General features: G+C 69.5%; 45 protein-coding genes and 1 pseudogene (1 of these 46 running past the window's edge). 15 read left to right on the forward strand and 31 right to left on the reverse strand.

Annotated elements, in window-relative coordinates; genetic code table 11:
- From CHC08_RS09310 to CHC08_RS09330, 6 genes and pseudogenes are all read right to left on the reverse strand, one after another.
- Positions 1-813 (reverse strand): FG-GAP repeat domain-containing protein (locus CHC08_RS09310; RefSeq protein ID WP_143653151.1); only part of this gene is annotated, 813 nt, incomplete at its 3' end.
- Between the two features lie 296 nt (positions 814-1,109).
- Positions 1,110-1,964: an STM4011 family radical SAM protein gene (locus tag CHC08_RS09315; RefSeq protein ID WP_089206992.1), complete on the reverse strand. Its 855-nt coding sequence runs from the start codon at positions 1,962-1,964 to the stop codon at positions 1,110-1,112.
- Positions 1,965-2,203: 239 nt separating this feature from the next.
- Positions 2,204-3,562, reverse strand: a complete 1,359-nt coding sequence (locus CHC08_RS09320) for an STM4012 family radical SAM protein (RefSeq protein WP_179281972.1) — start codon at positions 3,560-3,562, stop codon at positions 2,204-2,206.
- Positions 3,563-3,643: 81 nt separating this feature from the next.
- Positions 3,644-4,690, reverse strand: a pseudogene (locus tag CHC08_RS09325) (STM4014 family protein); the annotation flags it as partial.
- Positions 4,687-4,812 (reverse strand): hypothetical protein, encoded by a 126-nt coding sequence (locus CHC08_RS52360; RefSeq protein WP_275937163.1) that lies wholly within the window; start codon positions 4,810-4,812, stop codon positions 4,687-4,689. The pseudogene CHC08_RS09325 and the gene CHC08_RS52360, both read right to left, overlap by 4 nt.
- Before the next feature lie 5 nt (positions 4,813-4,817).
- Positions 4,818-5,774, reverse strand: a complete 957-nt coding sequence (locus tag CHC08_RS09330) for an STM4015 family protein (protein ID WP_089206806.1) — start codon at positions 5,772-5,774, stop codon at positions 4,818-4,820.
- A gap of 114 nt (positions 5,775-5,888) precedes the next feature.
- Between CHC08_RS09330 and CHC08_RS09335 the strand changes: the two genes are divergently transcribed.
- From CHC08_RS09335 to CHC08_RS51390, 3 genes are all read left to right on the forward strand, one after another.
- Positions 5,889-7,316, forward strand: coding sequence for an MFS transporter (locus tag CHC08_RS09335; RefSeq protein ID WP_245878226.1), 1,428 nt, complete (start codon positions 5,889-5,891; stop codon positions 7,314-7,316).
- Positions 7,317-7,694: 378 nt separating this feature from the next.
- A complete protein-coding gene (locus tag CHC08_RS09340; protein ID WP_089206808.1) occupies positions 7,695-8,966 on the forward strand; it encodes an ROK family transcriptional regulator in 1,272 nt (423 codons plus the stop codon).
- Between the two features lie 399 nt (positions 8,967-9,365).
- Complete coding sequence (locus CHC08_RS51390; RefSeq protein ID WP_089206809.1) at positions 9,366-10,778, forward strand: chitinase; 1,413 nt, start codon at positions 9,366-9,368, stop codon at positions 10,776-10,778.
- 243 nt (positions 10,779-11,021) lie between these two features.
- Here the strand turns inward: CHC08_RS51390 and CHC08_RS09350 are convergent, their stop codons facing one another.
- Positions 11,022-13,376 (reverse strand): PP2C family protein-serine/threonine phosphatase, encoded by a 2,355-nt coding sequence (locus CHC08_RS09350; protein ID WP_089206994.1) that lies wholly within the window; start codon positions 13,374-13,376, stop codon positions 11,022-11,024.
- A 68-nt stretch (positions 13,377-13,444) separates the two neighbouring features.
- Positions 13,445-17,737 carry a HAMP domain-containing protein gene (locus CHC08_RS09355; protein ID WP_089206995.1) on the reverse strand — a complete coding sequence of 1,431 codons (4,293 nt, stop codon included), beginning with the start codon at positions 17,735-17,737 and terminating at the stop codon, positions 13,445-13,447.
- Positions 17,738-18,031: 294 nt separating this feature from the next.
- On the opposite strand from CHC08_RS09355, the gene CHC08_RS09360 reads away from it, so the two are divergent.
- Positions 18,032-18,655, forward strand: a complete 624-nt coding sequence (locus CHC08_RS09360; protein WP_089206810.1) for a TMEM175 family protein — start codon at positions 18,032-18,034, stop codon at positions 18,653-18,655.
- Between the two features lies 1 nt (position 18,656).
- On the opposite strand, the gene CHC08_RS09365 is transcribed toward CHC08_RS09360, so the two are convergent.
- Positions 18,657-19,886 (reverse strand): cytochrome P450, encoded by a 1,230-nt coding sequence (locus CHC08_RS09365; protein WP_089206811.1) that lies wholly within the window; start codon positions 19,884-19,886, stop codon positions 18,657-18,659.
- A 117-nt stretch (positions 19,887-20,003) separates the two neighbouring features.
- Here CHC08_RS09365 and CHC08_RS09370 point away from each other — a divergent pair, with 117 nt between their 5' ends.
- A complete protein-coding gene (locus CHC08_RS09370) occupies positions 20,004-21,416 on the forward strand; it encodes an FG-GAP repeat protein (RefSeq protein WP_089206812.1) in 1,413 nt (470 codons plus the stop codon).
- A 178-nt stretch (positions 21,417-21,594) separates the two neighbouring features.
- Here the strand turns inward: CHC08_RS09370 and CHC08_RS09375 are convergent, their stop codons facing one another.
- From CHC08_RS09375 to CHC08_RS09385, 3 genes are all read right to left on the reverse strand, one after another.
- Complete coding sequence (locus CHC08_RS09375) at positions 21,595-22,176, reverse strand: hypothetical protein (protein WP_143653152.1); 582 nt, start codon at positions 22,174-22,176, stop codon at positions 21,595-21,597.
- Between the two features lie 356 nt (positions 22,177-22,532).
- The gene (locus tag CHC08_RS09380) at positions 22,533-24,065 is read right to left on the reverse strand and encodes an alkaline phosphatase D family protein (protein ID WP_218825206.1); all 1,533 of its coding nucleotides are present in this window, start codon (positions 24,063-24,065) and stop codon (positions 22,533-22,535) included.
- A 343-nt stretch (positions 24,066-24,408) separates the two neighbouring features.
- Positions 24,409-25,239 carry a hypothetical protein gene (locus CHC08_RS09385; RefSeq protein WP_089206815.1) on the reverse strand — a complete coding sequence of 277 codons (831 nt, stop codon included), beginning with the start codon at positions 25,237-25,239 and terminating at the stop codon, positions 24,409-24,411.
- A 212-nt stretch (positions 25,240-25,451) separates the two neighbouring features.
- Here CHC08_RS09385 and arfB point away from each other — a divergent pair, with 212 nt between their 5' ends.
- Together arfB and CHC08_RS09395 are read left to right on the forward strand one after the other, a co-directional pair.
- Positions 25,452-25,874: an alternative ribosome rescue aminoacyl-tRNA hydrolase ArfB gene (arfB, locus tag CHC08_RS09390; protein ID WP_089206816.1), complete on the forward strand. Its 423-nt coding sequence runs from the start codon at positions 25,452-25,454 to the stop codon at positions 25,872-25,874.
- A gap of 125 nt (positions 25,875-25,999) precedes the next feature.
- A complete protein-coding gene (locus tag CHC08_RS09395; RefSeq protein ID WP_089206817.1) occupies positions 26,000-26,461 on the forward strand; it encodes an NUDIX hydrolase in 462 nt (153 codons plus the stop codon).
- Here CHC08_RS09395 and CHC08_RS09400 read toward each other — a convergent pair.
- From CHC08_RS09400 to CHC08_RS09410, 3 genes are all read right to left on the reverse strand, one after another.
- On the reverse strand, positions 26,458-27,090 hold the full coding sequence (locus CHC08_RS09400; protein ID WP_089206996.1) for a hypothetical protein: 633 nt from the start codon (positions 27,088-27,090) through the stop codon (positions 26,458-26,460). The two genes, CHC08_RS09395 and CHC08_RS09400, sit on opposite strands and share 4 nt — an antisense overlap.
- 36 nt (positions 27,091-27,126) lie before the next feature.
- Complete coding sequence (locus tag CHC08_RS09405; protein ID WP_089206997.1) at positions 27,127-27,918, reverse strand: HAD-IIA family hydrolase; 792 nt, start codon at positions 27,916-27,918, stop codon at positions 27,127-27,129.
- Positions 27,919-28,147: 229 nt separating this feature from the next.
- On the reverse strand, positions 28,148-29,047 hold the full coding sequence (locus CHC08_RS09410; protein ID WP_089206818.1) for a TIGR03619 family F420-dependent LLM class oxidoreductase: 900 nt from the start codon (positions 29,045-29,047) through the stop codon (positions 28,148-28,150).
- A 54-nt stretch (positions 29,048-29,101) separates the two neighbouring features.
- On the opposite strand from CHC08_RS09410, the gene CHC08_RS09415 reads away from it, so the two are divergent.
- A complete protein-coding gene (locus tag CHC08_RS09415) occupies positions 29,102-30,022 on the forward strand; it encodes a phosphotransferase family protein (protein WP_089206819.1) in 921 nt (306 codons plus the stop codon).
- Positions 30,023-30,068: 46 nt separating this feature from the next.
- Entirely contained in the window at positions 30,069-30,344 is a 276-nt protein-coding gene (locus CHC08_RS09420) for a TFIIB-type zinc ribbon-containing protein (protein WP_089206998.1), read from the forward strand.
- Between the two features lie 157 nt (positions 30,345-30,501).
- Here the strand turns inward: CHC08_RS09420 and CHC08_RS09425 are convergent, their stop codons facing one another.
- Complete coding sequence (locus tag CHC08_RS09425) at positions 30,502-31,950, reverse strand: bifunctional phosphatase PAP2/diacylglycerol kinase family protein (protein ID WP_089206820.1); 1,449 nt, start codon at positions 31,948-31,950, stop codon at positions 30,502-30,504.
- Between the two features lie 137 nt (positions 31,951-32,087).
- Between CHC08_RS09425 and CHC08_RS09430 the strand changes: the two genes are divergently transcribed.
- Positions 32,088-32,495 carry a nuclear transport factor 2 family protein gene (locus tag CHC08_RS09430; protein WP_089206821.1) on the forward strand — a complete coding sequence of 136 codons (408 nt, stop codon included), beginning with the start codon at positions 32,088-32,090 and terminating at the stop codon, positions 32,493-32,495.
- A gap of 22 nt (positions 32,496-32,517) precedes the next feature.
- On the opposite strand, the gene CHC08_RS09435 is transcribed toward CHC08_RS09430, so the two are convergent.
- A complete protein-coding gene (locus CHC08_RS09435; protein ID WP_089206822.1) occupies positions 32,518-32,916 on the reverse strand; it encodes a VOC family protein in 399 nt (132 codons plus the stop codon).
- 92 nt (positions 32,917-33,008) lie between these two features.
- Here CHC08_RS09435 and CHC08_RS09440 point away from each other — a divergent pair, with 92 nt between their 5' ends.
- From CHC08_RS09440 to CHC08_RS09450, 3 genes are all read left to right on the forward strand, one after another.
- Positions 33,009-33,998 carry a helix-turn-helix transcriptional regulator gene (locus CHC08_RS09440; protein WP_089206823.1) on the forward strand — a complete coding sequence of 330 codons (990 nt, stop codon included), beginning with the start codon at positions 33,009-33,011 and terminating at the stop codon, positions 33,996-33,998.
- Positions 33,999-34,216: 218 nt separating this feature from the next.
- On the forward strand, positions 34,217-34,765 hold the full coding sequence (locus CHC08_RS09445) for a GNAT family N-acetyltransferase (protein WP_089206824.1): 549 nt from the start codon (positions 34,217-34,219) through the stop codon (positions 34,763-34,765).
- A gap of 181 nt (positions 34,766-34,946) precedes the next feature.
- Positions 34,947-35,534 carry a helix-turn-helix domain-containing protein gene (locus CHC08_RS09450; protein WP_089206825.1) on the forward strand — a complete coding sequence of 196 codons (588 nt, stop codon included), beginning with the start codon at positions 34,947-34,949 and terminating at the stop codon, positions 35,532-35,534.
- A gap of 24 nt (positions 35,535-35,558) precedes the next feature.
- On the opposite strand, the gene CHC08_RS09455 is transcribed toward CHC08_RS09450, so the two are convergent.
- Both CHC08_RS09455 and CHC08_RS09460 read right to left on the reverse strand, forming a co-directional pair.
- Positions 35,559-36,338, reverse strand: coding sequence for a polyphosphate kinase 2 family protein (locus CHC08_RS09455; protein WP_089206826.1), 780 nt, complete (start codon positions 36,336-36,338; stop codon positions 35,559-35,561).
- Between the two features lie 146 nt (positions 36,339-36,484).
- Positions 36,485-38,488 (reverse strand): CehA/McbA family metallohydrolase, encoded by a 2,004-nt coding sequence (locus tag CHC08_RS09460; protein WP_245878228.1) that lies wholly within the window; start codon positions 38,486-38,488, stop codon positions 36,485-36,487.
- A 459-nt stretch (positions 38,489-38,947) separates the two neighbouring features.
- Here CHC08_RS09460 and CHC08_RS09465 point away from each other — a divergent pair, with 459 nt between their 5' ends.
- Positions 38,948-40,126, forward strand: a complete 1,179-nt coding sequence (locus tag CHC08_RS09465) for a cytochrome P450 (protein WP_143653153.1) — start codon at positions 38,948-38,950, stop codon at positions 40,124-40,126.
- 225 nt (positions 40,127-40,351) lie between these two features.
- Here the strand turns inward: CHC08_RS09465 and CHC08_RS09470 are convergent, their stop codons facing one another.
- The 12 genes from CHC08_RS09470 to CHC08_RS09525 all read right to left on the reverse strand — a co-directional run bounded on the left by CHC08_RS09470 (position 40,352) and on the right by CHC08_RS09525 (position 56,010).
- Positions 40,352-40,969, reverse strand: coding sequence for a GTP-binding protein (locus CHC08_RS09470; RefSeq protein WP_089206829.1), 618 nt, complete (start codon positions 40,967-40,969; stop codon positions 40,352-40,354).
- Entirely contained in the window at positions 40,950-41,336 is a 387-nt protein-coding gene (locus tag CHC08_RS09475) for a DUF742 domain-containing protein (protein WP_089206830.1), read from the reverse strand. Before CHC08_RS09475 ends, CHC08_RS09470 begins: the two co-directional genes overlap by 20 nt.
- Positions 41,333-41,764, reverse strand: coding sequence for a roadblock/LC7 domain-containing protein (locus tag CHC08_RS09480; protein WP_089206831.1), 432 nt, complete (start codon positions 41,762-41,764; stop codon positions 41,333-41,335). The genes CHC08_RS09475 and CHC08_RS09480 overlap by 4 nt, the downstream gene beginning before the upstream one ends.
- Before the next feature lie 96 nt (positions 41,765-41,860).
- The gene (locus CHC08_RS09485; RefSeq protein ID WP_245878244.1) at positions 41,861-44,320 is read right to left on the reverse strand and encodes a sensor histidine kinase; all 2,460 of its coding nucleotides are present in this window, start codon (positions 44,318-44,320) and stop codon (positions 41,861-41,863) included.
- A gap of 267 nt (positions 44,321-44,587) precedes the next feature.
- Positions 44,588-46,303, reverse strand: a complete 1,716-nt coding sequence (locus CHC08_RS09490; RefSeq protein ID WP_218825207.1) for a prenyltransferase/squalene oxidase repeat-containing protein — start codon at positions 46,301-46,303, stop codon at positions 44,588-44,590.
- Positions 46,300-47,184 (reverse strand): terpene synthase family protein, encoded by an 885-nt coding sequence (locus tag CHC08_RS09495; protein WP_089206833.1) that lies wholly within the window; start codon positions 47,182-47,184, stop codon positions 46,300-46,302. Before CHC08_RS09495 ends, CHC08_RS09490 begins: the two co-directional genes overlap by 4 nt.
- Positions 47,181-48,488 (reverse strand): cytochrome P450, encoded by a 1,308-nt coding sequence (locus CHC08_RS09500; protein ID WP_218825208.1) that lies wholly within the window; start codon positions 48,486-48,488, stop codon positions 47,181-47,183. Before CHC08_RS09500 ends, CHC08_RS09495 begins: the two co-directional genes overlap by 4 nt.
- A gap of 698 nt (positions 48,489-49,186) precedes the next feature.
- Positions 49,187-49,969, reverse strand: coding sequence for a UMP kinase (gene pyrH, locus CHC08_RS09505; RefSeq protein ID WP_218825209.1), 783 nt, complete (start codon positions 49,967-49,969; stop codon positions 49,187-49,189).
- Between the two features lie 293 nt (positions 49,970-50,262).
- Positions 50,263-51,243, reverse strand: a complete 981-nt coding sequence (gene meaB, locus CHC08_RS09510) for a methylmalonyl Co-A mutase-associated GTPase MeaB (protein WP_089206836.1) — start codon at positions 51,241-51,243, stop codon at positions 50,263-50,265.
- Positions 51,227-53,416 carry a methylmalonyl-CoA mutase gene (gene scpA, locus CHC08_RS09515; protein ID WP_089206837.1) on the reverse strand — a complete coding sequence of 730 codons (2,190 nt, stop codon included), beginning with the start codon at positions 53,414-53,416 and terminating at the stop codon, positions 51,227-51,229. The genes meaB and scpA overlap by 17 nt, the downstream gene beginning before the upstream one ends.
- Positions 53,413-55,161, reverse strand: a complete 1,749-nt coding sequence (locus CHC08_RS09520; RefSeq protein ID WP_089206838.1) for a methylmalonyl-CoA mutase family protein — start codon at positions 55,159-55,161, stop codon at positions 53,413-53,415. Before CHC08_RS09520 ends, scpA begins: the two co-directional genes overlap by 4 nt.
- A 78-nt stretch (positions 55,162-55,239) precedes the next feature.
- A complete protein-coding gene (locus CHC08_RS09525) occupies positions 55,240-56,010 on the reverse strand; it encodes a peptidoglycan recognition protein family protein (protein ID WP_089206839.1) in 771 nt (256 codons plus the stop codon).
- Between the two features lie 842 nt (positions 56,011-56,852).
- Here CHC08_RS09525 and CHC08_RS09530 point away from each other — a divergent pair.
- Positions 56,853-57,671, forward strand: partial view of a DUF5925 domain-containing protein gene (locus tag CHC08_RS09530; protein ID WP_089206840.1) — the 5' portion only. It continues 285 nt past the right edge of the window; 819 of the gene's 1,104 nt are visible here — the first part of the coding sequence; its start codon is at positions 56,853-56,855; the stop codon falls past the right edge of the window.

Below are 57,671 nucleotides of genomic sequence, written 5' to 3' on the forward strand. Positions count from 1 at the left end.
CAGATCGGCCACACCGTCACTGTTCATGTCCGCGAATCTGGTCCGGGCCGGCTCCTTGAAACCGGACGCGACAAGCTTGTTGGTGCCGTTGAAGATACCGCCGACATTCCAGTAGGCGACCACGTCACCATTGGAGCGCATCGAGATCAGGTCGGCCACCCTGTCATTGTTCATGTCCGCGAACTGAAGCTGCTCGCTATCCGATACGAGGGTGTCAGGAAGGACATTGTCGTATCGGTAGGCGCTGTAGATGGATCCGGGATGACCGCCGACGCTTCCGCTGAACGTCCTGCCCGTCTCGTGCTGAGGAGGTGTCGAGCCGTCACTGCCCCCGCCGAAGCTGAAGACCGAGAAGTGAACGTGGTCCGCTTCCCACTGGTCGAACAGGACCGCGTGGTGTTCCCCGTTGGGACCGTTGACCACGTTGAGCAGGTCGCCGGTGCGCAGGTCGGTTGAGCTGGACGGATCGGCCGCGATCAGTCTCACCTTCGGCGCACTGGGCAGAGTCGAGGTGTTATAGCTCGTGCCCACATGCCATGCCATGGACACCGCACCCGAGCAGTCCGGCCTGTACTGCTTGCCTGCCGCATCGGGATAACTTGTTCTTCCGCTGCTGTCGTATTTGATGTATGGCCGCCGATTGACCCAGTCCCAGGCGCGAGCGATTACTTCCGACTGGGTGATCTGACCGTCCACGGCGGAGTCCGCGTAGGCACCGGATGCATTGGTAATCGTCAGAATGGAGAGGCTGGCCAGAAGTGCGAAGCCGGCCACAGTTCCTGCGACAAAACGCCGGATCATCGTGTTGATCATTGGGGTCCCTTTTCTCGAACTCATCGAACCGATGAGGTAAGAGTCGGCCACCTCAATCCAAAACCTCTGTAGATCCTCTGTAGAAATGTTTACAGCAGCGGACGGGACCGCTGATTTCGCTTCGCCGGCACAGATGTCCCCGGCGCCCGGCAGGGCAGGCGCGGACGGCGACGCTCTCGGCGCCTACGAGCCGGCCTGTGGATCAGCGGAGACAGCGGGGGCCGAGGGCCGGTACGCCGCCAGTGGACCGATGTCCGCTCGTTCATTCGCGCACTCGTTCGTTCGCGCTTGTTCGTTCAGGAACGTCGTGCTGTGCCGGATGGCAGGGCTCCGGGGATGCGTTCCAGGATTCCGCCGGCGAAGACGTCGTAGAGACCGGTCTGCTCCAGGTGGACGTAGCCGATGTGGCAGTCGCACAGGGCCGCCGGGCACGTCCTGGCCCGCGGGCGGAATGTCCCGTCGTAGAGGTTGCCGAGCACGGCCGGGACGAAGTGGCAGCGCCGTACGGTGCCGTCACCGTCCACCGAGATCACCGTGTCTCCCGTGCGGCAGGGCTGTCCGCCGCTGCGGTGCGGCGTCCGGCTGTAGGAGAACAGCGGGTCGATCGCCGTCCAGAGGGCCGCCTCCGGGTCGGTGTACGGGTGACCCTCGGCGGCGTTCACCCACAGATACACCTCCGGGGGCAGGTCGGCCCGTAGTTCCCGTGCGCGCTCCAGGTGCTCGGGCAGGCCGACGACACCCACGCTGAAACGGACACCTCGGGCGACCAGGTCACGGCACCTGACGAGAAAACGCTCGTAGGCGACCTGGCCGGGGTGGTAGGTCACCCAGAGCGCGAGCGTGTCCAGATCGGCCTCGGCCAGCCAGTCGGGGCGGCAACTGAAGTTGGTCTGGATGGCAACCCGCCGGACGTGCGGGAGATGGCTGAGCTCCACCATCGCCCGCCGGTACCAGGATCGGACCAGGCCCTCGCCCCACGGCGTGAACAGCACCGAGACCGGGTGATCCCGCCCGCCCACCCATCCGGTGAACCGCTCCAGTGCCATCCGGTCCTGCCGCAGCCGGTCGGGGCTGTCGCGGCGCTTGGCGAACGGGCAGTAGGGACAGTCGTAGTCACAGCTCGACAGCGGCCCCCGATAAAGGATCGTCAGATGGTCCTGATCACGGACCTGGCTGCGATCGTGGTCCTGATCACGGACCTTGTCCTGGTTATGATCACGAACCTTGCCACAGTCCTGGCCCTGAACCTGGCCACGATCGTGGCTCTGCTCCTGGTCCTGGTCCTGGTCACAGCCTTGGTCGCGATCACAACCACAGCCCTGGTCACCGTTCCGTCCACGATCGCGGACATGACCGATGGAGACGGGAACCGGTGCGTTTCCGACCTTTCTCACCGCTCCTCGTATCCGGCCATCAGCTCGCGGACCCGGCCGGAGAACAGCGCCGGGCCGATCGCGTCGGAATGGGCCAGACCCTCCGGGGTCAGCCGCAGCCACCCGGCCCCGGCCGCCTCCTCAGCAGCCAGGGCGTCCCCCTCCAGCCAGCCCCGCTCCGCCAGGCGCTCGAGCTCCTCGCGGAAGCCGGCCATGACCTCGACGCCGAAACGTTCGCGGTAGGAGGTCAGGTCGAGCCCTTCGGCCTGGAGCAGCGACTGGATCAGGTGACGGCGCCGCCGTTCGTCCTCTCCCAGCCGGAATCCCACGTTGGCGACGTCGAACTCCTCGGGAGCGAGCCGTACGTAGTCGTCGATGATCGCGCGCACCTGACCGGCGCCGACCGCGTACTCGTAGGAGTAGTGGAGCCGGGAGGTGTAGGAGCGGGCGCCGCAGCCGAGGCCGACCATGCCGTCGCTCTGGCAGCGGTATTCGGCCACGCCCACCGACCCCGGCAGCCGGAACATCCGCATCGACACCTGCTCGTATCCGGCGGCCAGCAGGTGGTCACGGCCTTGGCGGTAGAGGGCGAGCCGGTGGTCGTCCCAGTCGTGGGCGCGACGGCCGAGGCCGGTGAGCGGGCGGACGTACAGCGGGTAGAGGTAGATCTCCTCGGGTTTCCAGGCGAGTGCCGCGTCCAGCGAGTAGCGCCAGGAGGTCTCGGTCTGCCCGTCGATCCCGTAGATCAGGTCGATGTTGAGCGCCTCGAAACCGACCTCCCGGATCGCGCCGAGCGCCGCCTCGACCTCCTCCCGTCTCTGCGGCCTGACCGCCGCGCGGGCCTCGGCGTCGATGAAACTCTGCACGCCGATCGAGATCCGGGTCGTGCCCCGTTCGGCCAGAACGGCGAGCCGGTCGGTCGTCGCGGTCGCCGGCGAGGTCTCCACCGAGAGCGGGACGGCCCGCAGGTCGGCACCCATGATCCGCTCGGTGAGGTCGAACATCCGGGTGAGCTCAGCGGCGCTCAGATAGGTCGGCGTGCCACCGCCGATGGCCGCGGTCACGAACCCTGGATCGTCCAAGGCGTCCCGTACGGCTCTCGCCTGATGTTCGAGGGCGTCCAGGTAGGCGGCGACAAGCTCCTCGGGGGCGCCGGTCCGGGTGAACAGGTTGCAGAACCCGCAGCGCATCTCGCAGAACGGGATGTGCAGATAGAGGAACAGGTTCGTGTGCGGCTCCCGCGCCCACACCTCCCGCAGCGACGGACGCGGGTCCAGCGGACGGTATGACGTCTTGTGCGGATAGGCGTAGACATAACCCTGATAGGGACTCACCGAGACGGACGGGGACGCGCCTTCCTCCTCGCCACGACCCACCGGCCCGCCCGCCACGATGGCCCCTTCGCCCCTCGCGTTCCCGATCTCCGCCGGCGCGTGGCGGGCGAGGATCGCGCGGACCTGGGCGCCGTAGGTGTCGACGCCCTCGGCACCGCTACCGGGCAGGCCCTCCAGCCGGGGAAGCAGGTCGCCGAACGCGTTCACCTCGGCCACCGCGAGGCTCCGCCAGTCGACCCCGATCATCAGATCGACCCCCACGGCCAGGCTCCCGGGAAAACAGGCCGCCGCCCGCGCGCAGACGTCCAGGGCCCGCGCCCAGCCTTCGGGGCCGAGCTCGGCCCTGACCTCGCCGAGGTCGCCCCTGCTACCGCCGAGGTGCAGGTTGGTCATGGGACTCCGGCCGACGCGGACGACCGCGTGGGTGGGTGTGCCGTCCACGACGACCACCCTCAGATCGATCACGTGTCCGTCCAGGCTCGCCTTGGGGAACCAGCGCTCGACGTGGAGCCCGTCCACGGCCAGCAGGTCGACGATCGCCGCCAGATCGGACTCGTTCTCGTAGGACCTCACCCTCAGGGAGTTGTACAGCCGGCCGGAGACCAGGTCCGCCGAGGTCACCGCCTTGACCCGGCCACCCCGGGAGTGCAGGGCGATGACCCCGGACGCCGACGAGCCGTGAGCCGGTTTGACGAACACCCGGCCCCAGCGGGCCTCGTCCATGCGACGGCGCAGCTCGGCGTAGCCGCCGATCGGCCCGGGGAGCGCGGGCGGCACCGGCACCCCGGCCGTGGACAGTCTGGCGTGGCACAGCCGCTTGTCGAACATCACCGCGATCTCGCCGACGTCGGCGAGCAGCACGGCTCCGGGCGTCCGGTCGACGGCCTCGCGGACCCGTGCCGTCCCGGCGGTGAACGCGGCGTGCCAGCGGGCCCCACCGCCCACCCGGGACGGCTCGCCGGGACCGCGCAGCAGCCCGTCCGCCTCCGCGTCCTCGCCGGGTGAGTCGATCCGCACGAGCGTGCCCGGCTCCAGCCGAATCTCCTCGCCGCGCAGCACGGACGTCCAGGGGACGACCGCGGGCTCGCGGACGCCGTACCGGGCGCAGGCATCGGCGAACATGGTCACCCGCCGATCCCCCGGCGTGCCGACGACGGCCAGCACACTCATTCGGACACCACGACGTGACGTTCGTCCAGATCTGGTCCGTACGGCGTCGCGGGTGGTCCGATGATCAGCCGCACACCCGGCAGGGTCGCGAACCTGCTGAGGCCGTTCTCGTGGTGGCTCATCCGGTCTACTCCGCGACCGCGACGTAGCGCCGGTCTTCGTCCGGCTCTTCCTGTTCGGAGAGGTCCGGCTCGAGACCCGAGTCCGCGAAGGCGGCCTCGACCCGCTCGACCATGGCGTCGGTCAGGAAGTGATGGTGCAGGTCCAGTCGCTCCAGGTGGGTCAGCGGCTGCCCCGACAGGAGTGCCTCGGCCCCCTCGTCGCTCAGCACGCCCATGGAAAGGGAGAGCGACTTCAGCCGCGCCACCACCGGCGCGGACGCCACCGCGGACGCGATCTCGTCCTGGATCTCGCTGTCCTGAAGGCCCAGGTGCCTGAGCGCGGGCAGTCGCTCACCGGACAGGATGGGCTCCAGGGCTTCCACGGTGGTGTCGCCGCCGTAGTCTTCCGTGCCGAGCCAGAGCTCCAGGTATTCGAGCGCGGGGAAATCTCCGTCGCCGACCCCCTGGGCCACCGCGGCGGGCAGCCCTCCCGTCTCGAACCGGAGGATTCTCAGGCTCTCGTGCCGGATCGGGCGAAACTCCAGCCCCGATCCGCCGCGGACCTCGAAACGCTCCAGCGAGGGGAAGGCCTCCAGCAGCGGTGTGACGTCGCTCTGCCGGATCCAGGAGATCTCGCACTCCTCCGACGGCATCGCGCCGAAGAAGAGCGAGCGCAGCGCGGGAAACCGCGCGGCGTTCTCCACGAGCAGCCGGACGGGAACCGCGGAGTCCTCCTCGTAGGCCTCGCCCCATCCGCCGATGATGATCGCCTTGACCTCGCCGACCTCGACGGTGTCGAGGAAGCGGGCGAAGTGCTCCTCGAAGGTCTCCTTCGCGTTGTAGACGTTCACCGAGATCCGCCACGCCGCCTGGTCGGCTGCGGGCATCGGAGCGCCCGGGGGACGCAGGCGTACGATCGGCAGACCGGCGTAGTCGCCGCGGTAGAGACCGTCGACCTTGTCGTTGAACTCGGTGTAGTCCATCCGGGCTCCCCTCAGACTGAACATGACGGGATACGTCCTACCAGAGATCTCCGACACTTCCAGGATCATGCACCCGGGTTATGTCCCCGCGGGCGGTCGGCGATGATGAAGCTCATGGACAACGGTCACATAAGGTTTAGTTCCGCAAAGGGGCGCTGGGTTCTCCTCACCACCGTTCTCGGTTCGGGGATCGCGCTGCTGGACGGCACGGTCGTCAATGTGGCCCTGCCCGCCCTCGGCGCCGACCTCGGCGCCGACATGGCGGGCCTGCAGTGGACGGTCAACGCGTACACCCTCACCCTGGCGGGTCTGATCCTGCTGGGCGGCTCGCTCGGCGACCGGTTCGGCAGGCGCAAGGTCTTCCTGATCGGCGTGGCCTGGTTCGCGCTCGCGTCGGCCCTGTGCGGGCTGGCGCCCAACGTGGAGACGCTGATCGGGGCCCGCGCGCTTCAGGGTGTCGGCGGAGCGCTGCTCACGCCCGGATCCCTGGCGATCATCCAGGCGTCCTTCGACCGCGAGGACCGGCCGAAGGCGATCGGGGCCTGGTCGGGGTTCGGAGGGGTGGCGGCTGCCGTCGGCCCGCTGCTGGGCGGCTGGCTGGTCGAGGCGGCGGGCTGGCGGTGGGTGTTCCTGATCAACCTGCCGCTGGCCGCGCTCGTGCTGGTGGTCGCCCTGCGGCACGTGCCCGAGAGCAGGGACGCGGAGGCCACCGGGCGGTTCGACGTGCTCGGCGCGGCGCTGGCCGCCCTGGCACTGGCCGGAATCACCTACGGCCTGATCGGCCTGCAGCCCGTCCCCGTCGTGGCGGGAGTCCTGCTGGGCGTGGCGTTCGTCTGGCTGGAGATCAGGCGCTCGCCCAACGCGCTCGTGCCGGTCGGCATCTTCGCCTCGAAGGTGTTCACCGCGGTCAACGTCGTCACGTTCATCATGTACGCCGCGATGGGCGTGGTGTTCTTCCTGCTCGTCGTCCAGCTCCAGGTCTCGGCGGGATTCTCCCCGCTGCTCGCCGGGTCCGCCATGATCCCGGTGACGATCCTCATGCTGCTGCTGTCCGCCCGCTCGGGCGAGCTGGCCAAGCGGATCGGGCCCCGGCTCCCCATGACGGCCGGCCTCCTGATCTGTGCCGCGGCCCTGCTGCTGATGTCCAGGATCGGGCCCGGCTCGTCCTACGTGGTGGACGTGCTGATCCCGACGGCCCTGTTCGGCCTGGGTCTGGCGGGGACGGTCGCGCCGCTGACCGCGACCGTGCTGGCCACCGCCGACGAACGTCACGCGGGCGTGGCCAGCGGTGTCAACAACGCCGTCGCCCGGACCGGCGGGCTGCTCGCCGTCGCCGCGATCCCGCCGCTGGCCGGCCTGACCGGGGAGGCCTTCGCCTCCCCCTCGGTGTTCACCAGCGGGTTCCACATGACGATGCTGATCAGCGCGGCGATGCTGGCCGCCGGCGCACTGATCACCTTCCTCACCATCCGCGTGAACGTCCTGCTCGACGTGGAGCCGAAGCTGACCTGCCCGGTGACGGCCCCGCAACCGGGGAAGTGACGGGGCTCCCCCCATGACCGCCGAGCCCTCGCGTCACCGGGTGGGGGCCGTCGTGGACGCGTTCCCGCGGCGGCCAAAATGGAACGGTCTATTCCGTCATAATCAGATAGGGTTTCGCATCAAGACTTAGTTCATGCTCTGTCGATCCCGCCGGGAGGCGGGATCGGATGTTCTGCCGGATCGGGCCCGAGTGTCTCATCGGGGTCCGCCGGAGGCGGGAGCGCATGTTCTGTCCGTCCTGCCGGAGGCGGGAGCACGTGCTTCGCCGGGTCCCGCCCGGTGCGGGAGCGCGTGCTCCGTCCGTCCCGCCGGGAGGCGGGAGCGCGTGCTCTGCCGGTGCTGCCCGGTGCGGGGAACGAGCGATCGAGGAGCGGGCACATGGACGGCAAACGCACGACCGTACGGGACATGCGCCGCCGCAACCGCTCGGTCCTGCTCTCGAAACTGTACTTCGACGGCCCGCTCAGCAGGTTCGAGCTCGGCCAGGCGACCGGCCTGAGCGCGGCGAGCGTGAGCAACCTGACCGGTGAACTGGTCGAGGAGGGCCTGGTCGTCGAGGCGGGTTCGGTCGACTCCGACGGCGGGCGGCCCCGGATCCTGCTCCGGGTCTCCCCGGGATACGGGCACGTGGTGGGGGTCGACGTCGGCGAGACCCGCGTGCGGGTGGAGCTGTTCGACCTGTCCATGGCGGCCCTGCCGGCAAAGGCCGACCTGCCGTTCGACTCCCCCCTCCCGACCCCGGCACAGGTGGTGGAGCACATCCTGTCCGGGCTGGCGACGGTGACCGCCGAGGCCGGTGTGAATCCGGCCGCCCTGCTCGGCGTCGGCATCGGGGTGTCGGGGACCGTCGAGCAGGGTGCCCAGGTGCTGGTGCACGCCCAGACGCTGGGCTGGGACGCCGTGCCTCTGGAGGCGATGGTGCGCGCGGGGACCGACGCGGCGATCTACGTCGACAACGGGGCCACCGTGCTCGGGCAGGCCGAGATGTGGTTCGGCGCGGGGCGGGGCGCCCGGCACGCCGTGATCGTGCTGGTGGGCTCCGGCGTGGGCGCGGCGGTGGTCACCCACGGTCAGAGCTATCGGGGTGCGACGAGCGGCGCCGGCGAGTGGGGCCACACCACGATCATCCACGGAGGGCGGCGGTGCCGGTGCGGGGCGCAGGGCCATCTGGAGGCCTACGTGGGAGCCGGGGCCGTGCTCGACCGCTACCGGGCCGCGCGAGGCGGCCACCCGGTGCCCGGCCTCGACGAGGAGTCCGCGCTCGCGGCGCTGATCGCCGCGGCCGACCACTCGGCGCCCGCGGCGAAGATCCTCGACGAGACGGCCGACTATCTCGGCACGGGCATCGCGGATCTCATCAACCTGTTCAATCCCGAGAAGATCGTCCTGGCCGGCTGGGCCGGCCTGGCCCTCGGCGCGCGCCTGCTTCCCCGGATCAGGCAGGCCGCCGCCGCGCAGGCGCTGCGCCGGCCGTACGCGCAGACGTCCATCGAACTGTGCGAGCTGGGATCCGACGCCGTCGCCTACGGCGCGGCCACGCTGCCCATCGCGAGGCTGCTGCACGAGGGCGGCATGCGGGCGGCCGTGCCCCTCACCGCCCCGGTCACCCGGCGCGGGACCGTCCCACCGCTCGCCGCCGAACCCGCCTGAGCCCGCTCGGTCCGGGCTGCGGCCTCGTCCACCTTCGTGGCCCGCGAACCTCAGGTGAATCGGCCCCTTAAATTACCCTTAAATCGACGGACCGCTCCTGAGTACGCGTCGCCCACCGCGAGGATCCGGCTCGCGCTCGCCACTCTCGTGAGCTGCTAAGCCCGGGATCGCTCCCCCGCCGGCGCACCTTATGGGGAGCTCATATGGCCTGACAGCGTGCCTTCACTTTTTTTACTTCTTGTATTGACCGAAGAATCAAGTCTGATCTAGTGTCCCGGCAGGACGGGGCCTCGGCAGGCCGGCGCCGCACGGCCGCCGATGGCAGAACCCTGCGAACAGCGTCCTCATCTCGTTGGCTGGATCACCTCCAGCCGCACCCCTCACCAGAAGGAGACGCCTATGGACACGACACAGTTGCGCCCATCCAGCCCGCGCATCCCGCTGCTGGCAGCCCTCGGCTGCCTGCTCGTCGCCGTCCCCGCCCTGATCGGCGTGACGAGCACATCGGCCTCCGCCGCCACCGGGCAGATCACCGGTCTCGACGGCAAGTGCGTGGACGTGGCCGCGGCCAGCAGCGCCAACGGCGCCGCCGTGCAGCTCTACGACTGCAACGGCTCCTCCGCCCAGCAGTGGACCGTCGGCACCGACGGCACCATTCGTGCCCTCGGCAAGTGCATGGACGTGACCGCCGCCTCCACCGCCAACGGAGCGAAGATCCAGCTCTACGACTGCAACGGCTCCGCGGCCCAGCAGTGGCAGTACAGCGCGGCACACGACCTGGTGAACCCCGCCGCCAACAAATGCCTCGACGCCACCGGCCCGTCAAGTGCCAACGGCACCCGGCTCCAGATCTGGACCTGCGGCGGCGGCAGCAACCAGAAGTGGACCGTCTCCGGTGACGGTCCCACGACGCCTCCGGTCACGCCTCCGCCCAGCGGAAGCAAGATGGCCGGCGCGCCGTACCTCTACATGGGCTGGGGCAACCCGCCCAGCCCGGTCACGGTCATGAACGCCACCGGCGTGAAGTCCTTCACCATGGCGTTCATCCTGTCCGGTGGTGGCTGCGTTCCTCGCTGGGACGGTTCCAGGCCGCTGACCGGCGGCGTCGACGCGCAGGCGATCTCGCAGATCAAGGCCGCGGGCGGCAGCGTCCAGGTCTCCTTCGGCGGCTGGTCGGGCAACAAGCTCGGCCCGAACTGCGCCACCCCTGCGGCCTTCGCCGGCGCCGTGCAGCAGGTCATCAACGCCGTCGGACCCGCGGTCGTCGACTTCGACATCGAGAACAGCGACGAGTTCGAGAACAACACCGTTCAGGACCGGATCCTCAACGGCCTGAAGATCGTCAAGCAGAGCAACCCCAACATCAAGATCGCCGTCACCTTCGGTACCGGGATCAACGGCCCGAGCGGCGCCGGCATCCGCCTGATCAACCAGGCCAAGGCGCTGTCCGTGCCGATCGACAACTACACGATCATGCCGTTCAACTTCGACGGCACGAACATCTACAACAACACCGTCAGCGCCTCCGAGGGCCTGAAGAACGCGCTGAAGGCCGCCAACGGCTGGACCGACGCCCAGGCCTACTCCCGGATGGGCATCTCCGGCATGAACGGCCTGTCCGACCAGGGCGAGCTGACCAGCCCGGCGACCTGGACCCAGATCACCAACTGGGCCAAGTCCAAGGGCCTCACCCGCCTGGCCTACTGGGCGGTCAACCGTGACCGCTCCTGTCCCGGTGGCGACGCGTCCTCCGAGTGCAGCGGCATCTCCCAGGGCACCTGGGAGTTCACCAAGATCACCGCGGGCTTCTAGGAGCCCGTCACCGATCTCCCGGCCAGGAGCTACCCCCTGATCATGGCGCCTGGCCGTCCGGCCACCCTCAGACCGGAGCTCCGGCGGTTCCCCTGAAAACCGGAACCAGCGAAGCGGGAGGAACCAGAAGCCGCTCGGGGCATCGCCCCGAGCGGCTTCTGTCCGTCAGGCGGCGCGGCCGACGCGGGACGACCGCGATCAGGAAGATCGCGAAGTGTCACCGGAGATGAGTTAAGGGATCGGTCACTGAAGCTGTACGCCGATGAGGCAGGTGTCGTCGTCGGTGTCGGAGTTGCAGTGGGTCAGCAGATGATCGAGCCGGTGGTCGAGATTGGCGGCGGGGTGTTCGGCGATGAGCAGAAGCTCGGCCTGTGAGTGCTGCAGCGTGTGGTCCCTGCGCTCGATCAGGCCATCGGTGTACATGAGCAGGGTGTCGCCCTGTTCGAGCTGGATCTGCTCTTCGGAGTAGTCGGCCTCGGAGAACGCGCCGAGCATGATGCCGTCGATCGTGGGGAGTTCGGTCGCGCGGTTCTGCCGGATGAGGATGGGCGGCAGGTGACCGGCTCGCGCCCAGCGCAGGATTCGGGTGGTGGGGTCGTAGAGGCCGCAGACCGCGGTGGCGGTGACGCTCTCCGTCAGGTGGTGGGCGACCAGGTTGAGCCAGGTGAGCAGCTGGGCCGGCCCCGCGCCGGTGGCCGCCAGGCCGCGCAGGGCGTTGCGCAGGATGACCATGCCGGTGGCGGCTTGGATGCCGTGCCCGGCGATGTCGCCGACCGACAGCAGGATCTGCTTGGAGGGCAGGATGAAGGTGTCGTACCAGTCGCCGCCGACCAGGTGCTCCTTCTCCGCCGGCCGGTAGCGTACGGCGATGTGCAGGCCGAACGCCTCCAGGGGGCCCCGGGTCGGCGGCATGATGGCGTGCTGGAGTTGCAGGGTCAGGCGGTTGCGCTCGTTGACCTGTTGTTCGGACAGGGCCAGCTGGTCGCGGGTGGCGGCCAGGGCGACCTCCGTCCAGTGCTGGGCGGAGATGTCCTGGTAGGCACCGCGGATGGCCGCCATGCGCCCGTCGGCGTCGAAGACGGGTTCGGCCACGACGCGGATGTGCCGGATGATGCCGTCGTCGCGCTGCAGGCGGAAGGCGGTGGCGCCGGGGTGCCTGTGGTGCAGCACCGTGCGCAGGAAGCGGCCGATGGTGGTGGCGTCGTCGGGATGCGCTCGCTCGCGCAGGTGCTCCAGCGGGATCGGCCGGTCGGCGGGGGTCAGGCCGTACAGCTCATAGAGCTGGCTGTTCCAGGTGATCTCACCGGTCTGGGTGTTCTCCTCGAACCCGCCGATACGACCCAGCCGCTGGGCGTGCTGCAGCAGGCTCGCCAGGCGCACCACCTCGTCCTGCACCCGCCAGATCAGCAGGATGCAGTTGCCGTGCCGGGTGAGGCTGATATCCGCGAGGGTGGTCAGCGGCACCTGGTCGGCCAGGGCGGTCAGCGTCATGCCTTCGGCGCGGAAGGGCTCGCCGGTCGCGTGGACGTGCTCGATCTTCTCCATCAGGCCGCTGTCGCCGGCCGCCAGGGGGTAGGCCTCCAGCAGCAGCGTGCCGGTGACGCTGCCGCGCGGGCGGCCGGCGGGGTCGGCGAAGCGACCGTTGGAATGATGGATGCGGAAGTCGGTGAGCCGGCCCCCGTCATCGAGCTGGGGGCTCAGCACCAGCGCCGGGTCGGGCAACGCGTCGACGAGGTCGATGAGCTCGGCCATGTCCGACGCCGCGGTGCGCCGGTCGGCCGGCGCCTCCAGCGTGTGCGCGCACAGCTCGGCCAGCGCGTCCACCTGCTTGTGGATCTGGGGCGGTTGCGGTTGCAGCGGGTGCGGCCAGGCGATCTCCAGCACGCCCAGAATGCGGCCCCCCGTGCCCGCCGGGACCGTCACGCGGCCTCCGCCAGGCAGCTGCCGCTGCCCGATGGAGGGCAGGCCCTGTTCGGACAGGGAGGTGAACCAGACGGTGCGCCGCTCGACCAGGGCGCGGCGGGCCGGGGTGGCCACGCCCGGCGGCACGTAACGCCACCGCCTGGCCTCCTCGGCGCTGAACCCCGCGTATCCGGCCAGCGTCAGGGAGGCGTCGGGGCCCGCCGCCCACACCGCGACCGCCGTCGCACCGAGAGGTGCCAGCGCATGCTCCAGGAGTGACTCGGCGACCATCTGGCTGTCGGCGGCGTACAGCACGCCGCTTTCGGCGATGCGCAGCCGTACCGCCACCGAGGGAGCCTCGGCGGCGCGGGCATCGGCGCCGGCCTGTGCCAGGAAGTCGCGGGCGGCGTCGCTGAGGCGGTCCTGGGCCGTCTGGTTGATGATGTCGGCGGCCAGTTCCAGCTGCGAGAGCCCCGCCTGCTCGGCGAGCGCCGCCAGTTGCTGGGCGGCTTGGGTCGGGCCGCAGTGCAGCCGCTCGACCAGGATTCCCCGCGCCAGCTCGATCAGCGCCCGGCCCTCGGCCGCGAGCTGGGCGTCCTGGATCTCCTTGCGCAGCCGGTCGATCGTGGCGGCCAGCCTGCCCACGTTGCTGGACGCCTCCACCTGCCCGATGGGGTCCTCGGGGCGCTGGGACATCTGCACGATGGCTCCTTACGAGGCGAAAGGGGATGCGACGAGCGCCGTACCGGGCTACGGAGTCTGGGCTAAAGGGCCAGCCAGTGCTGGATGAGCCCCATCAGGTGGTTGGCGTCGACCGGTTTGGTCACGTAGTCGCTCGCGCCGGAGGCCAGGCTTTTCTCCTGGTCGCCGGGCATCGCCTTGGCCGTGACGGTGATGATGGGCAGGTCGGCGTAGGCGGGCATCGCGCGGATCGCCGCGGTGGCCGCGTAGCCGTCCATCTCCGGCATCATCACGTCCATCAGGACGATGTCGATCTCCGGGTGGACGACCAGGGTGTCGATGCCCTTGCGGCCGTTCTCGGCGTGCAGCACATGCATGCCGTAGATCTCCAGGATGCTGGTCAGCGCGAACAGGTTGCGCGTGTCGTCGTCGACGACCAGCACGGTGCGCCCGGCCAGCGTGACGTCGGCCTGCTGGGCCATCGCCTCGCCCACCTTCTCCGGCCGCACCAGCGGCAGGACGTCGCCCGGCTGGTCGGCGGTCAGGTGAAGCGCGATGCGCTCGCGCAGCTCGTCCAGGCTGGACAGCAGCTCCAGCGGCTGGGAGCCGGCGCGCGACTGCAGGATGCTCTCCTCCTGCGAGCCCATGCGCCAGTTGTTGTAGGCCAGGACCGGCACGCCGTTCAGGGCGGTGTCGCCGTTCATCGCGTCCAGCAGGCCGAAGGACGCCCTGTCGGCCATGTCGAGGTCCAGCACGATGCAGTGGCAGGGCTGCGAGGCCAGCGAGGTCGCCGCCTCCTGCGCGCCGGCCGCGGTGACGATCTCCACCGATCGCCCGATACCGCTCACGTCGCGGTTGGCCAGATCGGTCACGACGCTCTCGGCGACCAGCGACAGCAGCCCGTGAGCGCGTTCTTCGATCACCAGCAGCCGTCGCCGCTGCGGCGCCGGCGCCGTGACGGCGGCCGGCCGGTCGCTGTCACGGCCGACGGAGTCCTCGTTCCGTACGTCGGAGGGCGCCGCCTCGGCCGGCTGCTCGGCGAAGTCGGGCCGGGCCACCGGCAGGTACAGCGTGAACGTGCTGCCCTGGCCCAGCGCGCTCTCCGCGGTGATGGCGCCGCCGAGCAGGTAGGCGATCTCGCGGCTGATGGACAGGCCCAGGCCGGTGCCGCCGTACTTCCGGCTGGTGGTGCCGTCGGCCTGCTGGAAGGCACCGAAGATCGCCTCCAGGTGCTGCTCGGCGATGCCGATGCCGGTGTCAATGACCCTCAGGGCGATGGCCGAGCCGTACGGGCGCACCGACGGGGGCAGCTCCGACGGCGAGGTCGGCTCGATCCGCAGCTCGACGCTGCCGGTCTCGGTGAACTTCACGGCGTTGGACAGCAGGTTGCGCAGCACCTGGCGCAGCCGGGAGTCGTCGGTGAGCAGGTCGGACGGCACCCCCGGCGCGCTCGTGATGCGGAACTCCAGGCTTTTCTGCGTGGTCATCGGCTGGAAGGTGGCCTCGACGTAGTCGAGGAGATGGCGCAGCGAGACCAGCTCGGGGTTGAGGTCCATCTTGCCGGCCTCCACCTTGGACAGGTCGAGGATGTCGTTGATGAGCTGCAGCAGGTCGGAGCCGGCCGAGTGGATGATGCTGGCGTACTCGACCTGCTTGGCGGTCAGGTTGCGGGTGTGGTTCTGGGCCAGCAGCTGGGCGAGGATGAGCAGCGAGTTGAGCGGGGTGCGCAGCTCGTGACTCATGTTGGCCAGGAACTCGCTCTTGTACTTGGAGGCCAGCGAGAGCTGCTGGGCGCGGTCCTCCAGCTCCTGACGCGCCTGCTCGATCTCCAGGTTCTTCGTCTCGATGTCGCGGTTCTGTGAGGCGAGCAGGGCCGCCTTCTCCTCCAGCTCGGCGTTGGAGTGCTGGAGCTCCTCCTGCTGGTTCTGCAGCTCTTCCGAGCGCGCCTGCAGCTCGGCGGTCAGCCGCTGCGACTCCACCAGCAGCTCGTCGGTACGGGCGTTGGCGACGATGGTGTTGACGTTGACGCCGATGGTCTCCATCAGCTGGTCGAGAAAAGCGCGATGAACCGGCGTGAAGGCATACAGGGAGGCCAGCTCGATGACGCCCAGCACCTGGTCCTCGACCACGATGGGCAGCACGATCAGCGACGAGGGCGCGGTGTGGCCGAGCCCGGAAGAAATCGTGACGTAGTTGGCGGGCACCTCGTCCATGGCGATCGTCCGGCGGGTCCGGGCGGCCTGCCCGACCAGGGACTCGCCCATCCTGAACCGGGTGGAGCCGTCACCGGCGGGATAGCCGTAGGCGCTGATGAGCTTCAGCTCGGCGCCCCCCGGCGACTCCTCGGCCAGGAAGAACGCGCCGAACTGGGCCGCCACCAGCGGGGCGAGCTCGTTCATGACCAGCTCGGCGACCACGTCGAGGTCGCGGTGGCCCTGCATGAGACCGGAGATGCGCGCCAGGTTGGTCTTGAGCCAGTCCTGCTCCTGGTTGGCGCTGGTGGTCTCGCGCAGCGACTTCACCATCGAGTTGATGTTGTCCTTCAGCTCGGCCACCTCGCCGGAGGCGTCCACGGTGATGGAACGGGTCAGGTCACCGGAGGTGACCGCGCTGGTCACCTCGGCGATGGCGCGCACCTGCCGGGTCAGGTTCCCGGCCAGCTCGTTGACGTTCTCCGTCAGGCGCTTCCAGGTGCCCGAGACGCCTTCCACCTCGGCCTGACCGCCCAGGCGGCCCTCCGAGCCCACCTCCCGGGCCACGCGGGTGACCTCGGCGGCGAAGCTGGACAGCTGGTCGACCATCGTGTTGATGGTCGTCTTCAGCTCCAGGATCTCTCCCCGCGCGTCCACGTCGATCTTCCTGGTCAGATCGCCCCTCGCCACGGCCGTCGTGACCTGGGCGATGCTGCGCACCTGGTTGGTCAGGTTGTTCGCCATCGAGTTGACGTTGTCGGTGAGGTCCTTCCAGGTGCCGGCGACGTTCGGCACGCGGGCCTGCCCGCCCAGCTCGCCCTCGGTGCCCACCTCGCGGGCCACCCGGGTCACCTCGTCGGCGAAGGCGCTCAGGGTGTCGACCATCGTGTTGATGGTCTGCGCGAGCGCGGCGACCTCGCCCTTCGCCTCCACGTTGATCTTCTGCGACAGGTCGCCCTTGGCCACCGCGGTGGCCACCTGGGCGATGGAGCGCACCTGCCCGGTCAGGTTGGAGGCCATGACGTTGACGTTGTCGGTCAGGTCCTTCCACGTGCCGGAGACGCCCCGCACCGTCGCCTGCCCGCCGAGCTGACCCTCGGTGCCGACCTCGCGGGCCACCCGGGTCACCTCGTCGGCGAAGGCCGACAGCTGGTCGACCATCGTGTTGATGGTCTCCTTCAGCTCCAGGATCTCGCCCCGCGCATCCACGCGGATCTTCTGCGACAGGTCGCCCTTGGCCACCGCGGTGGTGACCTCGGCGATGGAGCGCACCTGGGCGGTGAGGTTGTCGGCCATGACGTTCACCGACTCCGTCAGCGCCTTCCAGGTGCCGGAGACGCCCTTCACGTCGGCCTGCCCGCCCAGGCGGCCGTCGGTGCCGACCTCGCGGGCCACGCGGGTCACCTCGTCGGCGAAGCTGGAGAGCTGGTCGACCATCGTGTTGAGGGTGTTCTTCAGCTCCAGGATCTCACCCCGCGCCGAGACCGTGATCTTCTGCGACAGGTCGCCCTTGGCCACCGCGGTGGCCACCTGCGAGATGTTGCGCACCTGGTCGGTCAGGTTGCCGGCCATGTAGTTCACCGAGTCGGTGAGGTCACGCCAGGTGCCCGCCACGCCCTTCACATCGGCCTGCCCGCCCAGCTGGCCCTCGGTGCCCACCTCGCGGGCCACCCGGGTGACCTCGGCGGCGAAGCTGGAGAGCTGGTCCACCATCGTGTTGACGGTGTTCTTCAGCTCCAGGATCTCGCCCCGCGCGTCCACGGTGATCTTCTGCGACAGGTCTCCCCTGGCCACCGCGGTGGTGACCTCGGCGATGGAGCGCACCTGGCCCGTCAGGTTCCCGGCCATGGCGTTGACGGACTCGGTGAGGTCCTTCCACGTGCCCGAGACGCCCGGCACCTCGGCCTGCCCGCCCAGGCGACCCTCGGTGCCCACCTCGCGGGCCACCCGCGTCACCTCGGAGGTGAACAGCGACAGCTGGTCCACCATGCCGTTGAAGACCGAGGCTATCTCCCCGAGCAGCCCGTCGGTGTCACCGGGCAGCTGCGTGCCGAAATCGCCGTCCCGGACCGCCGTCAGCCCGGCCAGCAGCTGACGCAGCTCCAGCTCCCCGCTGTCACCGGCGCCGAGCCCGGCCCTGCCGCGCCCCGCCGAGGGTGAAGCGCTGACCGTCGTCTCACTCATGTCCACCCTCGCTCCGCTTCGACGCCCTCGTGTTCGAACAGCCACCGCCTGCCGCTCGCGCGCCACCCATATTTAACCTATGGCAAATATAGTGTGGGTTGGTGAGGCCGCCTCGGGGCTGTCGCGTGCCTCCCCGGTTCTCGTTTGAACGCCTCCTGCCGGTCGACGCCGAGGTGGTTCGAGACTCACCGCATCCGATCCTCACGTGACCCGTCGAGCCGCGGAGACGTTGGCGACGCCGTCGGGCATCGGAAGGTCAGCAAACCGACAACCGTCACCAATTACCCTCTTACGGTGAGCGTAAGCAAATCCCCCGAGCGGCTCGTGTTCTTCAGCGACGCCGTCGTCGCGATCGCCCTGACCCTGCTGGTGCTGCCGCTGGCCGAGGCGGTCCCGGAAGCGGTGGGGCAGCACGTGACCTCGCTGGAGGTGATCACTGAAAATCAGTGGCAGATCTACAGCTTTCTGCTCAGCTTCATCGTCATCGCGCGACTGTGGATATCTCACCACCACGTTTTCGCACAGGTCACGTCCTACAACACTTCCCTGGTGGTGGCGAATCTGGGCTGGCTGCTGACCATCGTGGTGCTGCCGTTCCCCACCGAGATGGTCGGCGCGTTCGGTGGCGACGGGTTCACCACCCTGTTCTACATCGGCACGATTCTGGCCGGCAGCATCTGCCAGCTGGTGATCATTCTGATCATCCGTGGCAACCCCGAGCTCAGAGTGAGTTCGCGCGAGCTGCCCGATCGGCAACGTTTCGGAAGCATGGTCAACACGGTGATCATGTTGCTGGCCCTCACGTTGACGGCGCTGGTGCCCAGGGTCGGTTACTTCTCGATCCTTCTCCTCTTGCTGACTCCCGCGGTCTTCCGGCTGCGCTACCGGCGACCGGCCACGGGCGGCCCGCGGGTCTGACCTAGAAGGTGTACGGCTGGCTGCGCACGCTGTTGTCGAAGTTGGACACCAGCAACTCCGGCTCGCCGACCGAACGGATCCCGGGCAGTCGGGTGAACAGCTCGCGGAACATCGCCCTGATCTCCTGGCGGGCGAGGTTGGCCCCCAGGCAGAAGTGCGGCCCCGGACCGCCGAAGCCCACGTGCGGCTTGGCGTCGCGGGTGATGTCGAACCGGTCGGCGCTTGGAAAAACCGACTCGTCCCGGTTGGCGGAGCCGTAGAAGAGCACGACCTTGTCACCGGCCTTCAGATGCAGGCCGCGCAGGTCGTAGTCCTCGGTGACGGTGCGGCGAAACTGCATGATGGGCGAGACGTAGCGGACCATCTCCTCGATCGCCCCGCCGATGTGCGCGTCGAAGTCCTCGGTCAGCAGTCGCCGCTGCTCGGGGTTGTCGGTGAGCAGCTTGATGCCGTGCGCCATGGTGTTGCGGGCCGTCTCGTTGCCCGCCACGAGCAGGAGCGTGAAGAACGAGCCCAGCTCGCGGTCGGTCAGTCTCTCCCCGTCGACGTTGGCGGTGACCAGCGCCGAGACGAGGTCGCCCCGCGGCGTCGCCGCCCGCTCCCTGCCCAGCTTGATCACCAGGCGCTGCAGGGCGAGCAGGGCGAGCGTGTTCTGGACGGCCATGCCGACCGAGCGCGGCAGGCTGGGCCGTACGCCGGAGTAGGCGGTGGAGACGTCGACCCGCGCGTGGACCTTGACCCGCATCGCGTCGGGGACGCCCATCATGTCGCAGATGACGTGGATGGGCAGGCGGGAGGCCACCTGGCCGACGAAGTCGCCCGGCCCGGCGGCCACAGCGTCGTCGACGATCCGCGCGCACGCGGCGTCGATGTCACCCTGCAGGTTGCCCAGCATCTTCGGGCTGAACGCGCGGGAGACGATGCGGCGCAGCCGGGCGTGCCGGGGGTCGTCCATGTTGACCATGGACTCACCGAACACGTGCCTCACCCAGCCGGGCGGCTCGGGGCTGGTCACACCGGGCTCGCTGGAGAACACCCTGGCATTGCGGCCGGCCTCCACCACGTCGGCGTGCCGGACCAGGGCGTAGAACCCCCCGCCCGAGCGGAGCAGCGGCACCCGCTTCTCCTCGAAGAACACCGGCAGGTCCAGATCCCGGAGGCGCGCGAACGCCTCATACCGCTCCTTGAGCGGACGCCGCCAGAATCCCAGGTCGGCCAGGTCGATTTCCATGTCACCGATCCTGGCACGTTCCCTGTCTCATTCCTGGCACATTCTTTACTGCGCTGGTCATGTGGATTTCATGTCCCTGTGGGCAGGGTGTCCGAATCTACGTAAACCATTACAAGTATGAGAGCCGCGCTCCTCGCCTCCGCAGTCCTCGCCTGCCTCCTCGTTCCCGTCTCTCCCGCCGTCGCGAACGCCTGCTCCGGCCTCCCCTCCGACTTCGACGGTGACGGGCGGGCCGATCTCGCCGTCGCCGCCCCGTACACCGAGGTCGGCGGGCACGCCCGCGCCGGATCCGTCACCGTCCTGTACGGCATGCGGACCAAAAAGCAGCTCACCCAGGACAGCCCCGACGTGCCCGGTGAGGCCGCGACCGGGGACTCGTTCGGTTCGGCGCTGGCGACCGGGGACTTCGACGGCGACCACTGTGCCGACCTGGCCGTGGGCGTCTCCGAGAAGGACCGCTCCCGGACGGGCGACGACGGTGACGGCGTCGTGCAGCTGTTCCACGGTTCGCCGGACGGCCTGCGCCCCGGCAAGGTGATCGACGCCGGGGACCTGGGCCGCAAGCGCGGCGCCGGACGGTTCGGGGCCGCGCTCGCCGCCGGGGACCTGGACGGCGACGGGGAGGACGAGCTCGTGATCGGCGCCCCCGGGCTGGGCGGAGGCGCGGTCGGCGTCTACGGCTTCAAGGGGCGCAAGCCGTACATGATCACCCAGAGAACCGGCTGGGTCCGGCAGCCCGAGCAGGAGACCGACCAGTTCGGCGGCGTGCTCGCCACCGGGGACTTCAACGGGGACGGCCGGGCCGAGGTCGCGGTGGGCGCGCCCGCCGACACGATCCTGAAGAACGGCGGCCAGGGCTCGGTCACCGTGCTCGACGTCCGCGGCAAGAAGGCGAGCCTGCTCACCCAGGACAGCCCCTCGATCGCCGGCCTCGGCGAGGCCTGGGACTCCTTCGGCGCCGCGCTGGCCACCGGCGACTTCAACGCCGACGGCCGCGACGACCTGGCGATCGGGGTGCCGGGCGAGGGACTGACCGACAACCAGCGGGCGATGGACTACGGCGACGGCACCGTGGACGTCGTCTACGGCTCCTCCGGAGGGCTACGGACGGCGAGCACGGAGGCCTGGTCGCAGCGCTCGCTCAAAGGCGAGCCACGCTACTACGACCGGTTCGGCGCGTCCCTGGCCGCGGGAGACCTCAACGGCGACGGGGACGACGAGCTGACGATCGGCGTGCCGGGCGAGAACGCCGTCCAGGTGCTCGCCGGTGGTCGCTCCGGTGGCCTGACCAAGGACAACAACCTGCTGATCACCGGTAAGGGCGGCGACTTCGGGGCGGCTCTGGCCACGACCCCCGACCGCGGGCTGATCGTCGCCGCTCCGGGCGACGGCAAGCTGACCCTGCTCCGCGGATCCGCGAAGAAGGGTGCGTACCCGGGCGTGCGCCCGGGTACGGCGAAGACCTTGGCCACCGGCACCGGGCACGCACTCTTCGGTTACGCGATCACGGGATCCTCCGCCTCACGCTGACCAGGGGCGGGACCGTACACACAGTCTCACGCTGCGACGCCCTTGCGAGATCTCCGTACGGAGAGCTGACCGGCCTCGCGAGAACGCCGCACCTGACCGGCGCCAGGGCGGCTTTCTCGCGTCGGCCCGTCACCAAACACCTGCAACGGGGAGACCCCGTCCTTCGGGGCGGGAGATGTCAGAGGATTCTCGTCGTCGCCTTGATGTTGAGGCGGACCTTCTTCGCAAGCTTGCCGAGGCTCGCGCCAGGATCCTTGGTGGCGAGCACGCCGAACTTGACCGTGGCGGTGCTGCGGCGTGATCCTGCCCAGGCGCGGACGCGGACGGTGGTCGAGTCGCCCTTGTCGAGGGAGGTGATCCAGCAGGACAGGTCCCGCCGCTTGACGGAGCATTTGACGCTGCGCGGCTTCGAGATCACCTTGATCTTGCGGAACCCGCTGGGGAAGTCACCGAGGAGGGCCACGTAGTGCTGGCCGCCGGCCTTCCTGTTGCGGATCTTGACGGTGAAGACGATGGACCCGCCCCGGCGGACGTGCTTGGGGAAGGAGATCTCGTAGCCGAAGTTGGCGACGGCCGCGGCGGACGACACCGTCCCGCCGGATGCCGATACGGCCTCTGCGGCGACGGACGCGGAGGCGGCGGTCGGGATGGTCACGGCGGCGGCGGGACCCGCGGCCATGGCTTGGCTCTGAATGAGGAGGGGGCTGCCCAACGCGACGGCGAGAGCCGCAGCGGTGAGCCTCGCGGGGAGACGACTCATATGCCGCATCATGCAACAAATATCCGAGAAATCCCCCTGCGGTTTTTAGACCGGTGAAAATTGTCCCCTTTAGGCCAGTGATGACTGGCCCACTTTGAAGTCGTTGACGGTCGTCCCGTCTATAGGTGACGACCGTCCCGCCTTTGGGTGACGACGTTCGGTCTATAGGTGACGACCGTCCCGCCTTTGGGTGACGACGTTCGGTCTATAGGTGACGACCGTCCCGCCTTTGGGTGACGACGTTCGGTCTATAGGTGACGACCGTTTCGTCTTTGGAAGACGCCCGTTCCGCTTTCAGGCCGGTGACGGCCGTCTCGCCTTACGACGGTGACAACCGTCTCGTTTTCGGAGCAGTTTCAGAGCAGTGCCGACTGCCCCGCCGGGATGGTGAATCGGGCACCGGTCTTCGCGGGGGCGCCACGGCGGCTGATGTAGTCCAGCGTGCGGAAGTCGGCCTGCAGTTCCTCGGAGTCGATCCGGCAGATGATGTAACCGCGCCGCTGGTCGATGTAGGAGATATGCGGGTTCTCCTCGATCGTCTCGGCCATCCGGCCCTTGTCCCGGTAGCCGTCACCGTCGCTGGCGATCGAGGAGGTGACAAGCTCCACCGCCACCTTGGGAGAGTCGGGATCGTTGAAGTCGAGCCTGAGGTCGGCCGCGTGATGCATGTGCGCGTCACCGGTCAGCACGACCGGGTTGGTCGCCCCGGAGTCCCGGAAGCCGGTCAGCAGGCGGGTGCGCTCGGCGGCGTAGCCGTCCCAGGAGTCCATGTTGACCTCGATGCCCGGGCCGACCTTGGAGTCGCGCTGGGCCATCAGGACCTGCTGGCCGACCAGGTTCCAGTGGGCGTCCGAGGAGGCCAGCCCGTCGAGCAGCCAGTGCCGCTGGTCCTCTCCCAGCAGGGTGCGCTCGGTCGCGAGCCGGTCGTCGCAGCCCGACCTGAGCCCGTCCTCGCACGCCTGGTCGTCGCGGAACTGCCGGGTGTCGAGCAGGTGGAACCGGGCCAGAGGTCCCCAGTCCACCCGCCGGTGGATCCGCATCGACGCCCCGCCGGGCAGGCTCGCGCGGCGCAGCGGCATGTTCTCGTAGTAGGCCTGGAAGGCGTGGGCCTTGCGCTGGTCGAACCCCGGGAGGTCGTAGTTGGAGTCGTCACCGGCCCAGTTGTTCTCGATCTCGTGGTCGTCGAAGGCGACCAGCCAGGGCGCGACCAGGTGCGCCGTCTGCAGATCGGCGTCGCTCTTGTACTGCGCGTGCCGCAGCCGGTAGTCGGCCAGCGTGTCGCACTTGCCGGGGGTGTGGTGGCGGACGTTCCCGCCGGGGGCGGTGTATCCCTTGGGCGCGTACTCGTACATGTAGTCGCCCAGGTGCACGACCAGGTCCGGGTCCTGCTCGGCCAGCCTCTTGTACGCCGTGTAGTAACCGTGTTCGTACTGCGCGCAGGCGGCGATGGCGAGGGTCATCGAGGACATCACGGCCGGGGCGGTACGGGTGCGGCCGACCCGGGACAGGTGGCCGCCGGCGCGGAAGCGATAGAAGTACTCGGTGCCGGGTTCCAGCCCCTTCGGCTCCGCGTGGACGCTGTGCGCCTGCTTCCAGCGCGCGGTCTCCCTGCCCTTGCGAACCACCTTCGCGAACCGCTCGTCGAGGGCCAGCTCCCACTCGACGTCCACGTCCCGGGTCGACATCCCGCCCTGGCCGTCCGGTCCGAGCGGGTCGACGGCGAGCCTGGTCCACAGCACGACCCCGTCCCTTGACGGATCGCCGGAGGCGATGCCGAGGGTGAACGGATCACGAGCGAGGGTTCTGGCCGGACTGACACCGGCCCCGGTGAGCAACAGGCCGCCCGCACTCGCGGCGGCGATGGACATGAACACTCTGCGCGACGGCATCTGCTCCACGTCATCAGTGCAACGGTTCCAGCTGTCCCCGCCGTGGCCTGCGAATCAAGGCAGGATGAACAACCGTCGCACAGGCAAGCTCATTACCCACCGTCATGAACAGCGCCCGACCGGCAGGCGACATTCCGGCGAAGGCCTGCCCCTTCTCCGGTGACCGCCGGTGAGACCCACGCCGGCACCGGCATTGACACCGGCCCTGACTTCCGGCCCCCGGGACGCGCTCCGATGCGACCTCGCGGGAGCGGTGCTCCACGGAGCCGGGACGCGCTCCAGCACCGGCAGCACGATGACGGCCTCGCGGGAGGGTGACCCCACGGAGTTCAGGGGCTCGGGTTCACAGGTAGGGCTTCAGGTGGCTGTTGAGCGCGCCGCAGCCCAGATATTTCTCCACGGTGTGGAAGTCGAGCCAGTCCAGGTTGACCAGCGCCTCCTGGTCGACCCCGGTGAAACAGCCCCGCAGGCCCGGCGGGATCGCCACGATGTCGTCCTTGTCGGCGATGTTGACCCAGCGCTTCACCTTCCGCGGACGTTCGCCCCAGCCGTTGACCGGTGCGGGCATCAGATGCTCGAAGATCACGTTGCGCATGCCGAGCGGGCTGCCGAGAGTGATCAGCAGGTCCACCTCCAGATCGGGATTGGCCCACAACGTCTCGTAGGTCACCACGCTGCCCAGCGAGTGCGCGATCACGACCTTCGGCCGGTTGCGCCTGATCACCTCGGCCACCGCCGCGCGCGACTTCGCCCGCGCCTCGCTGCCGGCGGCCATGTAGGCGGCGACCTCCGGGCAGAAGAGCTTGGCGAAGTCGGCGGCGTTGGCCTGCATGTGATCCAGCAGCCAGCCCGTCATCCGGTGCAGGGCCCCGGTCAGCCCCTCCCCCATCGAGTCGACCTGCTTGGCCCAGGCGACGAAGATCTTCTGGGCGCCGACGTCCATGGTCTGCACGGCGAGGAGGGCTTCGTCCTTGCTCTCGCCCAGCAGGTGGGCGTAGTAGGCGACCTCGGTGATGTAGCGCTCCTTGGCGTACGGCTTGCCGCCGGTCAGGCCCTGGTGCAGGTAGCGGTCCCACTTGTCGCGCATCGCGGTGGCCGCGCCGGCGACCGAGTTACCGCTGTCGCGGTAGTAGTGGTACTTCCCGATCCCGTGCACACCAACGATCTTGTCCATGCACCCCCGCCTCCCGTTCATGGATGTGTAGGACAACCGGAGTCACTGTGGCGGAAGGAATCGGGCACCACAAGACCGCGGCGCGTCCGGCGGGAACAGCGGCGACCCGAAACTCGTCAGGGCGGATCAAACGGGGCATAAATCATTTGATCGATGGGTGTGCCCCCTCGCTATTCTGAATGCACATCCCCTGCGAAAAGGAAGTCATCGCCATGCCCGGTCCGCTCCAGATCAGCGGTTCGGTCTCCGTCCCCGAGGCCGAACTCAACTGGCGGTTCTCCCGTTCCTCGGGTCCCGGAGGGCAGGGGGTCAACACCACCGACAGCCGGGTCGAGCTCAGCTTCGACGTGGCGGCCACCGAGGCACTCGGCCCGCTCTTCAAGACCCGCGCCCTCGAACGCCTCGGTTCCCGCCTGGTGAACGGCGTGATCACCATCGCCGCCTCGGAGTTCCGCTCCCAGTTGCGCAACCGCGAGGCCGCCGAGATGCGCCTGGCCCAGATCCTGCGCGAGGCGATCGCCCCGCCCCCCAAGAAGCGCCGCCCGACCAAGCCCAGCAAGGGCGCCATCCAGCGGCGCATTACCGCCAAGAAGCAACGCTCCGACCTCAAGCGCCTGCGCAGGGACGATCACTGACCCCGTTTCCCGCCTGGGCCGCCGCGGGGAACCACCGCGTCCCGGCCGGGGGCGCGTGCGGGCTACGGGACCGGCGGTCGACACGGATCCTCGGCGCGGCCGGAACGGGGTGCCACAATGGGAAGATGTCCTCTGTCTCCACCGTCCGTGCCGTTCCCAGTGTTCGTGCCGTACTCCTCGACGACGACAAACTCGTGCTGTTCCGGCGCACGGTCCCCGGCAAGGAGCTCTACTGGTCGATCCCGGGCGGCCACGTCGAGCCCGAGGACGCCTCCCTGGAGGACACCCTTCACCGGGAGGTCCTGGAGGAGCTCGGCGCCATCGTCTCCGACGTCACCCCGTTGACCACCCTGGAATGCGCCCGCGACGAGGGGGTCAAGACCCAGCACGTCTACGGCTGCCGTCTGGTATCCATGGATCTCGCCCTGCGCTGCGGCCCCGAGTTCGTCGACCCCGCCCGCGGCCTCTACGAGGTGGTACGGCTCCCCCTCGACCCCGCCGAGATCATCGCCATCAACCTGGTCCCCCTGGAGCTCGGCGACTACCTCGCCGACCACATCACCCGCCTGCCCGACCTGATCTCCTAGGTCCGGCGGTCCTCCATCTCCCAGAGATGGTCGACGACGTGCCAGACGATACGTCGGGCGGCGTAGCGGGCGGGCCAGCCCCCGTCGACCACGGGGGCACCGCTCGAAGGTTCGGCCAGCACCCCGGCGATCTCCGCCCGGATGGCCGCCAGCCCGGCGGCGTCGTGGAACGGCCTGTGCCGGACCCCGATCTTGCGGGCGTAGGCACGCTCGGCGTTGATCACGTGGGCGACCATCTTGTCCCGGTCCCTGCCGCCGCCGCGCGGGCCCTTGCGCAGCTCCTCCGGCGAATCGGCCGTGGCCTCGTCGAAGAGCTGCCACGCCGCCCTGACCAGCGCGACGGTGCGCTCCGCCTCGTCCGCCCCCACCGGCCGCGCGTCCAGCTCGGGGATCGCCTCGATCGCCCCGAAGTCGGTCGTCGATCCCCCCTTGGCCCGCTCCTCGACCACCGGGTCCCCCGGCTCGAACACCAGCCCGGCCCGCTCGGCGACCACCCGGTAGCGCGGTGCGTAGTCCACCAGCGCCTCCAGGGCGAGCTCCTCCGATTTGCCGATCCGGCACCATCCCGGCCACTCCACCGAGCAGGCGAAGACCTTCTTCGGGCCGATCTCCAGATAAGTGCGTGTCATGTCCGGCAGCATTCCAGCAGTAGGTGACAGCTGTCGTCAGGTACCGCTGTCGATCATCGGGATCAGGTCGGCGACCGAGTCGACCACCTGGGACGGGCGGAACGGGTAGCGGTCGATCTGATCCTTGCTCACGACGCCGCTGAGCACCAGGATCGTGTGCAGCCCGGCCTCCATGCCGGAGACGATGTCGGTGTCCATGCGATCGCCGATCATGGCGGTGCTCTCGCTGTGGCCGTCGATGGCCCGCAGCGCGCTGCGCATCATCATCGGGTTGGGCTTGCCCACGAAGTAGGGCTCCACGCCGGTCGCCTTGGTGATCATCGCCGCGACCGCGCCGCAGGCGGGCAACGAGCCCTCGTTGGACGGGCCGACCGGGTCGGGGTTGGTGGCGATGAACCTGGCGCCGCCCTCGATCAGCCGGATGGCCCGGGTGATCTGGGTGAAGCTGTAGGTGCGGGTCTCGCCGAGCACCACGTAGTCGGGGTCGATGTCGGTGAGGATGTAGCCGCTCTCGTGCAGGGCGGTGGTCAGACCGGCCTCGCCGATGACGTAGGCCGAGCCGCCGGGACGCTGGTCGTCCAGGAACTTCGCGGTGGCCAGGGCCGAGGTCCAGATCGACTCCTGCGGGATGTCGAGACCGGCCGCGCGCAGCCGTACCGCCAGGTCACGCGGGGTGTAGATGGAGTTGTTGGTCAGGACCAGAAACCGCTTGCCGGACTCGCGCAGGCGGCGGATGAACTTGTCGGCGCCGGGCACCGGCTGTCCTTCGTGGACGAGAACCCCGTCCATGTCCGACAACCAGCACTCGATCGGCTTGCGTTCCGTCACCGTTCCCCCGTGTTCCAGTCCGAATAGGTACGGGACCAAGGATGACAGGTGCGAGGTGAACGGCACATCATCAGCTCGCACCTGTCATCTGATTTCATCGGAAATCGGAAATCGACAACCGGTCGTTCGCCCTGGGCCACGACAGGATTCCACCGTACGGACGCCTGACCGAACGGGTGTCCGGCCAGACGGACGTCCGACCGGCCGAGCGTCCGGGCCGGGCGGTCGATCAGGGTGCGAGCGCCTCCAGCGCCGCCTCGGCCCGGTACATCGACTCCCCGGGGTCGGCGTCGGGCGAGCCGATCTCCGGGTCGAAGTTGAGGTCGTGGAAGACGTCCGTGACCCCCTTGGCCTCAAGCTGGGCGACATCCTGCCGGATCTCCTCGAACGAGCCGGTCAGCGGAGCGCGGCCGGGCATGTCCGACGGCCGGACCCGGGTGACGGCCCGGGTGACGAAGCGCAGCGCCTCGGGGTCGCGCCCGGCCTCCCGGGCCGCTTCCTTTACAATGTAGATTTTTTCATCGATGCGGTCGAGGTTCTCGCTGCTCGCGCTGATCCAGCCGTCCGCCAGCCGTCCCGCTCGCCGCAGCGCCACCTCCGCGGATCCGCCCAGCAAGATCGGCGGCGCGACGGCCGGCTTGGGATCCTGGTGCACGGGCGGCAACCGGTAGAACTCGCCCTCGTGCTCCACGGTCTCCTCCGACCAGAGCCGCCTCAGCACGTGGATGAACTCCTCCCCGCGCCGTCCCCGCCGCTCGAACGGCACCCCCGACGCGACGAACTCCTCCCGCATCCAGCCCAGCCCGAGGCCGACGTCCAGCCGGCCCTCGGACAGCAGCTGGAGGCTCGTCAACTGCTTGGCCAGCAGCGCCGGCGAGGCGAACGGCATGTTGAGCACCGCCACCCCGAGCCGGACACGGCTGGTCACCCCCGCGAGATAGGCCAGCGTGACCACCGGGTCGTGCACACTGCGGTAGACCGGGCCCATCGAGTGCCCCCGGGGGTACAGCAGGCGCTGGAAGGTCCACACCTCGTGGTATCCGAGCTCCTCGGCCCTGCGGGCGATTCGCATCATGTTGCCGGGCGTCGCCCATGATCCAGACACCGGTACCGCAAATCCGATCCTCATACCTTGCACTTTACGGCTCTACGGCACGGCCGTGATCAGTGGTTCACTTACCCGATGAGTCACAGCGACCCCCTGCTTGACGAGCTCCGCCGGATCGCCGTCCAGTACGGCGGAGCGCCCGCCGAGGTGCTGCCGACCCGCCCAGACGTGATCATCGTCCGGGCCGGGCCCGTCGTGGTGAAGGCGCACGCCCCCGGGGCCGAGCGAGAGCCACTGGTGGAGCGGATGCGGGCCACCGCCCACCCCTCGCTGCGCGGGATCGTGCTCGAACCGGTGACCGAGGAGGTCATGGTCGTCGGCGACCGGCTGGTCACCGTGTGGCCGGCCGGGACCCCGGTGGACCACCTGAACCCGGATGCCGCCCCCTGGGAGGCCGCCGCGCGGCTGCTGGCGCGGATGCACGCCGTACCGGCGGGGGCGCTGCTCCCGCTGCGGGCGGCGGGCGGCCCCGCGAAGGTGGCCTCGATGGTCGCCCGCCTGGACGGCGACTCCGCCGCCGAGCTGGTCGTGCGCCGGGCGTTCACCTGCCTACCCGACCTCGACGCGGAGCTTGTCTGGGAGCCCTTCTCGGAATCGTTCTCGCTGACCCACGGCGACTGGCACATGGGCCAGATGGTCCGCGCGCCCGACGAGTGGATCCTCATCGACGTCGACGACCTGGGCGTCGGCGACCCGGCCTGGGATCTGGCCAGGCCCGCCGCCTGGTTCGCGGCCGGACTGCTGGAGCCGGAGGTGTGGAACCGCTTCCTGGACGCCTACCGCGCCGAGGGCGGGTGCGCCGTACCGCGGGACGGCGATCCCTGGGAGCGGCTGAACCTGCCGGCGCAGGCGACGACCGTGCAGCTCACGGCGGGACTGGTGGTCACCGCCAAGAGGGAGGGGCGCCCGATGGGCGAGGCGGAGCAGACGATGATCGACGCCTGTCTGAGGATTATCCGGCTCCGAAGCGCCTGCCAGAGCGTATCCACGCAGTAGGTTGTGGATACAGAAGCACCAGCCCCAGGACAAGGAGATCAGCCAGATGCAGTGCCCCAAGTGTCGGGGCGCCATGCGTACGTATGAGCGCAACGGCGTCCACATCGACCAGTGCGAAAGCTGTCGCGGAATCTTCCTGGACTACGGCGAGCTCGAGACCCTGACCCGCATGGAAGGCCAGTGGTCCCAGCAGCACCAGGCCGCTCCCCCGCCGCCTCCGCCGATGCACGGCGCTCCCGCCTGGGGTGCTCCGCAGCACGGCCACTACGGCCATCGCCCGCGTCGTCAGCAGGGCTTGTTCGGGATGCTCTTCTCCTCCTGATCTCCTCCTGATCCGACCGGGAGACACGCGAGGCCGCGATCTCACGACGAGGTCGCGGCCTTCGCCGTCCCGGAGCCTTTCGGCAGCCGTTCGGCGGGGCGCTCCGCGCCGGGCGAGCCGAGCGCCCTCCCGTTCGCCGTGGTTCACCGTGACCGCGCTACCCCTCCGGGCGGACCACCAGCAAGGACCGGGGGCGCTTGACGAACTCCACGTCGCCGGACACGGTGAACGTCTCGCCGTCGCATGCCACCCGCACCGATCCCGAGGGCGAGGAGACCTTCAGGGTGTCGGCCTGCCACTGCTGGTAGTGCCTGGACAGGCCGATCCCGCCCAGCAGCACGCTGGTGAACGCGCGCAGCCGGGGCAGCCGGGAGGTGGCGGTCAGCACCCGGATGTCCAGCAGCCCGTCCTCCAGTCTCCGGCGCAGGCGCGGGGCGGCTCCGCGCGAGTCGTAGAGGCAGTTGCCGACGAACAGCGTCCAGATCCGGCGGGGGACCCCGTCGATGACCACCTCCTCGGGCTCGGCGGTGCGCAGCACGCGGCTCAGCGCCCACAGCAGCGCGGGCCACTTGCCGGCACGCTGCTCGATGGACTCGCGCCGGTCGACGACCTCCGGGTAGACGCCGAGACCGGCGCTGTTGAGAAAGACCCTGCCCGCCACCTCCCCCACGTCCACCGCGACCATCCCGCCGGAGCGGTAGGCGGTCATCGCGTCCTGGGTGTCGCGCAGGCCGAGGGCCCCGGCGAAGTGGCCGGGCGCGGGCGCCGGGATGATCAGCAACGGTCTGCGGTGCTCCAGCGCGGCCCGCGCCCCGCGGCTGACCGTGCCGTCGTCCCCGGCGACGGCGAGCACCCGGGCGCGGGCGGCGGCCTCGCCCATGAGCCCGGTCACGTCCTGCCCGTCCGCCCCGGGCACCTCGACCACCTCGGCCTTGGACAGCGAGGCCCGCACCGTCTCGGCCGTGACCGGAGCGCCGCCCGCCGCGGAGCCGATCACCGCCACCACGCCCTGGCCGTCGAGGTCGTGGCCGGGCATCGGCGGCGCGGTGACGACGCGCGGCGCTCCCGTCACGGCCTCCGGCCACAGACGCCGGGTGACCAGCCCGGTCGCCACCCCGATCCCCGCTCCCACGAGCACGTCGCCCGGATAGTGCACCCCGGTGTAGACCCGGGAGAAGCAGACCGCGGCCGCCAGGAGCGCGACGGGGGCGGCGACCACGAGGGGCGCCTCCATGGCCACGGCGGTGGCGAAGGCGGCGGCCGAGGCCGAGTGTCCCGAGGGGAACGACGCCGACACGGGCACCTTGACCCTTCGCGCCATCGGAAATCCGTCCAGCGACGGCCGGTTCCGGCCGAAGGCCTGCTTGCCGACCAGATTGACCAGCGGGCTGGCCAGGCTGACCGCGAGCAATCCCCTGGTCGCGGCACGGCGCAGCGGCCGGTGGCCGCTGACGGCCAGCGCCCCGGCGACCCCCGCCCACAGGAGCGAGTTGTCGGCCACGCGCGACAGCGCGGGCACAAAACGTTCGAGGCCGTGAAGTCTCGCGCCCGCCACCATGGCGAACAACCGCCGGTCCAGCCTGCCCAGCCGCGAGCTCAACCGCATGGCCGTCCCCTTTTCGCGTGACTGTGATCGAACAGGAACTTGATTCTGCCGCGTACCCCGATCCTCGGCGCACACCCCTCTGTTCTCCCCTCATCATCCAAGCAGAGGAGTCGTTCACGGAAACAGCGAGGACATGGATGAGCTGGGGCTACCCGGTCCTCGTGGGGTCCGTGCCGGGCCTCACCGCCTGCCGGGCTCGCGCCCGGTACATCGCCACCTGGAACGAGACCGACCCGGTCGCCCGCCGTACGGAGATCGAGCGGATCTGGGCCGAGGACGGCTCCTACACCGACCCGATCGCGGTCGCCGAAGGACTGGAGGCGATCGACGCCACGATCGCCGCCGTGCAGGGCCGGTTCCCCGGTTTTGTCTTCGCGCTGGCCGGACCGGTGGACGCCCACCACGACATCGCCCGCTTCACCTGGGAGCTGGGCCCGGCCGGCGGCGAGAGCCTCGTGGTCGGGTTCGACGTCGCGGTGCTCACCGAGGACGGCCGCATCAGCAGGGTGCACGGCTTCCTCGACAAGGTCCCCGCTCAGGTGTGATGCCTCGGTGTGTCCGAGCTTCTCAACGTGCGAACTTCTCGATGGCCGCCGGGGTGACGGGGGTGAAGAAGTTGACGAGGTTACCGTCGGGGTCTCGGAACAGCAGCGACCTGTTGCCCCAGGGCATCGTGGTGGGCTCGGTGACGAAGTCGGTGACGAAGCCGGTCAGGTTCCGGTGAACGCGGTCCACGTCGTCGACGAGGAACTCGGTGATCACGCTGTGGTTGTCCGCCAGGCGGGCAGAGCCCGGGGCGAACAGCGGGACGGTGCGGGTGCCGGCGATCGCGAGGGTCGCGCCCGCGGTCTTGAGTTCGGCGAAGTCTTCGGTGGCCCACGTCGCCCGCGCCCCCGTGGCTCGCTCGTAGAACTCGACAAGGCGCGCTACGTCGCTGGTGATGATGCGGATGGAGACGAAGTCCATGAGATCTCCTTGGCTGTGCTGAAGGCGTGCGCTTCGCAGGCTAGGAGAAATAGTGGACAGAATCGGTCCAGTATTCGCATTAGGTTGTGCACATGTCTCGACCCACCGGCCGCGTGCTGACGCTCCTGGAGCTGCTGCAGTCGGGCGGCACCCGGACCGTGGCCGAACTCGCCGACCGGCTCGGCGTCGAAGGGCGCACCGTGCGGCGGTATGTGGACCAGCTGATCGACCTGGACGTGCCCGTGGAATCGGTGCGCGGCCGCTACGGCGGGTACCGGCTCGCCCCCGGGTACCGCTTGCCTCCGCTCATGCTCAGCGACGACGAGGCGCTGGCCGTGCTGCTCGGCCTGGTCGCCGGCCGCCGAGCGGGATTGACGACGGCGGAGCGCACGGCAAACGAGACGGCGTCGGCGAAGATCCGGCGGGTGCTGCCCAAACACATCGCCCGTCGGCTCGACGCACTCCTGGAGGCTCTCGCCTTCACGGATCAGCCCGGCGAGTTCGACACCCCGGACGCCGGGATCCTGCTCGCCGTCGCCGATGCGGTGCGCCACCGCCGACCGGTCTCGATCCGCTACACCGACCGCGACGGACGGCGCAGCGAACGGACGCTGCACGCGTACGGGATCGTCGCCCATTCGGGCCGGTGGTACGTCACGGGCAAGGACGCCCGGATCGGCGAGGACCGGACCTTCCGGCTCGATCGCATCGCAGACGCTAGGACCCTGCCCGGCTTTTTCGAAGCGCCCACGGGTCCCGGTCCGGCACAGCGCGTGTTGTCAGGGTTCGCCACGGCCGAATACCGGCATGAGGTGACCTTGCGTATCCACGGGACGGTCGAGCAGATCCGCGCCCACCTTCCCGCCGGCATCGCGAGCCTGGAGGAGCACGAGCCCGCGGCAGGCCAGGACCGGGCGTCCGAGCGCTGGCTGCGCGTCGAGTTACGGGCGCAGCGGCTCGACTGGTTGCCTCCGGTGCTCGCCTCACTCGACCGGCCGTTTGTCATCGAGCGCCCCGATGAACTGCGCGACGTCGTCATCGCGCTCGCCGACCGTCTCGCGTCCTGCGCCCGTCAAACCTGACAGCGAGGAACCAACGTCATGAGATGGCACGCGCGGACTGCCGATGTCCCCCTCTTCAACGATTCTCACATTTGGGATATGGTCTCGAATATGAGAATCGCCGGTACCGCCGCAACCGGTGCGGGCCGACCGGCAGGCGACCCGGTGGGTCGCCGAGACGGCGTCATCTCGCGCCTCCCCCGACCGCCCCTCTCCCCGCGCAGAGAAGGAACCTCGCGATGCACACCATTGCCCGCCTGTCCCCCGACGACTTCCGCGGCAGCGTGAAGAGCCTGGCCGACCTCCTCGTCGACGTCGTCACCGACGGGGCCTCCCTCGGCTTCCTCGCCCCCTTCGACCAGAAAGAGGCAGTGGCCTGGTGGCACACCCGGCAACCGGCCGTGGCCGACGGCAGCCTCACCGTCTGGGTCGCCCACGGACCCGGCGGCATCACCGGCACCGTCAGCCTCGTCCTGGAAGGCAAGCCCAACGGCCGGCACCGCGCCGAGATCGTCAAGCTCATGGTCCACCGCGACGCCCGCGGCCAGGGGCTGGCCCGCGCGCTCCTCGCCACCGCCGAACAGGCCGCCGCACGAGCCGGAACCACCCTCCTGCTCCTGGACACCGTGACCGACACCGCCGCCGATCACCTCTACCGCAGCACAGGCTGGACGCGGTACGGCATCGTCCCCGGCTACGCGGCCGACCCGGGCGGCACCCTCGAAGACTGCAGCTTCTACTACAAGCGGCTCACCCAGTCTCCGCCCCGGGCCGACGGAGCAGCCTGACCTCCGAGTGATGACGGTCCGGTCCTCCTACGCGAACCGGCCGACGGACGGATCCAGGCCGCGATCGATCCGGACCTGATCCTTGCCCGGCGGCGCCCGCGTCCCCCCTTTCCACCCATCGTTGTCATGATGGCGGCCTGCGAACGGGCCGCCATTTCTTATCTGGGATATTCTCTCAAATATGAGAAAGACTGAAATCCAGGATCCCGGCTCGGACCAGCTGGAGGCCCGCCTGGCGGATCGCCTCTCGCGGTTGCGGGTGGATCACGGCTGGTCGCTGGAGGAACTGGCGGGTCGCACCGGCGTGAGCCGTTCGACGTTGTCGCGGCTGGAGCGGATGGAGATCAGCCCTACGGCGGCGCTGCTCAACAGGTTGTGCGCGGCGTACGGGCGGACGATGTCGCAACTGCTCGCCGAGGTGGAGTCGGAGCCGCCCCAGGTGGTCCGGGCCGGCCAGCAGGTGGTGTGGCGGGACGAGACCTCGGGCTTCGTCCGGCGATCGGTGTCCCCGCCCCACCCGGGGCTGCGCGGTGAACTCGTCGAGGGCGTCCTGCGCCCCGGCGCGGACATCTCCTACGACAGGCCGCCCGTCCCGGGCCTGGAGCAGCACATCTGGGTCCTGGAAGGAGTCCTGCAGGTCACCACGGGCGAAACCGTCCACGAGGTCCGCGCGGGAGACTGCCTGCGGTTCCGGTTGTGGGACCGGTCGCGGTTCCACTGTCCAGGCCCGGATCCGGCCCGGTACGCCTTGGTGATCGTCCTCCCCTGAGCCTCTCGCCGCGCCGAGCAGACCCTAGTCGTCCCGTACCGGCGTGGACGGGGGGTCCAGCTTGTGCCCGCGAGCGGTGAGCTCGGCCTCGATCGCCGCGCACACCGTCTCCACGACCGTGACGCGGGCCAGCCGCTTGTCGTCCCCGGCGACCACGTGCCAGGGCCCCTGCGGATGATCGGTCCGGGAGAGCATCTCCTCCACCGCGATTTCGTACTCCTTGCGCTTCTCGCGGTTGCGCCAGTCCTCGTCGGTGAGCTTCCAGGCCCGCAGCGGATCGTTCGCCCGGTCCCGGAAGCGTTTCAGCTGCTCCTTCTCCGAGACGTGCATCCAGAACTTGACCATGATCATGCCTTCGGCGGCGAGGGTCCGCTCGAACTCCACGATCTCGCCGTAGGCCCGGGACCACTGTTCCTTGGTGGCGAACCCCTCGACCCGCTCCACCAGCACCCGCCCGTACCAGGACCGGTCGAGCACCGCCATCCCTCCCCAGCCGGGCAGCACCGGCCAGAACCGCCACAGGAAGTGGTGGCGTTTCTCGTCGTAGGTCGGCGCCGCGAACTGGGCGACCCGCACATGGCGCGGGTCGAGCGGGCGCACCAGCCGTTTGATCGCCCCGCCCTTGCCCGAAGCGTCCCAGCCCTCGAACACCACGCACAGCGGCGGGCCGATGCGCTGCTCGCCGACCTGCCCGCCGAGGATGAGGCGCAGGCGCAGCAGGCGGTCCAGCGCCGCCTCGAGCCGCTCCGTGCCCTTTTTCTTGGACAGCTTCTGCGACAGATCAACCTGAGACAACCGTTTCATGCCGACAGCCTCGCATGCCGACGTGGAAGGATCGCGGCGACATGCGCCTTTTGACCACCCATCCGCCCGGTGACGCCCATCCGCCCGCCCCGGCACGCCCACTCGCCCGAACGTCGGTCCGGGCGAGTGGGCGCGCGGGGTGTACCTCAGCCCAAGCGGGCGCGGTAGACCTCCCGCGCTCGCTCGATCAGGTCCAGGTGGTCGCCGAGCTGCCCGGGGGTCTCGAACCTGCCCTCCTGGCGGAGCATCGCCTCCGTGTGGTCCAGCCATTCCAGGCACCAGCGGATGTCCTGTTCCCTGGCCACGTGGCGGCCGCCGACGTCGAGGTAGACCGGGCTGGTGTGCGCGTAGGCCCCGGTGCCGGTGAAGACGCGCTCGTGCGAACCGCCGACGGCCACGGCGACGACGTAGGTGGGATCGTCCACGACCAGCTCGGCGGTGAGCGCGCCGGGCGGTCCCTCGGCCAGGACGCCGTCGGCGGTGCGGATCTCCAGCCGCTCCACCTCGGGGCCGATCGATCCGACGGTGATCGTGACCCGGTCGCCGGGCGAGACCTCCAGCGTGGAGCCGGGCCCGTGCCCGGCGACCAGGAGCTCCAGCCAGGGCCCGGTGGTGCCGAACGTACGGCCCCGCCTGACGGCCTCGGCGAACGACTCGGCGCTCAGCGGCCCGTCCACCTGGGCGTAGACCCGCTCCCAGCCGGGCGGGTTGGACTGGTTGCCGCGCCGGGCGAAGGAGATCATCGCGTCGGTCCCCGCGGTGACCGCGAGCCGGTTGCCCGCGCCGATCAGGTGCCGGTAGACGACGGCGGTCGTGCCGACCGCGCTCTGGCTGAGCACGTCGAGGGTGTCCACCAGGCCGAGCGCGGCGTCGGCGACGATCTCCCTGGAGGAGCAGTTGCGGTTCTGCCACGGCAGCCGGCCTGGGCCGTCGCTCTCGGAGAGCGGGTTGTGGAAGGGGTGGCTGTAGCCCAGGACCGCGCCGAGACCGCGCAGTTCCTCGCAGGCCACGCTGTTGGGCGGCCAGTCCGCGGTTTTCAGGAAACCGGTGTGAAACCGCGAGGGCGGCGCCGAGACGCCGAAGGCGTAGAAGTGCCCGAGCAGGTCGTTGCGGTATTCGACGCCGAGCCTGGCCAGATGCGTGTCGTCGGACCACGGCAGGTCCTGCCCCACCCAGTGCTCCAGCGCCTCGGAGTCGTAGACCCGCATCGAGGAGACGTTTCCCGCGACCAGGTTGAGCACGTGCAGGTCCTCGCCGTGCTGCATGGCCGCCGCGTGCTCGGGCGTGCCGACCATGTCGCCCGCCCAGTTGAGATGGACGTGCATGTCCCCTCCGTACCAGCCGAGCGCCGCCGCGTCGTAGAGCCGCCGCGGGGCGAGCGCCAGGAGGGTCTCCTCCCCCGCCGCCGGGGTGATCGAGACCTCGGCGGAGTCGTACTCCATCCCCCTGGAGACCCGTACGGTCAGTGGCTCCGCGGGCACGTCCAGCACCAGGTCGTCACCGTGGAAGTAGGGCCGCAGGTGGTAGTCGCGCCTGGCCGGGGCACCCTCGGGGTACCAGCCGTGCCCGTCCTCGCCGTACACGCTCCACTTGCACGGGAATCCGGCGCGCACCCGGAGCCGGGCGGCGGGGGCGGGGCGGGTCAGGGCCGCGAGGTCCACGCGCGCGCCGTCGACGATCACCTCGCTCCGGCTGGTGATCGCGATGAGCCGGGCGCCGTGCGGGCCGATCTCGTGGGCCCGGCCGTCCACCAGCACGGTGACCGGCTCCTCGCGCGAGGAGTCGGCCAGCAGCGTCGTGCGCAGGGGCTCGCCGTCGAGTACGGCCCGCGCCCGCGCCTCGATCGAGACGCCGTCGGCGGTGAGACGGAGCGCGGCGAGGTTGTCGAGCACCTTGCCCGCCAGGACGTTCCGTACGACCTCGTCCATGTCCAGCTCGGTGAGGTGCTGCCCGGTCTGCTCCAGGGGGATGCCCGGATAGCGCTTGGTGATCATGCTGTCGCAGACCTCCCAGAACGTCGTCTCACGCATCAGGTAGGCGTTGGTGGCCATGGACTTGACGTACGAGATGGGGTCCTCGCCCCAGGTCACCCCGTGCTCGGCCAGCAGCGCCCGATACTCCCCGAGCGCCCGCGCCACGGCAGGGGGCATGGCCGGATCGTCACACATAGATCTCTCCCCGTGATGAAACTCCTAATGATCATCGCCATCGTGACATGTCACGCAAAAGACATGGAAGCTCACAGAACTCGACGAGTTGCTTTATTGCCATCCGGTGGAGCAAAGGTAATTCCGGGACGGTCAGAACCCACCCCGGGGCCGGCCGCCCCGTCGCCGGGCGAAAGGCACGGCCCGAACGGATCGCTCGCCTTGGTGATGACCGCGTGCCGCTGCCCTGCCGCTGCCGCTGCCGCGCGAAGATCGACGAACCGGATGGAATCTCTTCCTTATTTGATCTATTCCAATTTATGATCTTCTGGACAGTTCATCCCTTCCCGCCTGATTCACGCAGGCCGATGACACTGAGACAGACAGGAAAACATGAGCGAGGACCCCAATCCGATATCGCCTTCCTTGCCTGCGAAGATGCTGAGCATCGAGGAACTACCGATGGCAGACGATCGCACGGAGGCCTATGGCATCCTCCGCGACGCCGGCCCCGTCGTGCGGCTCAGAAACGGAGGATTCGCCGTCACCACCCGGGAGGCAGCGGACCACGTCTTCAGAAACCCGGAGATCTTCTCCTCCAAGGAGGCCTTCGACACGCTCGGCAGCCCCGTACGACTGCTCCCCATCGCCTTCGATCCCCCGGACCACACCCGCTACCGCCGCATGCTCCAGCCGTTCTTCACCCCTCGGACCGCGGCCCTGCTGGAACGGTCGGCGCGTGAGCAGGCGGGCAGGCTGATCGACCTCATCCTCGATCGGGGCTCGTGTGACGCGGTCGCCGACCTGGCCCGCCCCTTCCCTCCCCTGATGTTCCTGACGCTTTTCGGGCTCCCGCTCGACGATCGCGATCGTCTCCTCACCTGGAAGGACGCGATCGTCTCCGCCGCCGACCTGTCCGGCTCCGCCGAGCCTTCGCCACAGGTCGTACGGTCGGCGAAGCAGTTGTTCGAATACATCGGCGCCCACGTCGCCGAATGCCGTCAGGGCGGAGGAAGCGGTCTCCTGTCCGAGCTGTTCGCCGGCAACCATGACGACCCCCTCAACGACGAGGAGGCCATGGGTCTCTGCTTCCTGTTCATCCTGGCCGGCATGGAAACGGTCACCTCGGCCCTGAGCCTGATGTTCACCAAGCTGGCGGCGGAGCCGAAGTTGCGCCTCCAGCTCGTCGAGGACCCGTCGATCATCCCGGACGTGGTCGACGAGATACTGCGCGTCGATCCCGTCAACGCCATCATTCCCCGGGTGGCCACGCGAGACGTCGAGCTTTACGGACACCACATTCCCGCGGGCTCCAGCGTCGGGGTCGCCCTCGGACCCGCGAACCGCGACCCCGCCGAGCTCATCGACCCGGACATCTTCGACTTCCGACGCAAGTATCACCACCTCACCTACGGTGGCGGCCCCCATCGCTGCGTGGGCGTGCACCTGGCGAAGATGGAACTGAAGGTGGTGCTCGAGGAGTGGCATCGCCGCATCCCCGACTACGAGCTCGCTCCCGGTTCTCGGCCGCAGGTGAACTGGCCGTCCGGCGTCATCGGCATCAGCAGCGTTCCGCTGGTGTTTCCTCTCGGCGGGGGACCGCGGGACGATGACGCCGTCCTGAACGTACCGGGGCCCTGACCCCGTCCACACCCCGGCCCTGACCGGCCGGACCGGACGCGAATCGCGCGGCGCGGAGGTGGGTGGCCCGGCGGAGACCGGACCGCCCACCTTCTCCGATCCCGCTCTGGGAGTCCGGACTCCCAGAGCGGGATCCGGCGAAGGCCGGATCACCCCGCTTCCTCGATTCACGGCTCCACAGCCCGGATTCCCAGGGCTCCGGAGCCGTGGAGCCGTAGGGTCACGTCACGGGGTCGTCGTCCCCCTGTAAGCCGCCATCCCCAGCCGCACCTTCATCGCGTGCTCCACGAGGGTGATGAGCACCTCCTTGCTGGAATCCCGCTCCCGGGCGTCGCACAGCACGATCGGGATGTCCGGGTGAAGGGTCAGCCCGAGCCGGACCTCGTCGAGGTCGTACCGGCGAGCTCCGTCGAAGCAGTTGACGGCGACGATGAACGGCGTCTCACGCCGCTCGAAGTAGTCGAGGGAGGGAAAGCAGTCGGCCAGCCTGCGGGTGTCGGCCAGAACGACCGCGCCCATCGCCCCGAGGGCCAGCTCGTCCCAGAGGAACCAGAACCGCTCCTGCCCCGGGGTGCCGAACAGGTAGAGCCGGTAGTCGTCGCCGATGGTGATGCGGCCGAAGTCCATCGCGACCGTGGTGGTCTGCTTGGTCTCCACGCCGGACAGATCGTCGACCCCGATGCCCCGGTCGGTCAGGGTCTCCTCGGTGCGCAACGGCGTGATCTCGGAGACCGCGCCGACCAGGGTGGTCTTACCGGCCCCGAACCCGCCGGCGACCAGAATCTTGATCGCTCTGGGCAGCTTCACCCGCCCGGCGTCACGGCTAGAGCGCACGGAGTCCATCCAGCACCGCCCTGTACAGCCTCTCGTCGTGCATGTCCGTCTCCGAGTGAGGTTCTTGCAAGGCGATGAATCCCTGGTCGAGCAGGTCGCTGAGCAGGACGCGGATGGTGCCCGCGGGAAGGTTCATGTGCGCGGCGATCTCCGCGACCGACTGGGGCTGGTGGCAGTACCGTGCGATGGCGAGGCACTCCGGATCCAGGCCCGGCTCCTGCGGTGAGACGGAACGCACCGTCACCGCCAGGGTGATGAGGTCGAACCTGCCGCTGGTCGGTTCGGTTCTGCCCCGGGTGAGGACGTACGGCCGGACGATCGGCCCCGCGTCCTCGCCGACCCACTGCGTGTCGGGATGCTCTTCGAAGCGGCTCATCGTGGAGTGTCGCCCCTGAACGAGGATCCCGCGGTCCGGGTCGGCGAGGTGAGGTACTGGCCGACCCGGGTGACGAGCATGGCCATCTCGTAGGCCACCAGGCCGACATCGGCCTCGGCCGTGCAGAGCACCGCCAGACAGGCTCCCTGCCCGGCCGCGGTCACGATCAGATATGCCGACCGCATCTCGATGATGGTCTGGCGCACCGGCCCGCCCTCGACCCGGTCGCTGACCCCGCGGCCCAGGCTCTGGACCGCCGATCCGACGGCGGCCAGGTGCTCGGCGTCCGCCTGGGAGAACCCCGCCGACGTGGCCAGCAGCAGGCCGTCGGTGGAGAAGACGATTCCGTGCTGAGCTTCCTCCACTCGCCCGACCAGGTCGTCCAGCAACCAGGCCAGGTCGGTGAAAGATCCTGTTCCCTGCACCACTCGTTCTCCTCTTTCTGCCGACCGACGTTCGCTCGCCGGCCGCTCGCGGCTCATCGGCGCCAACCTGGCACGCGCGAATCAAGATCATCTTTGACGTCACACGGCGGACTCACCGTCGTTCGCGGGATCACCGCCCCGGCCGGTCAACTGCGCCGCCTCGGAACGACCCCGGCGCGTGCCGTCTTGGAAGGACGACATGGCGGCGCGGATCATCTCCGGCGACCGTTCGTCGCTGTCGTCGAGCGCCGGCTCCGGCAGGGGTTCGTCGTCCTGCAGCGGTGCGGCCAGGTGTGTCTGGGGGACACGACGCGGGAGGCCGCCCGGCGTGTGGCTGGTGTCAGGCGGGGGCAGGACCGGCGGCAGCGATGACACCGCACCGCCGGCGGGGCTCGGGGAATCGGCGGAGGCATCGGAGCCGCCGAAGACACCGGGAGCACCAGGGCCGCTACCGTCGCCGTGGATCCCGGACCCGGCGAGAGACTCGTAGCGACTCGCCGCCGGGCGCGTGGGCTCCCGCCGCTCGGGCGGCACCGCGTGTACGGGCTCGTCGATGGCCTTCTCCCTCCTGCCCGCGGGCATGGAATCGCCTGCGCCCCCCGGACCGACCGCCTCCCTGCCGGGCATCGCGGCGACGGGGAGCATCGCGCCGGTCATCGAGCCGTTGCCCGCCGCACGGGCCTGCGGGACGCGCACGCCGGCGCCGACGATCTCGGGCTCCTCCTGCTCGCCGACCAGGTCCTGCGGGATCAGGACGATGACCGTCGTGCCACCGTACGGCGAGGCCTTGAACGTCACCCGGATCTCGTGCCGCTCGGCCAGGCGGCTGACCACGTACAGTCCCAGACGGGCGTTGCCCGAGAGCTTGAGCTCCGGGGGGTTGGCGATCCGCTCGTTGGCCGAGGCGATGTTCTCCGGGCTCATGCCCAGGCCCCGGTCCTCGATTTCCAGCGCGTATCCGTGGGCCACGGTGTGCCCGCTGACCTGGACCGTCGTGTAGGGCGGGGAGAAGGAGGCGGCGTTCTCGACCAGCTCGGCGACCAGGTGGATGGTGTCGCTGACGGCCCGGCCGTCCAGCGCCACCTGGCCCAGGGGCAGCACGTCCACCCGGGTGTAGTCCTCGATCTCCGCCAGTGCGCCACGGACCACGTCGATCATCGGGACCGCGTCCCGCCAGGCTCGGCCGGGCGCCGCGCCGGACAGCACGAGGAGGTTCTCGGCGTAGCGGCGCATGCGGGTCGCCAGGTGGTCGAGACGGAACAGGTCCCGCAGTTCCTGCGGGTCGTTCTCCCGTCGTTCCATGACGTCCAGCACGCTCAGCTGGCGGTGGACGAGCGACTGGGTACGGCGGGCGAGGTTGCGCAGGATGTCGGCGATGTCGCGCCGCAGCTGGGCCTGTTCGGCCGCGACCTTGATGGCGGTCTGCTGCACGGCGTTGAACGCCTGGCCGACATGCCCGATCTGGTCGTCACCGAACTGCAGCGGCGGCGCCTCGGCCTCGATGTCGACGTCCTCCCCTCGGCCGATCCGCTCCACCACACTGGGCAGCCGCTCGTTGGCGAGCTCCCAGGCCGCGATGCGCAGCTTCTCCAGCTGCAGAACCAGCGCTCGCGCCGTGGTGATGGACAGGACGATCGAGGCGATGACGGCGAAGAGCCCCAGGCCGCCGGCCAGCACGAGGCGGACGATGACGCCGACCGCGATGGGGGTGGCCCGCTGAAGCACCCCTTGGCCACCCGCCAGCACTATCTCGTTCAGCTGTGACACCGTGGGCTGAGCGGCGGCGCTCCACTGCCTGATGTCCACGAGCCCGGTCAGCTCGGCCTGCGGACCCTGAAGTATCCGGTCCTCCATCGTGCGCAGCCGGACGAACGGCTCGCTGGCGGCCAGGCGCTCGTAGGCGGCACGGTCGCTCGGGGGCAGTTCGGCCACCGCCTTGGCGGTGAGGAAGCGCTGTGTGCCGACGATCTGCGTGAACGCGATGCGCTCGGCGCCGCTGAAGCGGCCCGCGGTCAGCGCGCCCGCCGCCAGGGCGTCCTCCTGGGCGAACAGCTCCTGGGCCCGGTTCAGCTCGATGAGCGTGCGGGTGTCCTTGGCGACCGCGGCGTCATCCAGTGTGGCCAGCGAGTCGAAGATGGCGTAGACGGAGTCGATGACCTGGGTGAACGCCGTGACGGTCCGGATCCGGTCCGCCCGGCCGGCGTCGATCGCCTTGCGAGCGGGATTCAGGCCGTCCAGACGCTGGAAGGCCTCGCCGAGCCGCTGGTCGAGCGCCGTGCTCATCGCCAGCCTGACGCTGCCCGCGCCGGAGAGTTCCTGGAGGCTCGCCCTGGCCGCGTCGGTGCGCTTGCGCTGGGCATCGAGCGCGTCGCGCTGCCTGCCGGCCACGCCGGGACCGCTCAGCGCTATCAGGCTGAGCCGCCGCTCGACCTGCAGCTCGCCCACCAGTTTCACGCTGGGGTCGGACACACCCGTGTTGAGCGTGCTCACTCCCAGCATGTTCAGACCTTCACGCACCGTGACCCAGGCGGTGAACACCCAGAGTGCGATAAGTGACACCAGCAATGCCGTGACCTTGGTTCGCAAACGCGCGTTGCGTAAGCGCATAGCACCCACCCTGGTGAAAGTGATAGAAAATCACGTTACGTTTCACGGCGATTAACGTGTGTGAATGAATCGGTGTCACGCGCGAGGTTTGGCGGCATCTCGCACGACACCCGGGAAACCCTAGCAATATAGTCAAATACACTCAAGACGATATTTACTAGATGTGGTCATCTGTCCTTTTTGAGCGAAAATTCGCAGGGGAATTTCGATGACGGTCCGTCACCACGCCGGGTCGCGGGCCATCGTGGAGAGAGCTGGTCTCGCCAGGCCCAGCGCACCCAGCACCGCCGCCCCGACCACCGCCACCGGCACGTACAGGTCCTTGTCGTGCCAGAGCGCCGGGGCGTCGATCGCCATCCCGCGATCGGTGACGGCGCCCAAGAGGAACCGATATCCCCGTTCCACCGCCCCCGGCCGCCGCCCCCCGGACGCCGGCCGGGTCAGGAGCAGGGTCTGCAGCGCGTACGCGGTCTCCTCGGCCGTTCCCCGCCACCTGCCCCAGGAGCCGTCCTCGCGCTGGGTGTCGAGCAGCCAGCGCACCGCCTCGCGCACCGCGCCCGCCGACTCCTCGCCGCCGTGATCCTCCAGCGCGAGCGCGCAGCAGGCCGTCGCGTAGTAGGGCGAGGCATGCCACCGATCCAGCCAGCTTCCCTCCGCCCGCTGGCAGCCGCGCAGCCAGGCCGACAGTTTGTCCATGGCGGCCCGGTAACGGAGCGAGGAGTCGGGGACGCGGCGCCGATACTCGCCGAAGGCGTCGAGCACATGCGCGTTGACCGTCGGCGAGGCCCCCTCCTCCCCTCGCCAGGTGCAGAAATGGGTGTCCGTCTCGTAGGCCCACAGGCTGTCGGGCTCACGGGGCACGCCGAGCAACGCCAGCGCGTACAGCGCGACCGAGGTGGTGTCGGCGTCCGGCGGCAGTCCCGCCCCCGCCGCGACCCCGGCCGGGCCGATCCCGTCTTCCAGGCTCGTCACCAGCTCCGGCGGCACGTCCACGGGGATGCCCGCGCGCCGCAGCCAGCTCAGCGTCCAGCCACGTTCGAACACGGTGATGGGAAGGGCGCACGGCACCGGCCCGCCGGATCTCGCCACGACCTCCTCCAGATACCGCCGCACCGGGTTGGCGGGATCGTGTCCTCCCTCCGCACCGAGCCACGCCGCGCCTGCCGCGGGCGAGGCCCCGATCGTGGCGAAGGCTCCGAGCGGAGAGCCGGTCCTCCCGATCCCCCGCGACGGCTCAGGGATGATCGTGGCCGTCCCCGCGGAAACGACCCCGGCCGTCGACGCGCGGGCGTCTCCCGCCGCTATCGGGCTGGGAGCGACTCCGGACGCTCCGATCGCCGCCTCACCCGCGACCTCCAGCGCGTGAACCAGCTTCGGTGGGATCCCCGCGCCCGAGGCCACCCGCGCATGGACCGCCGACAGTTTCACGCCGTCCATGCCGCGGGGAAGGTCCAGCCGCTCGCCGTTCCCGCTCTCCTCCAGGTGCTCGTTGATCAGGGAGACCAGGGAGGGAACGATGAGCTCGATCGCCGGCATGTCGGGCAGAACCAGGCCGCCGTCTACGCACGACCAGCGGCGCAACGCCTCGGCCCCGCGGTCCGCGGCCCTGGCCAGGACGTCACGGTCCGGGCCCGCAGGCTCACGGCGCAGTTCCGCCAGGAGTCCCTCGACGGCGCTCAGCGTGGGGACCAGCGCGTAGCCGCCGGGAGCGCCCCAGCCGCCGTCCGGCCGCTGGACGGCCAGCAGGAAGCCGAGACGTTCGGCATGCCCGGCCAGCCACGGAGCCAGGCCGACCAGCCGGCCGGTCTCGTACGGCGAGGAGGAGACCTGTCCCCAGGGCTCGTCCAGCAGGCCGGCGACCAGCTCGCGGGCTTCCGCCACCACGTCGATTTCCTCGCGCGCCGTACCGACGGTGAGGAGATCGTCGACACTCACAGCGTGCCCCAGTAGTCGGCCACCCGGTAGAAACCCGCACAGAAGTCCATCTGACGCTCCAGGTAGTCGGCCAGCTCGGGGTTGGCGGACCGGAGCGGGGCGATCAGCTCCCGGCTGCGCCCGGCGAGCTCGGCGATCCGCCGCTCGACCTCGGCGCGGCTGGTGTCGAGCAGCAGGGCGTTGAGATCACCCCATTTCACGTCACGCTCGTAGCTGCCCAGGTCGTTGAGGAGGCGGATCACCCGCTGCACCGCCCAGCTGGCCTCACGGACCTGGCCGAGGTCGGCGGTGAGGTCCGGGCCCGTGGTGCTCAGCCAGTGGGCGGCGAACGCGAAGGAGAAACCGAGGTTGTCGGCGTTGCCGAGATACTCCTCGAACGTCGGCATGACCTTCGCGCTCTTCCAGCGCCACTCCTCCACCATCCCCTTCAGCATCCGCTGGAGCTCGTCTCGCCAGACGGGCCCGAGTACCGGGAACGCCGGTGAGGCCGCGAGCTCGTCGCGGATGTCGGCCAGCAGGCGGGTGAGGTCGTCGCCGGGAACCGGCGGTGCGCCCGCGGCCACGTCCAGGCAGCGCCGCGCGATGTCGTCCACCTCGGACGGCGAGGTGGCGACGTAGTCGACGAGCCAGTCCAGGCCGAACGCCCACAGGCAGACCTTGTTGGCCATCCGCAGCTGCTCGGCGGTGAACCACGGCCCGCTGAAGGCCATGGCCAGCGACAGGGTGCTGTAAAGGGCGGCGTCGAACGGCTTGGCGGAGAACAGGTCCGGATACGCCGCCGCCCATTCGCGCATGTGCCGCTGGGACTGTCCCGCCACGGCGCAGACATGCCCGCTGGCCGTGGCCGCCGGCCGGCTCGCGACATCGTCCCGGGCCGTCATCGGACCTCACTCCGGGCATGGTCGGCGAAGGCGACGTCCAGCTCGATCCTCCGTTTGGGCCGCAGCGAGGCGGCCGGGGCCGGAAGGAACGGCCCCGGGTTGCTCACCGTCAGGCGGAACCGGCTCAGGACGGTCGCGACGATGAGTGGGGCCTGGACGTAGAACAGGTACTGGCCCAGGCACTGGTGCGGGCCGCCGCCGAAGGGGAAGTGGGCGTACTTGTGCCTGCGTTCCTGCTTCTCCGGCGCGAACCGCTCGGGGTCGAACTCCAGCGGGCGCTCCCAGAACTCGTCCAACCGATGCGTGGCGTAGGGGCTGATCAGCACCTGCGATCCCGCCCTGATCCGCACGCCGCCGATCTCCCCGTCCTCCATCGCCATCCGGGGAAAGAGCCAGCCCGCCGGATACAGGCGCAGGAGCTCCTGCAGGACCATGCGGGTGTAGCGGAGACGCGGGACGTGTTCCGGCCTGGCGGGTCCCGCGCCGACCACGTCGTCGATCTCGTCGCGCAGCTTGGCCGCCACCTCCGGGTGGGTGTCCAGCAGCGACCACAGCCAGGTCAGGCTCATCACGGTGGTATCCGACGCCGCCCCGTACACGCTGACCAGGGCGTCACGGATCTGCCTGTCGTCCAGCCCGGCGCCGTCGTCGCCGGTGGTCCGGCAGAGCGCGGAGATGACGTCGACGTTGTCGTCCAGGTCGGCCCGCGCCTTGCGGATCACCGGGAACATCACGTCGTCGATCGTCTTGACGGCCCCCAGGAGGGCCCGGTCGCCGGGCACCCGGATGAAGTAGGGCATGAACGGCATGAGCAGCCGGAAGTTGATCGAGTTGGCCACGAGGTCGTAGGCGGGCGTGAGACGTTCCCCGTCCGCCCGGGTGATCTTGTCTCCGAACAGCACCCGGATGAGGGTCTGGCTGACGATGCCGGACATCTGATCGGCCGCGTCGGCGGGTCGTCCGGACCGGACGTGCTCATCCATCTCCCCGACCCGCACCGCGATCGTCTTCGCCATCTCCTCGGACAGCGTGTCGATGTACCGTGCGGTGAACAGGGGCTGCAAGATCTTCCTGCTCGACTCCCAGGGCTTGCCCTCGCCCATGATGCCGGCCCCGAAGAGGCGACGCAGGGGACGCCAGAACATGCCCTCGCGCTGGTAGTTCGTCCACTCGGCCCGCATGACCTGCTGGACGTGGTCGGGATGGGTCACCAGATAGGGGCGTACGGGTCCGAGGTCCAGGCGGACGACCTCTCCGCCCGCCTCCCTCCCGAACTCCGCGAGCGCGTTCACCGGGTCCCTCACGAATCTCGGCAGAACCCGATGGACGGGGATGCTTCTGGGTCGCCGGACGGCTCCGGTTCCCACATCGATCGACATTGCTGGGCTCTCCCACCTCGCGCGACGCGAACCTACGCAGCGTGACGACCACCCAGGGCGGAGCACAGGGGCGGTACGGGCGCATTCAAGGGATCTGGCCACGCCGTCGTGGCCCGTTCCCACACGGGAAAATTCAGGGCCGGTCGACCGGCGGCCCCTCGAAAACCTTCCCGCGCCTCGCCATGCGCCTTCTCACACATCACGTATCTAAATAGTGCTTTATTGCAATATTTGTAACGCTTCGGGCGAAGTATCACATGATCGACTATGAGCAATCAACCTCACGGTCGCCAATGCCCCTCCCCAAATCAGGACGAATCGCGCTATTCAGTTGGAATTACCCGTTTATACACTTTCATCCTTTGCAGTGACCCGCGACGGTCACGGAACGTGTTCGCCATCTCACGTCTTCATCGTCACCCTCGCCTGTCCCGTCCGCTCCACCCGCCCATGCCGCCTCGGCGGTCTCACTCCCCATTCGATCCCGGAGCGGTTCGGACCGGCGCCGGGCGCGGCACGGACCGCCCGTCGGACACGACGCGGCCCCTCCCCGGCTCCGCCGGACACGGCGCGGACCCCTCCATGGCCCGGTGCCGGGTTCGGGCGCCCCGCCGCCCGTGCCGTCAGCCGTAGACGGCCCGCTCCACTTCCTTGTGGATGACGGTGCCGTGATGCTCGCCCTTGCAGATCGCCGCCATGAGACCCGGCCGCTCGATGTCGAAGACGTGCAGCGGCACGCCGTGGTCCCGCGCCAGGATGAAGGCCGACTGGTCCATCACTCCGAGCCGGTTGTCGAGGACCTCGTCGTAGGTCAGCATCTCGAACCGGCGCGCGCCGGGATTGACGCCGGGATCGCTGTCGTACACCCCGTCGACGCCGTGCTTGGCGACGAGCAGCCCGTCCGCGTCGAGCTCCAGCGCGCGCTGGACGCTCGGGTAGTCGGTCGTGAGAAACGGCTGACCGATGCCGCAGGCGAGAATGAGCATCGCGCCCTTTTCCAGATGGTGTACGGCGCGCAGCCGTATAAACGGTTCGGCCACCCTGTCAATGGGAATGGCGGTCATCACCCGCACGTCGCGCTCCCCCAGGGCATTGAGCTTGCCTCGCAGAAGAAGGCTGTTGATTACGGTCGCCATCATGCCGATATTGTCGGCCTCGACCCTGTCGATTCCCCATGAGTCCGACCTGCTCCCACGAAATACATTTCCACCGCCGACGACGATGGCGATCTCCACGCCGAGCTTGCGCACCTCGATGACCTCGGTCGCCAGGTGCTGCAGGGCCGCCGCACTGAACCCGTAATCGTCTTCTCCGGCGATCGCCCGCCCGCTGAGCTTGATGACGATTCTCTTGTATTTCATGCCTGCTCCCTGCCCTTGAGAAGCGTTGCCGACCGGCTCCCACAAGGATAATGGGTCATATCGGACTCCCCTTGGAGGCCTCAACCCACCGGGCAAGGCCATGAAAAAGCAAGTCCACCACAAAGCGTTTCCACCGCGTCCCCGCCGGGATTATCCGGCGCCCCATGGCCCGGTCACCGATAAACAGTCACTCCGTAAACCCGCCGCTCATTTTGACGCGCGCTCACCGCACCCGGCACGGATCGCCGCCCCGCACGCGGTGTGGGCGGCGGGCGCCCCGCGTGCGGCGAGACCCATCGGCATGCCCGGCGCCCCCGCGACGGGCACGGGCGGGCGGCTCAGCGCTGGAAGGCGGCCAGCAGGCGGTCGGCGGCGAGCGAGGGGGTGAGGGTGCCCTCCTGGACCTCGCGCTCCACCTCGGCGGTGATCGCCGCGACCTCGGGATGCCCGCGGAGCCGGGTCAGCAGCCGATCCGTGATCAGGGACCAGGTCCAGCGGACCTGCTGGCGCCGGCGCCGCTCGGCGAGCTCCCCGGAGGCCTCAAGGGCGTCGCGATGGTGGACGACCTGCTCCCAGAGCTCGTCCAGGCCCTTGCCCGTCAGCCCGCTGCAGGTGAGCACCGGGGGCGTGCGCTCCGGGCCCAGCAGGCGGAGCGCTCCGGCCAGCTCCCTGGCGGCCTTGCGGGCGTCCAGCTCGTGGGGGCTGCCCTCCGAGCCGTCGGCCTTGTTGATCGCGATCACGTCGGCCAGCTCCAGCACCCCCTTCTTGATGCCCTGGAGCTGGTCGCCGGTCCTGGCCAGGGTGAGGAGCAGGAAGGTGTCCACCATGTCGGCGACGGCGGTCTCGGACTGGCCGACGCCGACGGTCTCCACGAGCACGACGTCATAGCCGGCCGCCTCCACGACGACCATCGCCTCCCGGGTCGCCCTGGTGACGCCGCCCAGCGTGCCCGAGGTCGGCGAGGGGCGGATGAAGGCATGGGGGTCGACGGCCAGGCGGGACATCCTGGTCTTGTCTCCGAGGATGCTGCCGCCCGTCCTGGTCGAGGACGGGTCGACGGCGAGCACCGCCACCCGGTGCCCCTCCGCCGTCAGGCGCACGCCGAGCGCGTCGATGAACGTGGACTTGCCGACGCCCGGCACGCCGGTGATGCCGACCCTGCGCGCCCTGCCCGCGAGCGGGGTCAGCTCGACCAGCAGGCGCTGCGCCAGGTCCTGGTGGTCGGGCCTGGAGGACTCCACCAGGGTGATCGCGCGGGCGATCCACGCCCGGGAGCCCTCCTTCACCCCCTGGACGTAGTCCTCAAGCGTCCGCGTCATGGCCCAGCCGGGTGAGCAGGTCCGCCAGCAGTTCACGGGCCGCGTCGGCGATCACGGTGCCGGGCGGGAAGATCGCGCTCGCGCCCGCCGCGCGCAGCTCGTCGAAGTCGCCCTGCGGGATGACCCCGCCGACCACGATCATGACGTCGCCCGCGCCGAGGTCGGTCAGCGCCTCACGGAGCGCCGGCACGAGCGTGAGGTGCCCGGCGGCCAGCGAGTTCACGCCGACGACGTGCACGTCGGCCTCGACCGCCTGGCGGGCGACCTCCTCGGGGGTCTGGAACAGCGGGCCGACGTCCACGTCGAAACCGAGATCGGCGAAGGCCGTGGCGATCACCTTCTGGCCCCGGTCGTGGCCGTCCTGCCCCATCTTGGCCACCAGGATCCGCGGACGGCGGCCCTCCAGGCGCTCGAACTCGGCGCACGCCGCACGGACCTCGTCCACGCCGGATCCCACCTCCTCGCGATACACCCCGGAGATCGTGCGGATCTGCGCCGCGTGCCGCCCGAACACCTTCTCCAGCGCGTCGGAGATCTCCCCGACCGTGGCCATGGCTCGGGCCGCCTCGATCGACAGCGCGAGCAGGTTGCCGTCGCCCTCCGCTCCCTTTGTCAGGGCCGCGAGCGCGTCCTCCACCCGCCGGGGGTCCCGCTCCTCGCGCAGCCGCCGGAGCTTGTCGAGCTGCTGGGCGCGGACGGAGGTGTTGTCGACCTTGAGCACCTCGATGGGCTCGTCGGCGTCGGGCCGGTATTTGTTGACGCCGATGACCGGCTGGCGTCCGGAGTCGATGCGCGCCTGGGTTCGGGCGGCTGCCTCCTCGATGCGGAGCTTCGGGAGCCCCTGGTCGATCGCCCTCGCCATGCCTCCGGCGGCCTCGACCTCCTCGATGTGGCCCCAGGCCCTGCGAGCCAGCTCGTGGGTGAGCCGCTCGACGTAGTAGGAACCGCCCCAGGGGTCGATCACCCGGCAGGTGCCCGACTCCTGCTGGAGCAGGAGCTGGGTGTTACGGGCGATCCGGGCGGAGAAGTCGGTGGGAAGGGCCAGCGCCTCGTCGAGGGCGTTGGTGTGCAGCGACTGGGTGTGGCCCTGGGTGGCGGCCATCGCCTCGACGCAGGTGCGGACGACGTTGTTGTAGACGTCCTGGGCGGTGAGCGACCAGCCCGAGGTCTGCGAATGGGTCCGCAGCGAGAGCGACTTCGGATTCTTCGCATCGAACCCGGACACCAGGCGCGCCCAGAGCAGCCGCGCGGCCCGCAGCTTGGCGACCTCCATGAAGAAGTTCATGCCGATGCACCAGAAGAACGACAGGCGCGGCGCGAAGGCGTCGATGTCCAGGCCCGTCTCGACGCCCGCCCGCAGATACTCCACCCCGTCGGCGAGGGTGTAGGCGAGCTCCAGGTCGCACGTGGCCCCGGCCTCCTGGATGTGGTAGCCGGAGATCGAGATCGAGTTGAACTTCGGCATCTTCTGGCTGGTGTAGGCGAAGATGTCGGAGATAATCCGCATCGAGGGGCCCGGCGGGTAGATGTAGGTGTTGCGGACCATGAACTCCTTGAGGATGTCGTTCTGGATGGTCCCCGCCAGCTGCTCGGGCGCCACCCCCTGCTCCTCGGCGGCCACGACGTAGAGCGCGAGCACCGGGAGCACCGCGCCGTTCATGGTCATCGACACGCTCATCCTGTCGAGGGGGATCCCGTCGAAGAGCTGCCGCATGTCGTAGATGGAGTCGATGGCCACGCCGGCCATGCCGACGTCTCCAGCCACCCGCGGGTGGTCGGAGTCGTAGCCGCGGTGGGTGGCCAGGTCGAAGGCGACCGACAGCCCCTTCTGCCCGGCGGCCAGGTTGCGCCGGTAGAAGGCGTTCGACTCGGTGGCGGTGGAGAACCCGGCATACTGCCGGATGGTCCACGGCTGGTTGACGTACATGGTCGGGTACGGTCCGCGCAGGTACGGCGCGGCGCCCGGATAGGTCTCCAGGAAGTCGATCCCGGCCAGGTCGGCGGAGGTGTAGAGCGGCTTGACGTCGATTCCCTCCGGCGTCTCCCACACCAGGTCCTCCGGGCCCTTCCCGGTGGCGTCCCGTACGGCGCGCGCCCAGTCGTCCAGGTCCCGGCCCTGGGCCGGGGTCACGGACTCAGGCCTGAGCCCGATCTCGGAGAAGTCGGGAATCATCGAGTCACCCCCAGGTCGTCGAAGGTCGTGCGGAGCACCCCGAGCGCGTCGCACCCGGCGTAGAGATCGGCGTCCACGCCCGCGAACTCTCCCTTCCTACCCGCCAGCCAGACCTTTTGCGCCCCGGCGCGTCTCAGCGCGGCGGCCACCGCCCCGGCGTGCTCGCCGTACAGCCTGTCGCTCGAACACAGGCACACGACCGCGCCGCCGCCGGCGGCGATGAAGTCGGCGGCGATCCGATCGGGATCCACCCCGTGCCCGCCGGTCACGGTGGCGATGCCCCCGGACTGGAACAGGTTGGCCGCGAACGACGCCCTGGCCGTATAGGCGGCCACCGGGCCGATGGTCGCCAGGAACACCGTCGGGCGGATCTCCTGGGCGTCGGCCAGATCGCGCAGCGCCTCGAACTCCTGGGCGTAGTGCACTCCGGTGACCTCACCCGGCCGGGGCGCCCGGGAGGGGCGCCTCTCCCCGATGTTCGGGAACTCGCTGACACCGGTGATCGGGTCGCGACGCCGGGCGATGTTGGCCGCGCGCCTCTTCCAGGTCGCGGCGAGCCGATCGGCGACGAGCCCGGACTCCCGGGCCGCCGCCATGCCGCCCGCGCGCTCGATCTCCTGGAACCACTCCCAGGCCTTCTCCGCCAGATCCTCGGTGAGCCGCTCGACGTACCAGGAGCCTCCGGCCGGGTCGATCACCCGGGCCACTCCCGCCTCCTCCATCAGCAGCGCCTGGGTGTTTCGCGCGATACGGCGGGCGAAGGCGTCCGGCAGGCCGAGACGCGCGTCGAACGGCTGAACGGTCACCGCGTCTGCCCCGCCCGTCCCCGCCGCGAAGCAGGCGAGCGTGGTGCGGAGCATGTTCACCCACGGGTCGCGGGCGGTCATCATGGCCGAGGAGGTCACGGCGTGCTGCCGCTGCCCGGCGTCCGAGCCGCACACCTCGGCGACCCGCGCCCAGAGCCTGCGCGCGGCACGGAGCTTGGCGATGGTGAGAAACTGGTCGGCGGTGGCCGCGTAGCGGAACTCCAGCTGCCCGAACGCCTCCTCGACCGTGAGACCGGCCCCGGTGAGGGTCCGCAGGGCGGCGACTCCGGCGGCGACGGAGCAGCCGAGTTCCTCCGCGTCGCTTCCGCCCTCGTCGTGGTACGGCGTGCCGTCCACGGTGATCGCCCTGAGGTCCGGGAAGTTCTCGGCACAGAGGCGGGCCAGCTCGATCGCGGTCTCCGGGTCGGCGAGCGCGTCGGCGCCCAGGTTTCCGGCGAGCGCGCCGGATCCCTTCCGCTCGGCCAGCTCGAACAGCACCCCGGCCGCCTCGCGGGTCCGCCCGCCCGCGTCCAGGGTGACCGAGATCAGCTCCAGATAGACCCGCTCCAGGACCCGTGGCAGGTCTTCGGGCTCCAGGGCGAGCCAGAGCGAGGTGACGCCGTTCTCCAGATCGGCCAGAACCGCCTCCGGATCGGCCACCTCGTGCCGCTGCCTCACGTCCCAGCCTCCGCCCTCGGGGCGGGAGCCGCGGATGTAGGGGGCCGATCCCGGCAGGCCGGGATCGCCGGGAAGATCGGAGGCGTCGTAGAGCGGCGCGATCGTCACGCCGTCGTACGTGATGGAGGCCAGTGCCTCCTCGGGGGAGCCGGTCTCGACTCCCGACTTGCGCAGGACCCCGAGCGCGAGCTCACGCCACCGTTCACGCGTGACCGACGGGAACACCGCATCCGGCCGGGATCCATCAAGCGGCACCTTCATGCACCGGATAGTAAGCGCCACGGCTGAAAAATATTGTTCCGGGTCCCCCCTACGCGACCGCGATTCTCGCGGCCGACATCAGCTGATGGGCTCCTCCCAGGTCGCGTTCCAGGTGGCGCGGTCGACGGTGCCGGTGACGGGCAGATCCTTCTCCTGCTGGAACGTACGGCAGACGTCACGGGAGCCCGGGCCGTACAGGCCGTCGACGTCGATGGCCCAGCCGCGCTTGTCCATCTGTGCCTGCCAGGTGCGGACGTCCTCGCCGCTCATGACCGGCGGGTATTTGAGGACCCGGCCGGAGAAGGAGGGGTGCGGCTCGGGCGGTCCGACGGGGCCGCTGCCGGGGCGCGGCGCGCCCTGCCTGATCCAGGCGTACAGGGGCTCGCCCGGGCAGCTGGTGGCGTAGCCGTCCCGGTGGCCCTTGATCTCCTTGCCCGCGCCGCCCTTGTCCCTGAGATATTCGATGGCGTCGAGGATGCCGTGCAGGATGTTGTCGGTCGGCTTGGTCAGCCCGGACGAGCCGACCAGGCCGAGCACGGCGTAGTGGCCGCTGTTGAGCCCGGCGCCGTTGGCGGCCGGCAGGTGGTTCAGGCCCCTGCCCTCGAACACCTTCCGATGCGGGCAGACCAGCAGCGAATAACCGACGTCAATCCATCCGTTCCCATCCATGTGCTGGTTCTGGATCGATTTCACCAGGGCGACGCACTTAGCATGATCGTTAACGATGCCCGGGCTGATCTGGCCCCCGGTGTAGTGAACCTTCACACCCTTGGTGGAGCTGAGCCGGCTGTAGGAACCACGTGGCTCCCGGGCGCCCCACTCCCGACGGGTAACAAGATCGATGGCCACGAGATGTCTCCACGGTTTGGTGAGATGGCTTACCGGAGCGTAATAGGCGACATGGCGCAATATGGCTGGGTTCGCCAATTGGTCTGCCGGCAAATCGTCACGCGACGCGTCTCCAGGTAATCGCCGGGTAGATAAACAGCCATTTTCTTACCGGAACAGAAGCCCCTAAACCGGCCGTGAGATCAGCGGCCGGGGGCACACAGTCGAGGGCGGCCTCGATCGACGGGGGCCGACCTGGGCGGGAATGCGCCGTCGCGGGCGACGAGAGGGATCGGGAGCCGAGCGGCGTGCCGCGATCCGTTCAATGCGCATGAGGGGATCCGTTCAATGCGCGTAAGGGTAGGGAGGCACCGGCCACCGCTTGGTCGTAAATCGGGCAAGAGTGTACAATTTCGTACGGTTGCGCGACTGACGGGAACCACGCCCGCCACACCGTGGATCGGGATGATCGGCCAAGAGATCCCAGCCGCCGACGCCGAAGCTCCACACCAAGATCGTGGCCCCGCTGGAAACGCGCCGCCGGACACCCCTGATGCGCCGTTGGAGGCCCGACTCCCGCGGCTGTTCCGGCTCCCTCAGCAGGCGACGCATCGGACCAGAGGAGCCGCACCAGGCGATCGCGGCCGCCGCCCGCGCGGTACGGCACGTCGCCGACGAGCGGAGCCGATCACAGCACCGGCCCCGCCACAGACCATCGACATGGAACCCGCCAAGACCACCCATACGCGCCGTCGCAGAGCCGTCGCCTGGTTCACATCCTAAAGTTCCTCAAAATTCTTCGAAGAGTTTTGTACACGTAAAACCCTTCGACCGGCAGGCGACCAGAGAGGATCATTGCCGCCATGTCCGTTCTCAAGGAGGTCCACTTCACTCCGGAGCCACGCCCGGCCGAGCTACCGATGAAGATCTGGCTCGACGACGGCGACTCGGCCGTGGACGTGATCGACGCGCTCGCGCTCTCGCCCTTCGCCACGGGAGCACAGCCCTGGTCGTGCACCGCGAGCCTGGAGCGGGTCCGTACCGAGGCCTCGCTCACGCCGGCCTCCGGGACGCTGATCCGTGCGGCGCTGGAGGAGGACGGCCGAGACTCCCGGCTGACGTGCGGAGAGGGCTGGACGCTGCGCGTGGTCCGCTACCGCAACCGGGCCGCCACGGTCAGCGTGACGGCGGTCGACGAGGAGCTGGCCCGTTCGATCGTCAAGGAGGTCACCAAGGACGCGGTGGAACCCGCGCCCGAGAGCGACCACGTCGAGATGGGCTTCTGGTGGCAGGGCGCCCACGGTGGCCGCCGCTCGGAGAAGCCGATCACCGCATCCCCCTGGCAGGAGATCAGCGGCAACTACGCCAAGTCCCTCAACGACCCGATCTCACGCCTGATGTCCGTCACCCCCGCCGACGTGCACGGCCGCCTGGTCCTGCTGCACGGCCCGCCCGGCACAGGAAAGACGACGCTGCTGCGCACGCTCGCCCACGAGTGGCGGTCGTGGTGCCAGGTCGACTGCGTGCTGGACCCGGAGCAGTTGTTCAACTCCCCCGGCTACCTGATGGAGGTCGCGGTCGGCTCGGACGACGACGGCAAGAAGTGGCGGCTCCTCGTGCTGGAGGACTGCGACGAGCTGATCAGGTCCGGGGCCAAGGAGGCGACGGGTCAGGGCCTCTCC

The organism is Streptosporangium subroseum (genome assembly GCF_900188345.1).
Taxonomy (GTDB): Bacteria; Actinomycetota; Actinomycetes; order Streptosporangiales; family Streptosporangiaceae; genus Streptosporangium; species Streptosporangium subroseum.

What these genes read in the sequence shown, in the direction of transcription:
- CHC08_RS52360 (WP_275937163.1), bottom strand. Translation starts at nt 4,812, where the DNA reads ATGAGCCACCACGAGAACGGCCTCAGCAGGTTCGCGACCCTGCCGGGT.
- CHC08_RS09330 (WP_089206806.1), bottom strand. Translation starts at nt 5,774, where the DNA reads ATGGACTACACCGAGTTCAACGACAAGGTCGACGGTCTCTACCGCGGC.
- CHC08_RS09335 (WP_245878226.1), top strand. Translation starts at nt 5,889, where the DNA reads ATGGACAACGGTCACATAAGGTTTAGTTCCGCAAAGGGGCGCTGGGTT.
- CHC08_RS09340 (WP_089206808.1), top strand. Translation starts at nt 7,695, where the DNA reads ATGGACGGCAAACGCACGACCGTACGGGACATGCGCCGCCGCAACCGC.
- CHC08_RS51390 (WP_089206809.1), top strand. Translation starts at nt 9,366, where the DNA reads ATGGACACGACACAGTTGCGCCCATCCAGCCCGCGCATCCCGCTGCTG.
- CHC08_RS09350 (WP_089206994.1), bottom strand. Translation starts at nt 13,376, where the DNA reads ATGTCCCAGCGCCCCGAGGACCCCATCGGGCAGGTGGAGGCGTCCAGC.
- CHC08_RS09355 (WP_089206995.1), bottom strand. Translation starts at nt 17,737, where the DNA reads ATGAGTGAGACGACGGTCAGCGCTTCACCCTCGGCGGGGCGCGGCAGG.
- CHC08_RS09365 (WP_089206811.1), bottom strand. Translation starts at nt 19,886, where the DNA reads ATGGAAATCGACCTGGCCGACCTGGGATTCTGGCGGCGTCCGCTCAAG.
- CHC08_RS09370 (WP_089206812.1), top strand. Translation starts at nt 20,004, where the DNA reads ATGAGAGCCGCGCTCCTCGCCTCCGCAGTCCTCGCCTGCCTCCTCGTT.
- CHC08_RS09375 (WP_143653152.1), bottom strand. Translation starts at nt 22,176, where the DNA reads ATGAGTCGTCTCCCCGCGAGGCTCACCGCTGCGGCTCTCGCCGTCGCG.
- CHC08_RS09380 (WP_218825206.1), bottom strand. Translation starts at nt 24,065, where the DNA reads ATGCCGTCGCGCAGAGTGTTCATGTCCATCGCCGCCGCGAGTGCGGGC.
- CHC08_RS09385 (WP_089206815.1), bottom strand. Translation starts at nt 25,239, where the DNA reads ATGGACAAGATCGTTGGTGTGCACGGGATCGGGAAGTACCACTACTAC.
- arfB (WP_089206816.1), top strand. Translation starts at nt 25,452, where the DNA reads ATGCCCGGTCCGCTCCAGATCAGCGGTTCGGTCTCCGTCCCCGAGGCC.
- CHC08_RS09395 (WP_089206817.1), top strand. Translation starts at nt 26,000, where the DNA reads ATGTCCTCTGTCTCCACCGTCCGTGCCGTTCCCAGTGTTCGTGCCGTA.
- CHC08_RS09400 (WP_089206996.1), bottom strand. Translation starts at nt 27,090, where the DNA reads ATGACACGCACTTATCTGGAGATCGGCCCGAAGAAGGTCTTCGCCTGC.
- CHC08_RS09410 (WP_089206818.1), bottom strand. Translation starts at nt 29,047, where the DNA reads ATGAGGATCGGATTTGCGGTACCGGTGTCTGGATCATGGGCGACGCCC.
- CHC08_RS09415 (WP_089206819.1), top strand. Translation starts at nt 29,102, where the DNA reads ATGAGTCACAGCGACCCCCTGCTTGACGAGCTCCGCCGGATCGCCGTC.
- CHC08_RS09420 (WP_089206998.1), top strand. Translation starts at nt 30,069, where the DNA reads ATGCAGTGCCCCAAGTGTCGGGGCGCCATGCGTACGTATGAGCGCAAC.
- CHC08_RS09425 (WP_089206820.1), bottom strand. Translation starts at nt 31,950, where the DNA reads ATGCGGTTGAGCTCGCGGCTGGGCAGGCTGGACCGGCGGTTGTTCGCC.
- CHC08_RS09430 (WP_089206821.1), top strand. Translation starts at nt 32,088, where the DNA reads ATGAGCTGGGGCTACCCGGTCCTCGTGGGGTCCGTGCCGGGCCTCACC.
- CHC08_RS09435 (WP_089206822.1), bottom strand. Translation starts at nt 32,916, where the DNA reads ATGGACTTCGTCTCCATCCGCATCATCACCAGCGACGTAGCGCGCCTT.
- CHC08_RS09440 (WP_089206823.1), top strand. Translation starts at nt 33,009, where the DNA reads ATGTCTCGACCCACCGGCCGCGTGCTGACGCTCCTGGAGCTGCTGCAG.
- CHC08_RS09445 (WP_089206824.1), top strand. Translation starts at nt 34,217, where the DNA reads ATGCACACCATTGCCCGCCTGTCCCCCGACGACTTCCGCGGCAGCGTG.
- CHC08_RS09450 (WP_089206825.1), top strand. Translation starts at nt 34,947, where the DNA reads ATGAGAAAGACTGAAATCCAGGATCCCGGCTCGGACCAGCTGGAGGCC.
- CHC08_RS09455 (WP_089206826.1), bottom strand. Translation starts at nt 36,338, where the DNA reads ATGAAACGGTTGTCTCAGGTTGATCTGTCGCAGAAGCTGTCCAAGAAA.
- CHC08_RS09460 (WP_245878228.1), bottom strand. Translation starts at nt 38,488, where the DNA reads ATGCCCCCTGCCGTGGCGCGGGCGCTCGGGGAGTATCGGGCGCTGCTG.
- CHC08_RS09465 (WP_143653153.1), top strand. Translation starts at nt 38,948, where the DNA reads ATGGCAGACGATCGCACGGAGGCCTATGGCATCCTCCGCGACGCCGGC.
- CHC08_RS09470 (WP_089206829.1), bottom strand. Translation starts at nt 40,969, where the DNA reads ATGGACTCCGTGCGCTCTAGCCGTGACGCCGGGCGGGTGAAGCTGCCC.
- CHC08_RS09475 (WP_089206830.1), bottom strand. Translation starts at nt 41,336, where the DNA reads ATGAGCCGCTTCGAAGAGCATCCCGACACGCAGTGGGTCGGCGAGGAC.
- CHC08_RS09495 (WP_089206833.1), bottom strand. Translation starts at nt 47,184, where the DNA reads ATGACGGCCCGGGACGATGTCGCGAGCCGGCCGGCGGCCACGGCCAGC.
- meaB (WP_089206836.1), bottom strand. Translation starts at nt 51,243, where the DNA reads ATGACGCGGACGCTTGAGGACTACGTCCAGGGGGTGAAGGAGGGCTCC.
- scpA (WP_089206837.1), bottom strand. Translation starts at nt 53,416, where the DNA reads ATGATTCCCGACTTCTCCGAGATCGGGCTCAGGCCTGAGTCCGTGACC.
- CHC08_RS09520 (WP_089206838.1), bottom strand. Translation starts at nt 55,161, where the DNA reads ATGAAGGTGCCGCTTGATGGATCCCGGCCGGATGCGGTGTTCCCGTCG.